General features: G+C 45.4%; 49 protein-coding genes and 1 other RNA gene (1 of these 50 only partly in view). 15 read left to right on the forward strand and 35 right to left on the reverse strand.

Features of this window, described 5'->3' with window-relative positions; translation table 11 throughout:
* The 3 genes from gcvT to MADE_RS14270 form a co-directional block, all read right to left on the reverse strand.
* Window positions 1-442, reverse strand: the start of a protein-coding gene (gene gcvT, locus MADE_RS14260; protein WP_012519313.1) for a glycine cleavage system aminomethyltransferase GcvT. 638 nt of this gene lie to the left of the window's left edge; only the first 442 of its 1,080 coding nucleotides appear in the window; the start codon lies at window positions 440-442; its stop codon lies beyond the left edge, outside the window.
* Between the two features lie 365 nt (window positions 443-807).
* Entirely contained in the window at window positions 808-1,947 is a 1,140-nt protein-coding gene (nagA, locus tag MADE_RS14265) for an N-acetylglucosamine-6-phosphate deacetylase (protein ID WP_012519314.1), read from the reverse strand.
* Between the two features lie 121 nt (window positions 1,948-2,068).
* The gene (locus MADE_RS14270; RefSeq protein WP_012519315.1) at window positions 2,069-2,983 is read right to left on the reverse strand and encodes a glucosamine kinase nucleotide-binding domain-containing protein; all 915 of its coding nucleotides are present in this window, start codon (window positions 2,981-2,983) and stop codon (window positions 2,069-2,071) included.
* Between the two features lie 198 nt (window positions 2,984-3,181).
* Here MADE_RS14270 and MADE_RS14275 point away from each other — a divergent pair, with 198 nt between their 5' ends.
* Window positions 3,182-4,030: a LysR family transcriptional regulator gene (locus tag MADE_RS14275; protein ID WP_012519316.1), complete on the forward strand. Its 849-nt coding sequence runs from the start codon at window positions 3,182-3,184 to the stop codon at window positions 4,028-4,030.
* 334 nt (window positions 4,031-4,364) lie between these two features.
* Window positions 4,365-5,999 carry an L-lactate permease gene (locus MADE_RS14280; RefSeq protein ID WP_012519317.1) on the forward strand — a complete coding sequence of 545 codons (1,635 nt, stop codon included), beginning with the start codon at window positions 4,365-4,367 and terminating at the stop codon, window positions 5,997-5,999.
* A 77-nt stretch (window positions 6,000-6,076) separates the two neighbouring features.
* Here MADE_RS14280 and MADE_RS14285 read toward each other — a convergent pair whose 3' ends face one another.
* From MADE_RS14285 to MADE_RS14315, 7 genes are all read right to left on the reverse strand, one after another.
* The gene (locus tag MADE_RS14285; RefSeq protein ID WP_012519318.1) at window positions 6,077-7,009 is read right to left on the reverse strand and encodes a DHH family phosphoesterase; all 933 of its coding nucleotides are present in this window, start codon (window positions 7,007-7,009) and stop codon (window positions 6,077-6,079) included.
* A 229-nt stretch (window positions 7,010-7,238) separates the two neighbouring features.
* Window positions 7,239-8,546, reverse strand: coding sequence for a M24 family metallopeptidase (locus MADE_RS14290; protein WP_012519319.1), 1,308 nt, complete (start codon window positions 8,544-8,546; stop codon window positions 7,239-7,241).
* Window positions 8,547-8,645: 99 nt separating this feature from the next.
* Window positions 8,646-9,521: an EamA family transporter gene (locus tag MADE_RS14295; RefSeq protein WP_012519320.1), complete on the reverse strand. Its 876-nt coding sequence runs from the start codon at window positions 9,519-9,521 to the stop codon at window positions 8,646-8,648.
* A gap of 216 nt (window positions 9,522-9,737) precedes the next feature.
* Window positions 9,738-10,910: an FAD-dependent 2-octaprenylphenol hydroxylase gene (locus MADE_RS14300; RefSeq protein ID WP_012519322.1), complete on the reverse strand. Its 1,173-nt coding sequence runs from the start codon at window positions 10,908-10,910 to the stop codon at window positions 9,738-9,740.
* Window positions 10,897-12,240 (reverse strand): FAD-dependent monooxygenase, encoded by a 1,344-nt coding sequence (locus MADE_RS14305; RefSeq protein ID WP_012519323.1) that lies wholly within the window; start codon window positions 12,238-12,240, stop codon window positions 10,897-10,899. Before MADE_RS14305 ends, MADE_RS14300 begins: the two co-directional genes overlap by 14 nt.
* Window positions 12,241-12,415: 175 nt before the next feature.
* Complete coding sequence (gene pepP / locus MADE_RS14310; RefSeq protein WP_012519324.1) at window positions 12,416-13,729, reverse strand: Xaa-Pro aminopeptidase; 1,314 nt, start codon at window positions 13,727-13,729, stop codon at window positions 12,416-12,418.
* A gap of 54 nt (window positions 13,730-13,783) precedes the next feature.
* The gene (locus MADE_RS14315; RefSeq protein ID WP_012519325.1) at window positions 13,784-14,350 is read right to left on the reverse strand and encodes a UPF0149 family protein; all 567 of its coding nucleotides are present in this window, start codon (window positions 14,348-14,350) and stop codon (window positions 13,784-13,786) included.
* A gap of 511 nt (window positions 14,351-14,861) precedes the next feature.
* Here MADE_RS14315 and ssrS point away from each other — a divergent pair.
* Window positions 14,862-15,044, forward strand: a non-coding RNA gene (gene ssrS / locus MADE_RS20340) — 6S RNA.
* Between the two features lie 198 nt (window positions 15,045-15,242).
* Window positions 15,243-15,827 carry a 3'-5' exonuclease gene (locus MADE_RS14320; RefSeq protein ID WP_012519326.1) on the forward strand — a complete coding sequence of 195 codons (585 nt, stop codon included), beginning with the start codon at window positions 15,243-15,245 and terminating at the stop codon, window positions 15,825-15,827.
* Window positions 15,828-16,022: 195 nt separating this feature from the next.
* On the opposite strand, the gene MADE_RS14325 is transcribed toward MADE_RS14320, so the two are convergent.
* The 13 genes from MADE_RS14325 to MADE_RS14385 form a co-directional block, all read right to left on the reverse strand.
* On the reverse strand, window positions 16,023-16,670 hold the full coding sequence (locus tag MADE_RS14325) for a transcriptional regulator (protein WP_012519327.1): 648 nt from the start codon (window positions 16,668-16,670) through the stop codon (window positions 16,023-16,025).
* A 199-nt stretch (window positions 16,671-16,869) separates the two neighbouring features.
* A complete protein-coding gene (locus MADE_RS14330) occupies window positions 16,870-17,211 on the reverse strand; it encodes a hypothetical protein (RefSeq protein ID WP_012519328.1) in 342 nt (113 codons plus the stop codon).
* A complete protein-coding gene (locus MADE_RS14335; protein ID WP_012519329.1) occupies window positions 17,208-17,621 on the reverse strand; it encodes a D-Ala-D-Ala carboxypeptidase family metallohydrolase in 414 nt (137 codons plus the stop codon). The genes MADE_RS14330 and MADE_RS14335 overlap by 4 nt, the downstream gene beginning before the upstream one ends.
* The gene (locus MADE_RS14340) at window positions 17,614-18,147 is read right to left on the reverse strand and encodes a hypothetical protein (RefSeq protein WP_012519330.1); all 534 of its coding nucleotides are present in this window, start codon (window positions 18,145-18,147) and stop codon (window positions 17,614-17,616) included. The genes MADE_RS14335 and MADE_RS14340 overlap by 8 nt, the downstream gene beginning before the upstream one ends.
* Before the next feature lie 5 nt (window positions 18,148-18,152).
* Window positions 18,153-18,590 carry a hypothetical protein gene (locus MADE_RS14345; protein ID WP_012519331.1) on the reverse strand — a complete coding sequence of 146 codons (438 nt, stop codon included), beginning with the start codon at window positions 18,588-18,590 and terminating at the stop codon, window positions 18,153-18,155.
* Complete coding sequence (locus MADE_RS14350; RefSeq protein ID WP_012519332.1) at window positions 18,590-21,886, reverse strand: PKD domain-containing protein; 3,297 nt, start codon at window positions 21,884-21,886, stop codon at window positions 18,590-18,592. The genes MADE_RS14345 and MADE_RS14350 overlap by 1 nt, the downstream gene beginning before the upstream one ends.
* A gap of 11 nt (window positions 21,887-21,897) precedes the next feature.
* Entirely contained in the window at window positions 21,898-24,789 is a 2,892-nt protein-coding gene (locus MADE_RS14355) for a hypothetical protein (protein ID WP_012519333.1), read from the reverse strand.
* Complete coding sequence (locus MADE_RS14360) at window positions 24,782-26,365, reverse strand: hypothetical protein (protein ID WP_023559832.1); 1,584 nt, start codon at window positions 26,363-26,365, stop codon at window positions 24,782-24,784. The genes MADE_RS14355 and MADE_RS14360 overlap by 8 nt, the downstream gene beginning before the upstream one ends.
* Window positions 26,366-26,426: 61 nt before the next feature.
* Window positions 26,427-28,823: a phage tail tip fiber protein gene (locus tag MADE_RS20015; protein ID WP_012519335.1), complete on the reverse strand. Its 2,397-nt coding sequence runs from the start codon at window positions 28,821-28,823 to the stop codon at window positions 26,427-26,429.
* Window positions 28,820-30,463, reverse strand: coding sequence for a hypothetical protein (locus MADE_RS14370; RefSeq protein ID WP_012519336.1), 1,644 nt, complete (start codon window positions 30,461-30,463; stop codon window positions 28,820-28,822). Before MADE_RS14370 ends, MADE_RS20015 begins: the two co-directional genes overlap by 4 nt.
* A 29-nt stretch (window positions 30,464-30,492) precedes the next feature.
* A complete protein-coding gene (locus MADE_RS14375; RefSeq protein ID WP_012519337.1) occupies window positions 30,493-36,942 on the reverse strand; it encodes a hypothetical protein in 6,450 nt (2,149 codons plus the stop codon).
* Between the two features lie 5 nt (window positions 36,943-36,947).
* On the reverse strand, window positions 36,948-38,741 hold the full coding sequence (locus tag MADE_RS14380; protein ID WP_012519338.1) for a hypothetical protein: 1,794 nt from the start codon (window positions 38,739-38,741) through the stop codon (window positions 36,948-36,950).
* A gap of 1 nt (window position 38,742) precedes the next feature.
* A complete protein-coding gene (locus MADE_RS14385; protein ID WP_012519339.1) occupies window positions 38,743-39,321 on the reverse strand; it encodes a hypothetical protein in 579 nt (192 codons plus the stop codon).
* Between the two features lie 97 nt (window positions 39,322-39,418).
* On the opposite strand from MADE_RS14385, the gene MADE_RS14390 reads away from it, so the two are divergent.
* Entirely contained in the window at window positions 39,419-39,811 is a 393-nt protein-coding gene (locus tag MADE_RS14390) for a hypothetical protein (RefSeq protein WP_012519340.1), read from the forward strand.
* Here MADE_RS14390 and MADE_RS14395 read toward each other — a convergent pair.
* From MADE_RS14395 to MADE_RS14450, 12 genes are all read right to left on the reverse strand, one after another.
* Entirely contained in the window at window positions 39,794-40,435 is a 642-nt protein-coding gene (locus MADE_RS14395) for a hypothetical protein (RefSeq protein WP_012519341.1), read from the reverse strand. The genes MADE_RS14390 and MADE_RS14395 overlap by 18 nt on opposite strands.
* A 1-nt stretch (window position 40,436) precedes the next feature.
* Window positions 40,437-40,856, reverse strand: coding sequence for a hypothetical protein (locus tag MADE_RS14400; RefSeq protein WP_012519342.1), 420 nt, complete (start codon window positions 40,854-40,856; stop codon window positions 40,437-40,439).
* On the reverse strand, window positions 40,850-41,452 hold the full coding sequence (locus tag MADE_RS14405) for a phage adaptor protein (protein ID WP_012519343.1): 603 nt from the start codon (window positions 41,450-41,452) through the stop codon (window positions 40,850-40,852). The genes MADE_RS14400 and MADE_RS14405 overlap by 7 nt, the downstream gene beginning before the upstream one ends.
* Window positions 41,452-42,138, reverse strand: a complete 687-nt coding sequence (locus MADE_RS14410; protein WP_012519344.1) for a phage adaptor protein — start codon at window positions 42,136-42,138, stop codon at window positions 41,452-41,454. The genes MADE_RS14405 and MADE_RS14410 overlap by 1 nt, the downstream gene beginning before the upstream one ends.
* A gap of 10 nt (window positions 42,139-42,148) precedes the next feature.
* Window positions 42,149-42,352, reverse strand: a complete 204-nt coding sequence (locus tag MADE_RS14415) for a hypothetical protein (RefSeq protein ID WP_148291030.1) — start codon at window positions 42,350-42,352, stop codon at window positions 42,149-42,151.
* Window positions 42,353-42,411: 59 nt separating this feature from the next.
* Window positions 42,412-43,527 carry a N4-gp56 family major capsid protein gene (locus MADE_RS14420; protein ID WP_012519346.1) on the reverse strand — a complete coding sequence of 372 codons (1,116 nt, stop codon included), beginning with the start codon at window positions 43,525-43,527 and terminating at the stop codon, window positions 42,412-42,414.
* Window positions 43,528-43,694: 167 nt separating this feature from the next.
* Window positions 43,695-44,720, reverse strand: a complete 1,026-nt coding sequence (locus MADE_RS14425; RefSeq protein ID WP_012519347.1) for a hypothetical protein — start codon at window positions 44,718-44,720, stop codon at window positions 43,695-43,697.
* The gene (locus MADE_RS14430; protein WP_012519348.1) at window positions 44,695-46,797 is read right to left on the reverse strand and encodes a portal protein; all 2,103 of its coding nucleotides are present in this window, start codon (window positions 46,795-46,797) and stop codon (window positions 44,695-44,697) included. Before MADE_RS14430 ends, MADE_RS14425 begins: the two co-directional genes overlap by 26 nt.
* A 32-nt stretch (window positions 46,798-46,829) precedes the next feature.
* Window positions 46,830-47,123, reverse strand: coding sequence for a DUF3310 domain-containing protein (locus tag MADE_RS14435; RefSeq protein ID WP_023559834.1), 294 nt, complete (start codon window positions 47,121-47,123; stop codon window positions 46,830-46,832).
* Entirely contained in the window at window positions 47,120-47,308 is a 189-nt protein-coding gene (locus MADE_RS14440) for a hypothetical protein (RefSeq protein WP_012519350.1), read from the reverse strand. The genes MADE_RS14435 and MADE_RS14440 overlap by 4 nt, the downstream gene beginning before the upstream one ends.
* Window positions 47,305-49,914: a phage terminase large subunit gene (terL, locus tag MADE_RS20020; RefSeq protein WP_012519351.1), complete on the reverse strand. Its 2,610-nt coding sequence runs from the start codon at window positions 49,912-49,914 to the stop codon at window positions 47,305-47,307. The genes MADE_RS14440 and terL overlap by 4 nt, the downstream gene beginning before the upstream one ends.
* Window positions 49,915-50,017: 103 nt before the next feature.
* The gene (locus MADE_RS14450; RefSeq protein ID WP_148291031.1) at window positions 50,018-50,683 is read right to left on the reverse strand and encodes a hypothetical protein; all 666 of its coding nucleotides are present in this window, start codon (window positions 50,681-50,683) and stop codon (window positions 50,018-50,020) included.
* Window positions 50,684-50,966: 283 nt separating this feature from the next.
* Between MADE_RS14450 and MADE_RS14455 the strand changes: the two genes are divergently transcribed.
* The 10 genes from MADE_RS14455 to MADE_RS14500 all read left to right on the forward strand — a co-directional run bounded on the left by MADE_RS14455 (window position 50,967) and on the right by MADE_RS14500 (window position 57,462).
* Window positions 50,967-51,179, forward strand: coding sequence for a hypothetical protein (locus MADE_RS14455; RefSeq protein ID WP_012519353.1), 213 nt, complete (start codon window positions 50,967-50,969; stop codon window positions 51,177-51,179).
* On the forward strand, window positions 51,170-51,373 hold the full coding sequence (locus tag MADE_RS14460) for a hypothetical protein (RefSeq protein ID WP_012519354.1): 204 nt from the start codon (window positions 51,170-51,172) through the stop codon (window positions 51,371-51,373). Before MADE_RS14455 ends, MADE_RS14460 begins: the two co-directional genes overlap by 10 nt.
* A gap of 46 nt (window positions 51,374-51,419) precedes the next feature.
* Window positions 51,420-52,163: a hypothetical protein gene (locus tag MADE_RS14465; protein ID WP_012519355.1), complete on the forward strand. Its 744-nt coding sequence runs from the start codon at window positions 51,420-51,422 to the stop codon at window positions 52,161-52,163.
* 1,218 nt (window positions 52,164-53,381) lie between these two features.
* On the forward strand, window positions 53,382-53,591 hold the full coding sequence (locus MADE_RS14470; protein WP_012519356.1) for a hypothetical protein: 210 nt from the start codon (window positions 53,382-53,384) through the stop codon (window positions 53,589-53,591).
* Window positions 53,592-53,610: 19 nt separating this feature from the next.
* On the forward strand, window positions 53,611-53,826 hold the full coding sequence (locus tag MADE_RS14475; RefSeq protein WP_012519357.1) for a hypothetical protein: 216 nt from the start codon (window positions 53,611-53,613) through the stop codon (window positions 53,824-53,826).
* The gene (locus tag MADE_RS14480; RefSeq protein ID WP_012519358.1) at window positions 53,819-54,067 is read left to right on the forward strand and encodes a hypothetical protein; all 249 of its coding nucleotides are present in this window, start codon (window positions 53,819-53,821) and stop codon (window positions 54,065-54,067) included. Before MADE_RS14475 ends, MADE_RS14480 begins: the two co-directional genes overlap by 8 nt.
* 18 nt (window positions 54,068-54,085) lie before the next feature.
* Window positions 54,086-54,418: a hypothetical protein gene (locus MADE_RS14485; protein WP_012519359.1), complete on the forward strand. Its 333-nt coding sequence runs from the start codon at window positions 54,086-54,088 to the stop codon at window positions 54,416-54,418.
* 1,370 nt (window positions 54,419-55,788) lie between these two features.
* Window positions 55,789-56,085, forward strand: coding sequence for a hypothetical protein (locus MADE_RS14490; RefSeq protein WP_012519367.1), 297 nt, complete (start codon window positions 55,789-55,791; stop codon window positions 56,083-56,085).
* A gap of 159 nt (window positions 56,086-56,244) precedes the next feature.
* Window positions 56,245-56,418, forward strand: a complete 174-nt coding sequence (locus tag MADE_RS20600; RefSeq protein WP_012519369.1) for a hypothetical protein — start codon at window positions 56,245-56,247, stop codon at window positions 56,416-56,418.
* Between the two features lie 861 nt (window positions 56,419-57,279).
* Window positions 57,280-57,462, forward strand: a complete 183-nt coding sequence (locus tag MADE_RS14500) for a hypothetical protein (RefSeq protein WP_012519375.1) — start codon at window positions 57,280-57,282, stop codon at window positions 57,460-57,462.
* The last annotated feature ends 209 nt before the right edge of the window (window positions 57,463-57,671 follow it).

Here is a 57,671-nt window from a genome sequence, read left to right on the forward strand (position 1 = left end):
GTACGGCAATCATGGCAAACTCAGGGCGCTCGGTGATGGTTACGTCAAAGCCTTCTGCTTTGCTCATCAACCAGTTCATGTCTTTTTCGCGTGTCGCTGAGTTAACCACTAGGCGATAGTTAGTTTCGTCGAAGTGATAAACGATAAGGTCGTCTACAACACCGCCTTCTTCGTTAAGCATGCCGCTGTATAGCGCTTTGCCTTTGTCTTTTAATTTCGCCACGTCGTTGGCTAAAAGGTACTGAAGATACGCTTTCGCTTGTGCGCCTTTTACGTCAACAATGGTCATATGAGACACATCAAACATACCGGCGTCTTGACGCACAGCGTGATGTTCTTCAATTTGTGAACCATAGTTAATTGGCATATCCCAGCCGAAGAAATCGACCATTTTCGCACCGGCTTCTAGGTGCTTTGTGTGTAGGGCGGTGGTACTAGACATTCCACTTACTCTTTTTAATTTGAAAGGTAGAAAACGAGATTGAGTATAGTGAGCTAACGTTTATGCAACAAATTGGAAATTTTTATCAATACATTTAAAAAGCAAATGTATTCTTGGGAAAACATGAGGAAAGCAAATATGTAAGCGATTACCACGCATTGAGATAGCTTAACGAAGATCGCAGCCGCGACTATCGAACCTGAAAAAACTTAATATCAGATGGTGTTTAGAACAGGGAGTTACAATTTAATACCTAGCTTTTTTGAAACGTTGCTGAGTGTTTGCTGCGTAATTGTTGAGGGCGTTGTAAGGAATGTTTAAATACTTACTAGTAGCCTGTTGTAAGTTGTTCGACAGCAAGTGTGCTAAACGCACACCTCGCCATTTTGCCAAACGTGCGCAAGCGCGTTGTTTTCGCTCAGTTCTACAAAGTTTGCCCGTTGGCCTACTGCAATGCTGCCTACCTTTTCGTTAATGCCCATAAACGCAGAAGGCGTTGCACTTGCCATGAGGCTCGCTTCTTCTAGCGAAATCCCTATGTAGTTAACACAGTTAATAACCGCGCCGTGCATGTCTAAGCAGCTTCCTGCCAGCGTGCCATCAGGTGTAGTAAGTTTGTTACCCACACGGGTAATATGCGTATCGAAAAAGTCTATAACGTCTTTATCAGCCCCTACATGGGCCATGGCATCGGTAACCAGCATTAATTGGGATGGCCCTTTGGTTTTAAAGGCAAGCTCAACCGCTTTAGGGTGTAAGTGCTGATGATCGACAATAATGCCGCAGGTGTTATTGCTTAGAAGCGCTGCGCCAACCATCCCCGGTTCGCGAGAGGTGAACGGCGACATCGCGTTGTATAAATGAGTAAATCCAGTCGCGCCTGCCTCAATCGCCCTTTCCACCACTTCAAACGGTGCATTAGAGTGACCTAGCGCTACAATAACGCCTTGGTTTACTAAGTCGCGAATAACATCACACGAGGTATTCTCTGGCGCTAAGGTAATCATTACCTTGCCGAGGTCTTTGCGGGTATAAGTGGCAAGCTCTTTGTCGGTAAGCGGGCGAATATATTTTGAAAGATGTACACCTTTTTTCTCAACGCTTAAGTGCGGCCCTTCGAAGTGAATACCTTCAACACTAGGATGACCGCTTTCTATTGCTTCACTTACCGCATAGGCCGCGCTTTCAATGGTTGTAATATCATCGGTAATAAGTGTGGGGAAGAACGTGGTTGTACCAAACTTGCGATGCGCTTGGGCCATTGTTTTTATGCTTTGATATGTGGGCGCGTGATTAAACATTACGCCACCGCCACCGTTTACCTGGGTGTCTACAAACCCGGGTATAATTTTGTTGTGCACTCGCGTAGAAAACGCTTCGCGGTGCGTTTGTGACCCTGAAAGCGTTTCAATGTTAGCGATTACGCCATTTTCGATGGTAAGTACCTGGTCTTTTTCCCATGTACCTTTTATCAAAATATTTTCGGCCAAAATAGTCTTCATCATTGCGCTTTCACTTTCCTAATTGGGTGCGGTTGTAGCATTATGTTTAACGCGCGGGTTAACGCTAGCTTGCGTACATTCTCTGTCTGTAACTCTTATGCGTTGTGCTTAATTTATTTCAAGACTAGCGTTCGTTATAAACGGCTTTAGCATACTTAATAGCACCTTGCTGAGGCAATAATTCACACGCTTGCACGCGAGCGCGAATTTTTTCAGATAAGTACGGTACATACACTTTGCTTAGCCCACCGATTAGGGCAAGATTATAGGTATTCTCCCCTAAAAGCTGCTGGGCCATTGCTTCTAAATATTCAGCGCCCTCTTTAAAGATACGAACCACCCCGTCATTTGCTTCTTGTAAAAGTGGCAGCATGCAGGGTACTAAACTGGCGTAATGGTGTGTGCTAAAGCCTGCGCACTTTGCCACAATGTCATCTGCGTTTGTTGTACCAAGCGCTTCACACACCTGCTTTGCTAGAACATCAGGGCTTCGAATATTATCTACACATAATAAGGTGTGCTGAATGGCTTTTAAACCCAGCCAAGCGCCACTGGCAACATCGCCGATAGGGAAGCCATGCCCCCCAACATCGGTGAATTTACCCTCGGCAAATACCACTCCTGCCGACCCCGTACCCACAATAATTACTGCACCGGGCTTGCCGTTGTGCGCGCCTACGCAGGCAGCGTGTAAATCACTTAGCACAAACAGCGAATGAAACGGATGTTCCCAGCTTTCAAAACGCGCTTTTGCAGAAGTAATATTAGCGCCAGCAAGCCCGGCGCCAACGATACATTGTGATGCTGTGATGGGTTTTACTGTGGCGTCGCTGCTTTGTGAAGCCAAAAAGGCATTGGCAGATGCAATAGCTTTGTTTACGCCATCCATTATGGATGTTTTAGCAAGCTCTCCGTCACGCATGATATTGGCAGGGCCGCTAATGCCTTCTCCTAACTGCGCCCCGTTTTTATCTTGCAATGTAACTCTGCAATTGGTGCCGCCGCCGTCTATGCCGATAAAATACAATTCAGAGTTCATGACACGTTCTCGCAATTATAGTAAGTCGTTTTAATGGGTAGAGTGCGCGATGTTACAGCAAAGCGCTTGGCACCCGAAGCGTAAAATGTACAAAGCCGAGCAGGTTCAAAATGAATCGAGTAAAGAACCTGGGCTTTCACTCCAATACATTTGCAAATATAATCACTACAAGCACATGCATTAACAAAGCTAATAAATATGAAACAGCTTTCTTTAGACACATTACGTACCTTCGTAAGCGTTATCGAACTGGGTGGCTACGCAAAAGCGGGCGACTTTTTGGGTCGCTCTCAACCTGCCATTAGCTTGCAAATTAAAAAGCTAGAGTCGCAGTTAGACAGAAAGTTATTCACCAAAGTCGGTCAGCGCCACATACCTAGTGCCGATGGCAACTGGCTTTACCCAAAAGCGAAAGAGCTACTAGAGCTTAACGACAATATTTTTCGAAGCTTAACCCCTGCTCCATTAAGCGGGCGGTTGCGTTTAGGCATTCCCAATGAATTCGCGTCTACCCTATTACCGGGCTTAATTGGTGAGTTTTCAAAACGCTACCCTGATGTGTCTTTAGAAGTCACGTCGGCATTAAGCCGCGACCTCCTGCACCCGAGTCAGCGCGATCACTTTGACCTAATTCTGGCGCTGGTAAACCCCAACGAGCAAACCGAAGGTGAAGTCGTGCTCGAAGACGACGTTGTATGGGTTGGCGACAACGCTCATCCGTTGGTAGGACATAACATTCCGTTAGTGTTAGCGCCAGATGGCTGTATGTATCGAAGCCGCGTAATTGAGCAGTTAAAGCAGCAAACCTTTGCATGGAAGATTAGCTATACCAACGCTGATTTAGGCGGGCTGGTAGCGGCTATTCAGCAAGGTCTTGGCGTCACCGCGCTCGCGAAATCAAGCTTGCCTGCCAACTTAGCGGTGTTAAACCACCCGCATTTGCCTAAGCTTGGTAAAGTGAATATTTGCCTGTTTAACCAAGACACCCAGCACCCTGTGATAAGCAAAACCTTGGCGGAATTCTTTAAGGTGCGGTTGAGAGGGTAATTTGTTTACCGCCAGATTCTCCCTTTGTTTTGGCTTTGGATATCCAACAAAATTCAAGCACTCAAGTCGCAATCAAATAATAATCTTTACGTATATTGTTCTTGGTCAAACACGCACTTATTTCCTGCAAAACCTTTATTCTAAGACCAAAAATTAGTGCTATAACTATGAGCAAATAGCCTATCGTGTTCATTGAAATGCATGCGCGCTTCGCTCAGTCACGCTTTTTCACAAACGCTCTGGAGCTTTGGTAAGCTTCAGTTGAAGCACCACGCATTTTGGGCTTAAGTTCGAGTTCTCGCGCCCGTTTAGAATAGTAAAATCCAGACAATAAATGAATGCCACAAACTTACTTATCGCAGCTTATGCGCCCTTATTTTTGCTCATTTACCTGATGGTGAAGCCAAACGGTATGGCGTCAAGTAAAGCCTTGCCCTTAAGCGCCTTAGCTGCTTATTTAATTGTGATTTTTAACGGTCACTCATCTTTAACGCTTATACATGCTAGCGTTGTACAAGGCGTTTTGCTGGCGTTAACGCCGTTATCAATTATAGCCGGCGCCATATTTTTGTTTCTGTGTATGGAAAAAACGGGCGCACTGGCAACCTTGAAAAATGGCTTAAATACAATCAGTTCGAACAAGGTTGCTCAATTGATGATTGTAGGCTGGGCGTTCGCATTTCTTATTGAAGGTGCCAGCGGTTTCGGCACGCCTGCTGCGATAGCGGCGCCCATACTTTTTAGTTTAGGTTTTGCGCCTGTAAACGTTGCCCTATTCTGCTTAGTGACCAATACCATTCCGGTCATTTTCGGTGCCATGGGTACGCCAGTGTGGTTTGGTATGTCGCTGTTATCACTGCAAGAAGACACTATTATTGATATCGCCACCCTTGCCGCATTAATCAGCACGCTTGTTGCACCAGCGATTGTGTTTATGGCATTGCGATTAGTTATACCGTCTTGGAAAATCATATTCAGGCATTCGCTTTTTATCGTTTCTTCGACATGCGCATGCACCCTGCCTTTCTTCGCATTAAGTTTTTACAGTGTTGAATTCCCCTCGCTGTTAGGCGGCGGCATTGGCCTTATCATTACTGTTTTGATGGCTAAATCAGGGTTTGGGCTTTCCTCGGCAGCTAATGAGTTTGAAACAAAGGTTGATACACAAAAAAAGACTGCCTCACCCAGTGGCAGAGAACTTGCCAAGGCATCTTTTCCCTTGTGGGGCACTGTGATAATGCTTTTACTTACTCGACTTCCAGAGCTTGGACTTAGAAGCTTGTTACAAGATGGCGCCCCTAATATAACGGCATCACTGGGAATATTAGGCAATTTATCGGTAAGCGCTAGCTTAGTTATATCGATAACAGGTATTTTAGGCACCAGTATTCAATGGAAACATAGCGTGCTTTACGTTCCCTCGTTAATACCTTTTATTGTCGTGGCGTTTGCCAGTGTTTATAGTTTTGGCTCTCGGGAATGGGTGTCCAGAATAACATCTGTGTCGTCCCAAACCGCAGTGCGTATGACAAAACCACTATTTGCGCTATTGGGCGCGCTTGTATTTGTAAATTTAATGATGCTGGGCGGCGAACAGTCGGCCGTGTCAGTGATTGGCAAACACATGGCATTCCTAGCGGGTAATAATTGGCCCCTTTTCGCACCGCTACTTGGTGCGCTTGGTAGCTTTTTTTCCGGTTCGGCCACCATTTCGAACCTTACCTTTGCAGGAATTCAGCACGCTATCGCTGAACAATTGTCTTTACCTTTACCGGTCGTGCTCGCCCTTCAAAGTGTAGGGGCTGCAATGGGAAATATGGTATGTATCAACAACATTGTGGCGGTAACCGCAATTTTAGGGCTTAAAGGTCAAGATGGCGTTATATTAAAAAAAGCGGCGGGTATTCTGGCGATATACGCCATTTTAGTAGGCAGTTTAGGAGCTTGTTTGATAAGTATTTACCGCTAGCAGCGAAAATAAAGCACGAGTGTTACAAAAGGGGCAAGACAAGGGTACTGTCTTGCCCTTTACTAAATGACTATTCATTACCCATCGTTGGTAATGGTGTCGATAAGCTCGCTAAGCACAGCTTCTGCTTTACTGGTTTCAACCTGGCACGTGCCGGCGTTCATATGACCGCCACCGCCATACTTCAAGCACAACTCACCTACATTGGTTTTAGAGCTACGGTTAGTAATGGATTTACCAATAGCAAATACCACGTTTTGCTTTTTAAGGCCCCACATTTTGTGAATAGAGATATTGCAGTCTGGGTACATGGCATAAATAACAAAACGGTTCGTGGCGTAAATGGTCTCTTCTTCGGTTAAATCTAACACCACAAGGTTATTATGTACGGTTGCGCATTTTGCTATTTGCGCCTTCGCCAATTCGTTATGCTCGTGATATAGGCTCACGCGCTCAGCCACATCTTCCATTTGCAGTATTTCTTCAATACTGTGGTCTTTACAGGCATCAATAAGCTTCATCATTAGCTGATAGTTAGAGATTTTGAAATCTCTGAAACGGCCAAGACCCGTGCGGGCATCCATGATGAAGTTCATAAGCACCCAGTCGGTAGGCTCTAGGATCTCCTCTTCGCTAAACTGCGCAGAGTCGCCTTTATCTACCGCGTCCATCATATCTACCGAGATATTGGGAAATTTCTCGGCCCCACCATAATAGTCATAAACCACTCGCGCCGCCGACGGTGCTTCTGGGTCGATAATATGATTCTCGATACCGCTCGCGTTTCTTACCGTTTCGCTAAGGTGATGATCAAAGGCTAAATGACAGCCAGCTACATAAGGCAGGTTGGTTGTAATGTCATTCTCGGTGATGTCTATTTTGCCGTCCTGCATGTCTTTAGGGTGTACAAACAAAATATCATCTATCATGTCTAAGTCTTTTAGTAAGACCGCACATACTAATCCGTCAAAATCACTTCTGGTTACTAATCTAAATTTTCTTTCAGGCATGGTTTATCCATCATTCACTTAGGTAATAATGTTAAGTGTAACAGCTAATAGAAATTTTGAGAGACAGGTTTATTAATACCAGTCCGCATAGTTAATTACCCACTCAGCGAGAGTTAAAATATTCGTAATCGCGGCGTGTTACCGTAGGTATAGTGGTTCTACATCGAGGTGGCACAACAAAGAGTACGGACTTTTTAAACATAAAACTTATTTTTAGTTTTGTGTATTTTTAGGGCAAAACACTTACCTGAACAGGTAGAGATTTTAGCCTACCCAGCGGTTTCGCCAAACTCTCTGGTGGCTCAGTGAAGTAAGCAGGGCCCGTTTCTGTCATGTACAAACAGTCTTCCAAGCGCACACCAAATTCACCGGGAATATAGATACCTGGCTCGTTAGAGAAGCACATACCTTTTTTAAGTGGCGTATTTTCACCGCGTACAAAGTTAACGCTTTCATGCCCTTCCATACCGATCCCATGACCCGTTCTGTGGCTTAACCCGGGCAATTCATAGTCCTTACTGTACCCTTTGCTGGCATAGTATTGGCGCACTGCATCATCCACTTTGCCCGCGGGCTCACCAATTTTAGCTGCGGCGAATGCCACGTTCTGACCTTCTCTTACTGTGTGCCATACATCCTGAACTTTCTGAGACGCTTTGCCAAATACCAAAGTACGGCTTATGTCGCTTTGGTACCCGTGCACACTGCAACCGCTATCTAGCAAAATTACAGAACCTTCTTTGATAGTTTGCGCTGCACTCGTGCCATGAGGGTAAGCACTTGCATCGTTAAAGAGCGCCAAACACCAAGCGCCGCTTCCGCCTAAGCGCTGCTGCGCGGTGTTCATCAAACTTTTGACGTCCTGCTGTGCCATGCCAAGCTTTAAGTTATTAAAAACAAACTCGTAGGCCCGCAAAGTAACCTCATTGGCCTTATGCATAAGTGCCAATTCGCTAGCAGTTTTGTACATACGACAGCCAAGCGTAACGGGCTCGGCAGGAACGATCTTCATATTTGGCAGCGCACGGCTAACTCCTGTTACCACAAAGTAACGCACGCTGTTCTCAAAACCGATATTACCGCTTGTGATACCGCGCGATTTTAAAATACTGGCTGCAGCATCAAACGGGCTTTCGTGCTCCTGCCACACTCTTACATCATCGCCTATAGCCAACGACTCGAGCACGCTTGGCTTTTCGAAAAACGGCGTAATCACTGCCACGTCGCCTTTTTGAGGGATAATTAACGCGGTTAAACGCTCGCTGCGCCACCATTTAATCCCAGAAAAATATTCCATTGCCGCACCCGGCTCTATTAATATTGCTGCGATATCCTGGGCTTTCATTAGCGACTGCGCTTTTTCAATACGCGCTCTACGCTCTTCCACGGTAATCGGCTTTGCGCTTGCGGTGATATCCGTTAATACATTGATATCGTTTAGGCCCGCTGTGTTGGTTTTATCTAATGCAGCCATCGACGCCATAGGTGCAAGCGCAATGCTAGCCCCAGCTAATTTCAAGAAATGTCGCTTATTCATGTCCCTTCCTGTCGTTTTAATTGAGGTTGTCTAACCCCTTTGTTTTATGCGAATAACATTGAATTGCTTATAGTTTAGCCAGTAAAGCTTGCCTTTACTTTACGCCCACATAACGAAAACGGCGGCTAGACCAATGAGAAGCAAGCCAACTATTTCGCGTTTTGTTACTGCATTCTTTAGCCAGTAATGCGAAAGCAAAAGGGTTAACAAAACCTCTAACTGACCAAGCGTTTTAACAAGAGCTACATGCTGCAGTGCCATAGCAGTAAACCAGCAGATTGAGCCTAAACAGCTTACTGTACTTATCGCTAGCACCTGCTTTTTAGCGTTCACTAGTTGCTTAAACACGAAGGGTTTGGTTAATAAAATATATCCACTTAAAGCTATCGCCTGAACGCATAACACCCATAATAGAACCCAAGCTGCTGCAAGGGTGTATTGTATATCAAGCATGTGGCTGGCTTCGCGCACTAGCAATGAGGTTAGAGCAAAGCAAGTACCACAGGCAAGGCCAAGCACCATGGTTTTCGCGCTAATACCATGAATTCGGTTACCACTGCTTAACACAAACACTGCTATTCCGCCTATGACTATGCCTACCCAACCAAGCGGCGTTAAGTAACTGCCAAAAAAGAGCATGCCTACCACCCCCGCCACTAAGGCTTCACTTTTTGCCAAGCCTGCTCCAGTAGCGAAGTTCTTTTGCTTAAACAAAATCACCATTAAAGAAGTGGCCGCTATTTGAAGCAGTGAAGCACACAAGATCACTGTGATAAATGGGCCCGTAAATTGCGGCAGCTGGCTGGCACTACTGCTATAGAGCATAAGCAAATAAACAAGGGCTATGGGCGGAGCCAAGATAAAGCGAGATAGCGTAACACCAGAGGTACTAACTGAACCACTTAGTTTGCTTTGCAGCGCATTACGCACGGTTTGCATGATTACCGCGCCCAATGTAAATAAGATCCAACTCATTAGCGTCGCTTTACCTTTAAAATCAATTTACTACGTGCCGTTCACGCGTTTTTTATTTGGTAGTGGCTTCGCTTCCAGATAACGCCTGTAGACGCTTTGCTTTGAAGTCACTTTCGCGCTTCCAATAAGGCCATACATCACCTTGAGCATAGTGGGTAAGCACAAAATGGAGTCAAAATGAGGTTCCCTCAGACTTTGACCCCATAATTTTTGGGTTTAAAGGCCCATGGCGTGGCTGACGAAGGCGTTTTTAATGGTTGTGAGTTTGTCTGTGGCTGAAAGGCCTATGCCGCGTACTAATTTCTTCAACGGGTCGTTGCCGTCGAATAAGAATTTGAAGCCATCCATTGCCGCTATCATTTTCGTGGCTTCCGTTTTACGGCTTCGCTCATAGCTGCGTAAGTGCTTGTACAAACCTATGTCTTTACCGGCAGCGCTTAGGCTACTTAGTGACTCAGCCAGCGCTAGCGCATCTTGCATACCTAGATTTGCCCCCTGCCCGGCCAGCGGATGAATAGTATGCGCGGCATCGCCCACCAGCACTACCCCATCTTTTGCCCACTGCCTTGCATAGCGCATGGTTAATGGAAACGCAGCGCGCTCGGTTTTAAGCGAAATAGTGCCTAAAACGCTATTACTCGCGGCGGTCAAAGCATGGCAAAAAGCGTCATCATCCAGTGCCATTAATGAGCTTGCTTGCTCTGGGGTTTGCGACCAAACAATTGAACAGACGTTTGGTTCTGCCATTGGAAGTAGCGCTAGCGGGCCTGTGGGCGTAAACGCTTGGCGCGCCACATTGTTGTGTGGTTCATCGGTTTTGACATTAGCTACTATTGCAGTATGCTCATAATCTTTGAAGGTAATTGGCAGGCCAGCCTGCTTTCTTACAAACGAATTAGCCCCATCAGCGCCTACTAATAATCTGCAGCTTAGCACGTCGTCGTTATCTAGCATCAGCATGGTTTGATTAGGGCCTGCAAGTACTCTATCAATACCGGCAGTGACTAACTGAACATTCGATTGCGCTTCAACAGCTTGGGCTAGTGCGTTAACTAACGCCTGATTTTCCACAATAACCCCAAGGGTATCGCTACCCATCTCATCACACGAAAAATGAATATCACCAAAACTGTCTTTGTCCCACACATGCATTGCGGTGTAGGAATTAGCGCGGTCTTGTTGTAAATGGGGCCACACATCGAACTGTTGCAACGCTTTAATATTAGCCTGATTGATTGCGCTAACACGCGCCGTTGGCCTATCTGCAAGCACCTGATAACAGGGCGATTTATCAATAATCGCTATATTTAGTTCACTGTCTTTTAGCGCCGCTGCAAGGGTTAGCCCTACAATGCCACCGCCCACTATTGCTATATCAACATGCTGCATGGTTATCTCTGTCTTTATCGAGTGTTACGCCGTAGCCCGTGGTATGTTTCACAAACGCTTTTTTCGCCTGTGGCATTATGCTTAACGCGAGTAGCGATAAATTTCTGCCAATTACGGTGGGAAAGTATTGATTCGAATAGGTTCTCACTAGGGTATCGGTAAGGGTGACCGTATTCTCTCTGTCTGTCTTGCGTGCGTTGGCGTAATGTTGAGTTATACTAAAAGCGCCCGGGTCAAAGTTATCAGCAACGTTTTCCAGCAGTGTCTCATTCGCACAACCTTGTTTTTTAGCAGTTGGTTTTGTGTGCTCTAGTGCCGCCGAACTCAATACCGATATAAGCGCACTTAAATCACGTAATCCTAAATTAAACCCTTGCCCGGCAATAGGGTGAAGAGCTTGCGCGGCATTCCCTACTACTACCGCGCGATGGGTAGCAACACTCTGCGCTTTAGTCAGAGCCAAGGGATAGCTCGCCAACTCACTAACTCGTAGCACTTTACCTTGTCGAAAACCAAAAGCCTGTTGCAGCGCTTGTGTGAATTCATCGGGGGTCAGAGTCATCAACAATTTTGCCGCATCGGTTTCCACTGTCCACACTACTGAAAAACCATTCCCACTGGCTTTAACGCCATTAATTTCACTATCGAAGGGAAGAAACGCAAGGGGCCCTGACTCGGTGAAACGCTCATAAGCTTTGTTTTCATGCGGAAGCTGCGTGTGCACGTTAAACACAATGGCAGTTTGATGGTAATCGCACGACGTTTTAGTCATTCCCACCTGCTCGGCCAGCCCTGAGCGCCCACCATCAGCAATGACCAATAATTTTGTGCTTAACGTTTCGCCGTTATCAAGTAGCACCTCTACGCTATTACTTTGCTGATTCACGCGGGTTACCTTTGCAGGTGCGATATGTTGATAAGCAGAACTTGCATTCGCCGCGAGTCGGGTTAATGCACTTAAACTTACCACCTGTCCGAAAGCGTTGATGTGGTAATCACGGCTATTTAGGTTCAAAAGGCCGACATGCCCTTTATCACTTACCTCAATATGTTTTATTTCTGGGGGTAACTCACCGTTGTGCTGTTTGGCCAAATCGTCAAGGTTTAGCCCAATATCAGAGAGCTCGTTCACCGTGCGTCGCGCTAGGGCAATAACGCGGGTATCGGTAAATGGATTAAAGTCATCTGTCGCGGCGTTGTTTTGCTGTGGGTCAGCCGCATCAATAAGCGTTACAGACAGCCCCACTTTCTCGGCAAGCCCTTTGGCCAGTACGGTACCTACAATACCCCCGCCTATAATTACTACATCAACCGGTTCTGCTGATTTCACTCTATTTGCCTTCCTGTCGCCCAGTTCTCTTGCTCTTAATTTCGTTTTATGAACGGTTTTCGTAACGCGGCACTATTCTTTTCCCACCTCAGCGTTTCTATGTACCGTCGTATACACTAAGCTGATTCAATGGGACCTTTATTACTTGCCTGCTGTTATACAAGTTCAAGGGCGCTTAGCTTTTGGCCATAAGCGCTTCAATTTCATCAATCTCTTTAGGCACATCCGACGTTAAAATTTCAACACCGGTCGCGGTGATAACCACGTCGTCTTCTATTCGCACGCCAATACCTTTGTACTTGTCTGGCGCGTCGCTGTCTTGACTAATATAAACACCTGGCTCGATGGTAATCACCATGCCTGGCTTTAACGGGCGGTCTTCGCCCTCAACTTTATAATTACCAACGTCGTGAACATCTAACCCCAGGAAATGCCCTAGCCCGTGCATGTAAAAGTGGCGCCAACTCTCGTTCTCTAGATTTTCAGCAACACTACCCTCTAATACGGCGAGGTCAACTAAACCTTGAGTAATAATTTCGGCGCTGTGTAACATTGCTTGCGACAAGGTAACGCCCGGCGCAAGCATATCTAAAACACTCTTTTGCGCTTTAAGTACTAAGCTATAAATTTCCCTTTGCGCATGGGTAAATTTACCATTTGCAGGAAAGGTTCGGGTAATATCGGCAGCGTAACCTTGATATTCAGCACCAGCATCGATCAAGATCAAATCGCCATCATTTATCTGGCCGTTATTTTGGGTGTAGTGCAAAATACACGCGTTATCACCACTGCCAACAATTGTACTGTAGGCAGGGGAACGTGCACCGGCCATAGCAAATTCGTGGTGAATTTCCGCCTCTAGCTGATACTCAAAACAGCCAGGAGAAGCGAACTGCATCGCTCTTTTATGCGCCCTTGCACTTATTTCGCCTGCGGCTTTCATCATCGCCACTTCACACGCTGACTTAAACAAACGCATTTCGTGCAAGATGGGACATAAATCATAAACAGCGCCAGGGGCAAGCGATTCTTTTGGCGCATCGCGCAAGGTGGTGAGCGCTTCAGTGAATAGTGTATCGTGCGCTTTGTTGTTGCCTAATGAGAAATATACATTATCTTGCCCTTGAATTGAGGCAAGTAGCGCCTCTTCAAGCTCGTGCAGCTCAAACGCTTCATCGAGACTAAAACGCGCTAATGCAGCCTCTGCACCAAGGCGCTTACCATGCCAAATTTCTGCGCTTCTGTCTTTCTCTTGAACCACCATGGCACGATAGCTTTCTCCATAGCGGGGGTGATTTGACAATATTAACCATGCGTTCGGCTCTTCAAACCCGGTTAAGTACCAGAAATCGCTATCTTGTCTGAAAGTGTACTCGGTATCGCGACTTCGCGTTACCAACCCAGCAGCTGGCACGATACACACACTATTTGGCTTACACTGCGCCAATAGTCGGTCTTGACGAGCTATAAACTCTTGCGCACTAATCATAAATGAGAAAACCCTACATAAGTCAGATAAAGCTTATTGTTGCTTAACAATTAATTAGTGTACGGACGGCGTGTCTTGTTGATCATCCAAAAGTGACTGACCTAGCTCGCTAAAGCACAAAATAGCAGAGATTTTTACGTATTCTTCCACCTCTAATAGCGCTTTTTCAGATTCTTCATCAGCATCCATCGGTTCTTCCATGCGTGAAATATCTGAAAAATCTTCAAGTGCTTCTTTTACATCATCTGAACATTGCATTAAGTCTTGTTGATGCAAACCAAAACCCAGCATAAAGCCTTGTACCCAGTTAATTAGGGCCGCGCCTCGGTCGTTAATTGGGGCCTGATCGTCAGGAAGTAACAAGGTAAGCGCAAACTCAGGTTCTAGCAACTGCTGACACGTTTGATTAAAAAGCGTGGTTAAAAGATGCTGCGTTTGGTCACTAAAGCCTTCACCTTGATTAATGGTTTCACTCAAGGCTTCTAACCACTTTTGGTCGGTCAGTGACATTCCGCCACAAAGCATGCCGCACAAAATGCCATGAACCTCTGCCGCATCTACTATGATGCTCTGCTGCGACAATTTATTGCTTACGCTATCGTAATCGAGCTGTTTTTCCACGAATCGTACTCTTGTTTGTAAATGGATTGAGAACAACGCCTCGTTAAGCTAGGCCAACAAGCGTGTCATCTCTTGATGGAGTTAATACTAGCAAAATTCAATGTACAAAGCCCACATTTGCCCCAAGCAATATACGAACTTTAACACCGCTCGGCACTTCGTGTTCACACTTCGCTCAATTGGGCTTGTAGGTTGCATACTCACTGTCCAATCAGTATGTAATTGGCAAAATTATCTTTACTATGGGTAGTAACACAGCGTGAATTCATCTAAGATCATTTGTGTTGGATACGGAATTCCTCTCGCAACAGTCTTGTAAGTATTTAATAGCTGTTTTGTTATTATTGAGCTTATCTTATATGCGTGTATAATTGCTGACCAATTGGTCAAGAAAATGTTAATTTTTAACGACTTTTATATTCACCACGCAAAATAGTTATAAAGCGCATTAAGTGATCCCCTTCACTGGATCTCGCGTTTGTTATACCCTGTTGCGTTAATACAACAACAATGTTTCCTGGGATGTTTGCTAGTTCATTCATGTCCCTGGCCGATGCTTTAAACCTAGGAAGTTGAAACAGCTGCTATTGTGCAAGCTCGACGCGTATCGAGAAGCCTACGGCAATTGTGATTCTTCCGCCCTGAACTTTTCGGTTCACGGGCGAAACATGGACAGCGGCATTCTGGGAAGCACCACCCTCCTTAAAATCAATACTTTACGCGCTTTTTTAAAACGCAATCACGTACAGACACGTTTTAAAATTCGCACTTTTTTCGCACTCGGGGTTAAAAATTCGCACTTTTTTCGCACTCGGAAAGTGGTAATTTTCAACCTCTTATCTTATAATCAGTGATTATACCCGCCCAAAGTAGGATAATCACATTGACCCAAGTGATCCGCAAAATGAAAGACGTCATGATCGACATTGAAACTGTCGGTACTCAACCTTACTCGGCTATCGTTTCCATCGGTGCTGTGTTCTTTGACCCGTTTACCGGCGAAACAGGAAGAACGTTTTATGACGTTATTTCTTTAGACTCGTGTATTAAACACGGGCTGGTAATGGACCCATCAACAATCCAGTGGTGGATTAAACAAGACAAAGAAGCCGCGAAAGTCTTTTTCGGTTTCAAACGAAACTTACCTGATGTAATGACATCGTTCACTGAATTTTTAACTGCCGAAGGCATTACCAAAAAATCAGTCAAGCCATGGGGCAACGGTGCCAGTTTCGATATCACACTTTTAGAGTGCGCATACAAAGTTGTCGGCCAAGAACACCCGTGGGAATTTTGGAATGTCCGCGACGTTCGAACAGTAGTGGCAATGGGCGAAGGGATCTCCGATGCCAAAAACACTATCCCGCGTGCAGGTACTTACCACAACGCATTGGATGACTCGGTTCACCAAGTTAAGTATGTGTCAGAAATTATGCGCGTATTGCGCGAAGGCAAAGAGGTAAACCCAGGCATGTGACTTGAAGACGTCTGGCACATGCGTGGTCCTACCGTTACCTATGACGTGTCACCTCCTTACACCGAGGCCGGTAGTCAACTGAATGTGCAAGCCAGGGTTATGTTTACTCCCCATAGACTCGGTAAGCTCGCCGAGGGCGAAGAGAGCTAAGTAGTAAAGCCAAAAAGAAGAACCCCGCATTTGCGGGGTTTCTTTTTATTTAAACGGCATGGACTTGTCGTTCATTTTATTTTGTATGGCCATAACATAATGGACGACGCCAGTATCGGTGGGCTCGTTAAATGTTTTACCATTCAAAGAGTAAGTCACCACCCACTGGGCTGACAAATATCTTAATAAACCATAGAAGACTTCATTATCCTTGATAACTATAACGTAGTCATGCTCATGGACCTTAGAAGCAGGATCGCAAATAATATGCTGGCCTTTCTTCAACCCATCATAATTCTCCACATCCACCTCTATTGCAAAGCAGTCCTTCGGGACGGCAGGAAAATTTACTGCTAATGACTTCATTGTGCTTTCCATTCCTGATAATGCGTACTTAACTGGTACCCAGGCTTTAGTCAAACCGGATACCACGGTGTTCACATCAGTTAGATCGGAATCGATGTCTGAGGGTTTACAACCAACCATGGCGGCAAACTTTCTAATGATATCCGTATTCAGCGCCATTGATTTTTTAGCAGACGGGTTACGTCCGCTTAGGTAGTAGGAGAACGCTGGCTGAGAAATTCCTAGAATCTTTGCTGCTTTTTGCTGAGTGAGTCCTTTTTCACCTTTTCCTTTTAGTTCCCAGTAGTAATTCAGTTTCTTACGTATTGCATCGTAATCGCGCTGCATTATCCGCTCCTGCGTATAAATTAACCTTATAAGTAATACTTATATAATAGGTACAACTTAACGGTTTTGCAACATCTTAATGCGTAATAAAACCAAGGTTCTACATCTTTTTTCTGATGTTTTTTTCGTCGTCTCGTTTAGAAATATATACAGGCGTATGATTATAATCAATACCTATATTATACTTTCGTCTATTTGATTATGGATTTTTGAATATACTCATCCAAGCTACGACACCGAGAACCATGTAAGTTATTACTTTTTCTACGATTTTCAACCCACCATTGGTAAAAGCAACAGGCTTTATCATAGCCGTCTTTACGTTTGTAAGTTCTTTGTTAATAGCTTTTATCTGATCTTTAGTTTCTTGCTTAAACTCATCATGCCCAGAACTTCGTTCTTCTATGCGTAATGCCAGTTCAGTAAACTTCGCTAGGTTATCGCTCATCTTAGTGACCGACTCCCGTAATGCACGGTTCTCGGTCCTAGATTCTTCGCGCTGTTCTCTGATAATTTCAAGCAATCGATCGTACTCACTCATTTCTTTGGGCTCCACGTAGTGATAGCCTTGCAGTTCCTGACGTCGATATGCACCCATGTCGGTGTATCTAATTCCACGAAAGTAATAAACGGGAACTCTTCGGGATGAGTGAGAATATAATGGCGCACTTCTTCAGGCGTAGCTTTAGAGAATTTACAATCTGCAGCGCGCCCAAACGTATGCTGTGAGAAAGGGCTGTAGTGTTTACAGTCCGGTGTTCTTAGCCCAGACTCGGTGAACCCTCCCCCACTATGCCAATTATTAATCGTACAAGGACCGAACTTTTCGCGTAGCTGATCAATAGTTATAAGTAAGCGTTCGTCGATAAGTTCCAGCGACCTAGCACCCCGTTTCAAGAATACAGATTTAGGAACTAGTTCCTGCGCTATAAAATACTTTGGCTTATACACTTGGCTTTCTCCCTAGGTCCTTGATCTTGGAACCGAGAGAACTACCGAAATGAAAATTGATAATATCCTGGCGTTCTTTAAGTAACGAGTTCAGCATGAACCCTGTTAGGTTGCCGAGTGCAATTAAGATCTCACTATTACCCTGCAAAAAATACATAGCCAAGATATTCAGAGCAAAAAGAATCAACGCTAGAGGCAGATTATACTTGGTGACATTGTCCGCTATTTTGTCAGCGCCCATTGCGTTTTTGGCGTACATCTCTCGGGCAGACTGTACGTTGGCGAGGTCTATCCGTTCCTGCACCCACTTGTCTTCTAGCAAAGCCTGCTGGAATTTAAGCTGGTAATCAGAATTAATAGCCATTACATCTTTGGCTTCTATTTCGTTGTCACTGCCTGTTACTTTTATAGCAGTTTCTACGACCTTAGATGCGACTTTCGCTTCGTCATCTTTACCGAATAGCTTTAAAATGTCTGGCGCGTACTGCGCCAAACCTAATGCTACGCTCAACAATGGTGCTGGCATAAGTATTACCCCGCTTCTTGGAGTGTCGATATTATCTTAACTTTCTCCAAGAAAACCGGTGGCAGCTTATGGCCGTCTTCCGTAATTACGACTAATTGGTGCATGCCCTGACCGTTAAAATCAAGGAGCGCATCGTCGATGTGTATTAATATTTTACCATCTTTAAAGGACACACCGCTAGTCATGTCTGCTGTTATTTTAACCTCTCCGAGTTGGTCAGCCAGCGAGTAGAAAGCCTCTCTGAACAAGTCAGTGCTCACTGCGGTTCCGTCTTTGTATTGCACAGTACAGACTAAAAAGTTATCTGAAAAATCAAACAAAGTGACCGGGGTGTATTTTACCTTCACCCCGTCAACTAAGCCCACGATAGGAGTGTAGTAAGGAAGTTCGTACGAACCGAACTCCCCCGATACATTCCAACTACCTGATACGTTCCACGCCATTATTGTATTACCCCATAAAACGCGCCCCCGGTTTGAGGGTAATTACTACCTAACCAAAGACCCACGATCTGGGTTCCAGATTCTAGGTCCGAGGTTTCAAGCGTTAGCACATCATTTGAAAATGTTGCTGGGCCGCTAAATACTGGCGTTGTTAAATCATTAGGTTCAAACAACACAATATCGTAGGTGCCTGATCCAGAACCTTTAATAGTTACACTCAGAGTCTGGGTTGTGGGTTCTAGAACCTGGGCTGCAACAGAAATGTCCACGTAAACAGGTGCCGAATCTACGCCGTCATCATCAGTGACAATAAGCTCTAACGTTACTGTTTGAGCAGTATCAGACACCGGTGAAGTAAAGCTGATGTTTTCAGCGGTAGTGCTTGATAACACTACACCACTGTTAGTAGTTTCACGCCACTTGTAACCTACTATTGTACCATCACCATCAGAACTACCAGATGCGCTAACTTGCACTAATACACCAGCCGCTACTGACTGATCGGGGCCAGCGTTTGCTACTGGGGGTTGGTTTATTTCTTCGCTAACAATAACAGTTTGCGTTGCTGAACCTACGTTACCCGCCGCGTCTGTTGCGGTTGCCGTTACAGTGTATGTGCCAGCGGTGCTAGTATTAACAGGATTTGAAACAGTCGGTGTTAGTGTTCCATCGTTCGCATCAATAGCTGTGACTTGTGGGGTATATGAGTCACCTACTGTTAGCGTTATGGTACTGCCACCTACAAACGTGATTTGTGGGGGCGTACTATCCACTTCTTCGGTGATAACAAACTCTACATCATCACTGGTACTACCTTGGGCGTTAGTTGCTGTTAGACGTAGGTTATGAACACCAGCTTCATCGAACGTTACCGTGGGGTTTAAGATAGTTGTATCCGAAAAGATGGGAGTTTGACCTGTGGTACAAGTCCAGACCAAACTATCATAATCACTGGCTGTACCATTTAACTGAAACGAATCCCCAACCATACCAGCATCATTTACCCCTGCATTAACGGTTGGTGTTGTTGCGCCTCTAGCTTCATTTGAATAAGAGTTAACGGTGATTTCTTCAATTTCCATCGAAGTGTTTTCACCGCTAGGAGTGCTAAAGTTCATAGCTAGGGCCAGTGGTTGTGATATATCTAAGCTTTCTAGTGTAAATTCGTTTATCACACTAACACCACCGAGAATATGAACTACTCTCGTAGCGGGGAAAATTCTAATCCCGTATACAATCCTTGAAGTGTAATATTCTCTCTGGCTGTCTGCTTGGGTGCGGTCGTAACTGCCAACAGTTTTACGAGTATCATGCTCTTTGCTTGCAACGCCATCAGACAAAACGTTATAAATAAGACTCCCATTTTCTTTGGTCCAAATGAATCTCGCAGCGTTTGACGGAGATGCGGGGTCGTCAAAAAAACCAATTTCGCCGTAAATGTCTTGCACATCGGTCTGCGCCTGTCTTTTAAATTTAACTTCTAATACGTCATAATCTAAAAGGTTAAACGTGCCGAAATTTATAACGTTGGAGTCTCCATTCGCGTTTAACGGGAATTCTAACAATCCATCTTGGTTTGTTGTTGGATTGCTGGTAGCTGTCATTCCAGAAGTGTTATTGCTATTTACACGTAATAGCTCAGTTTTATTCGATAGAGGCTGAATTATCGACCAATCGTAATCTATCTCGGCAACGTCTAGCATTGCGATTACGGTGTCGTTGTTTTGCGCTTTACCACGGTAGAAACCATAAAGTTTCCCTTCGTACTCTACTTCGCTGTAATGCGTTATTTCCCCATCGTCAAAAGATCCATCAGCGCCCAACTCAACAAAATTATTTGGCAAAGAAACGATGTTGAAGTTTTCATCAACTAACACCTCTATCGGCTTTAAAGGTATTCCATCGCCTCCCGTAACTACGTCTTTTCTGATGTTTACAGATAAACGGTAATACGGCCCATCTTTTCTAAGAGTGGAAATATTGCTAAGCATAATTACCCAATTTACATTCCACCCCGAAGCGGCACCTGCGTATATTACTTCGGGGTGACGACTTCGGTCGAACATGGTTATTATTTCATAAGCTTCGGGGTCTTCAATGTCGTTAGTGCCGTATATGACCTCTGAAGGACCGCGAGAAGGATCGCCTCCACCATGAGTAGCATTAACCAAAAACTCATAGGGTTGCGAAGGAATGGGGTTTTTGATTATATTCGCGTAACCCGTATGCATAGTCCCTTGTTCTTTATTAGCATCATAACTAAGTAACGGAGAAACAACACTCGTGAAATCAATACCGTTAAAACCTTTAGCTAATGATGTGCCTTGGTCTACATTCCCCGCAGAATTAGAATTTAAAATGTTGTGTGTAAATAAATATACCGTTCCGTTACTAGTAATAACCGAGGGCGTTTCACTGGGGGCCGCGCTTTCTGTAAATATGGGATTTGTTTTCTTAGCTATGTGGTCAAACTCAGAACGATTAGACACATTTTGCCATTCTTCCCACGCGGCAGTTTCTGTAGGCTCCCCTAATTCAGCGTTATAAACGCGAACATAAATCCCCGTAGTGACGTTCGCGGGTGCGTGGTCAGGTGAGGTATACATAATGAGAGGGTATTTAGTAGAAGGCCAGTTAGGTATTGTGTCTCCACGGACAACGGTAGGCCAGTATTCTGAGTACAAACCTATGTCAGCCATTGCGCTATGCAGAGGTACAATTTGCCCTAATTTTGTTGCGCTCAACCCTTTACCAGTATGAACCAACGATACAGGCTCTTCGGTTTGGTAAGACATCCAGTTAATAGCTATTGTAGAGTCATCGGTTTTGAAGCCAGTTTTACCTTGCCCACTTAAAAAGCTGTCGTCGGTTTCAGCTGCAAGCTCATCGTTCAAAAAGAAGCGTATTCTTTCATTTGTTACTTTAACTTTTAACTTGTTAGCATTTGACTGGTATATAGAGTCTTTATTTACGTCTACTACGGTATTATTCACGCCATTAACTTTTTTGATTAATCGGCATCGCCCGGTTTCTCCATCGGTAACTACAACAAGCCAGTTGTTGTTTTCATCTACATAACGAACCATGAAACCATATTGCTTATTATTTCCTGACGGCTCTTCGGCGTACATTTCAAAAACGCCGTTTGACACGGAATCGTCAAAAATGAAAAAGTTACTTGAAACCGGAGAAGATACATAAGCTTTCCCCCCGTTGATTACTAGGTTATTGCTTACTGCGGTTATACCAGCAACAGAGGTTGTACCGTCTGGGTAATTAAAGCGCTCTAATGCCATTTTTATTCTCTCTATACTGTAATTGAAATTGTGTTAGACCACGCGCCTATGAGCGCACCGTTTAGGCAACGGCATCTGATCTGGTATGTGCCTGAAGTAAAAGAAAGTGCACGTTTGAAACAACCAACAACCCCAGGCAAACCTACGTTAGGAACGGATAAAGGTGACCAACTAGAACCACCATTGTTTGATACCTCAAATTCCATATCTGTCATAGCTGCTCGGCAAAGGTCTTTCATTGTTGGGTAAGTTTTCAATACGTGAACAAGTTTTGGACGTATTCTTACAGGACTGTAAGTGCTATATGTACCGAACTCTTTAGGCTGATTTTGAAGCTGGTCTGTACTAACGCAGCGAACACCATCTACCGCACAATTCCATATTTCTATGTATGGGCTAGAGTGACTAGGTGAAAATACTTCACGTACACCTGATGTTCTAACGAACTCGGTATTAGCAACCGTAGCTGAACCTTTAGAGTGGGTACGAAGCATCTTACAAGCACCCTCGTAACGCGAGTGATTTACTTCAGAACGCTTTTTCAAGTCGGTCACTGCGTCAGAGCTGTTTTTTAAATCACAACCATAAATATTTACGGAGTATTTAAAAGCTTCTTCACCGCTGTAAGCGCCATTGACTACGAAGCAATCAGAATTGCCAAATCGACTGTTATAGTTACCAAAATTCGAATCGAGCAATAAATCGACATCACAAAAATGTAGTTGTTGCTCTTTAACGAAAGGACCATACAAATCGCCAGTCACAGCCGTTTGCCATGTTTCTTGCTCGCCTTCGTAACCACCAATAAAATCCATTTTGTATACTTCAAGCGACTCCGCGCCACGAAGGTTAATTCCATTCCTGCGGTTTCTAACTGTTACGTTCTCAGCAAGATAATGGGCTGTTGGGTTGTTGCTTCTATGACCATCACGCTCGTTCTGTTCAAGGACACCCGACAAGTAAATATCTGCGGTATACAGGTCTTTAAGCCTTGTAACAGGTAGCACATCGAACATTAAATTAACGTCATTGCCGTTAACCGTGACGCTTAATTCTGGTACTGCTGGCGTTTCGGTTCTTAGCAGTTTACGCACGTAGATATTTTGGACGTTACCCTTGTAGCCGCTGGCTGTGATTTGAACTTGGGTAGCGTTAGCTGGCGCACGAATAAGCCAAACCTCAGTACCTTCTAAGTTGTGGCTGTATTGGCCTACTGCACTACCGATTTTAGGCGTGACTGAACCGCTTTCTATGTCTACCAACTTCAAAGAGATTTGATAAACCTCACCTTCTTCAAAGGTGTAGCTAGCGCTCAAAGGGTTACTTGTACTGTTTGCATAATAGTTACCGCCGCTCTTAGTCCAGCCGCTACCGGTAAAACCCTCTGGCTGAACCACTTTGGCACCTACTTCGGGAGAAGGAAGTATTTTGAAGCGGTGCATATAGATAAAGTTTTCAGTGCTGTATCTGAAGTAATCGATAGCTTCTTCACCCGGGTCTAGGTGCAACCAATTATCTAAAGGCATGTACCTTAAAGAACCATCACCTGTAGGCACGATTCTCGCCCCACTAGGCAAATCAATCTGGCTAGAAAAAGCATTCTCAGTACCTTGCACTGATACCGCATTATCCATTTGAGGTATGTGCATGTAAGGCAGCGACAGTGTTTTGTTTGCGTATACAGGTAGTACATCATCGGTTACTGTGGCTTTTACACCCCGCCAACTTTCACCTTCACTTAAAACTACGGTTTCATTATATAAATTACCGTTAACAGTCACGTTGTTTAGTATGAAAGTACAATTACCACGAGCGTATACAAAAGGCAGGGGTGCTAAGGCTTTATAGTCACCACCGTTTATCGTAATTGTTGAACCTTCATACCCTACAACTACGCCTAAGCCACTGGTTTCATCCAAGTTGCAGCCACAGTTATTAAGTTCACCGTCTTTTTTAAACTCGTAAGCGAAACCATCACCCTGTATTCTTCGCGTCCATGAAACCATACAATCTCTAGCGGTAGAAGTTTCAGAAAAATGAATACCCTTACAATCGTAGCTTGACGTTAAACCCTTAACATCAACGGGGCATTCAAACCTAAAGCCTTCGTCACTGAAACCCTGAGTCTCGACATACCGAACAACCGCTTTAGAACCTTGCTCCAAATGAACACCGATGAAAGGCGTAGGGTTTTCGGCAAAAAGGTTATTCTCGTTTATAATTTTACCGCCAACGATTTCTATTTCAGAGTGACCGGCCCTTACTGCAATACCAATATCGCCTGAGCCGGTAATATCGAAACCCTGCATTGATACATTGCTCGAACCGATTGGTATGTCTAGCGCTTTTAGTAACGTCTTAATAAACGTTAAACTTCTCAAAACCCAATCAAACATGCGATACCCCCGAGTATCGATTAATCCCGCGTTGCTTAAAATGGCACCGTGTATTTCAGTGCCTCGATTGTCTTTGGTAAGTGTTAAGAAGTTTTGTGAGTCTTTAAGTTTTACGCTGTAAAAACGATGATAATCAGCGCTAAGTAAAATAAACTCAGCCGGTGCGTTTATAATCCACGGTGAATGATTATCTAAACTCGTGTCTATTTCGCTTTCACCAACTTGCAAACCAAAGTAAAACGAGAACCATGCGCCTTCTGTGGCTTCATCAATATCGAAATTCCAAGGCGCGGTTCTAGGGACCCAATCGCGCACTTCAGAAGGGTGAGCTCCTATATAAAAATTATCACCGCGTTCTATGCGGTAGTTCGGGTTTTCACCCTCACTGTCGTTATATATGCGGTGGTAAACTTCATTTATATCTTGAACAGGGTTGCTGTCGGACCACTCTTCACCGTCCGTCCATCCGTCATAGGCAAGTAGGTTTACATCAAACAATCTATCCATAATGGGGTATTCTCATTTTGAGCGATTCCACAAGAATAGTGGCGCTTATTGGGCTATTAGGATTTGTGCGCTTTAAATAAATGCGCTCATCAGCGATAAACCGAGAAGGACCAGAGAAGTAAATACGGTTCGGATTTGCGTTAGAAACTGTTACAGCTATAGAGCCTCTTAAATTTGAAACATCTAAGATTATTTCAAACTGAAAATCGTCAAAACCGTCACCAAAAAACCTTAATGCGTCTGTGCTACCATCAGCTTCAGTAACAGTAAACACGCGGGGGTTATTTGTATCCTGTGCCCAGCTTGGCCCAATTTCATCTAACGTGTCAGGGAACATATCTTCGCTGTACCAATAGCCATCAGCCTTTTGGTAGAACGTTCTAAAAGGTGATCGTAATGTACCGAAAGCCACATCGAATTTGGCATTGAGTGAGCCCACATTGGATTGGTTTACATCAAATTGATGCCAACCGGTGTCTAGTTCGATGTACTCAATAATCCCTTCAAAATACTGGCTATTAAATTCACCTATTTTGTATAAAGGGTCTTCTTCGAGGATTGTGGTTTCGTACTCATACCATTGGTGATTCGCTAGCGTTGGGTTATTAGGCAAACCTAAGCCCCCATTACCCATCGGATATACGCGCATTTTGATATTGCCGCTGTACGCATTATTGTTATTGAAGCGAAGTATCAAGCCACGATAAAAAATAGGGAAAGCACGACTGGCAATAGTAGTAGTAATAGTGAACCAGCTATCAGTCAGTGCTACATGAACCTCTCCACGTACATCATCAAACTGGATCATGCGCTTGTTGTTAGGTGATTCGGTTGGACGTACTTCGGTTTTCGTTAGTGTCGGATAGTCAGTTAGACGCTGGGTTAAACTTTGCTCGCGATTTATACGAGGGCTAATTGCCAGCGATTTCTTATCCTGTGTCACTGACTCAGGTAATTGCTCATCTGATACCGTACCAGTCACTTCCTGGAACTCAGGCCAGCGTGTTGCAGTTTCCGGTTTATCGGTTACTTCTATCCACGTATGCCCGTGCTGAGACGGAGTAAAAGACATGGGTTTGTTAAGAATAGCCGACCAGTAAATATCTCCATACCCACCGCCTATTTCGCCATCGGCGATATCCGCAAAAAGATTCTCTAAACCAACAGGGGTGAATATGTTTCTCTGGCCACCGTTACCGTCATCTATTGCATAACGATCTTCAGTGGCATTGACCCAGTTATAGAATTCAAATTTTTGTTGTAATAACTGGAATTGGAAATTAACGAAATCAGATGCTAGTCCAGCGTTCGTTTGCCGCGCAAACGACTTTTCAATGGTATAAGTCGCATCTGATAAATCAGCTTCTTCGAAAGGCTGTTCAGATATAAGCGTGCGGATCAAAAGTGTAGAATCATCTACCACTTCATAAATGCGATAGTATTTATTACCGCCGTCAAACGTTATCAGGCTGTTAGCTTGTACTAGCCCGATAGTTTTAAAGTATGTATCAGTACCAGTAACAGTGTTGCTTCCTTGGCTAACCGAAACCGTACCTGATTGGTACGTTTGACTCACGATTAAACCTAAATATAATTATTGATTATATTTTACCATCCTGATTTGGTTTGTGAATCATTTATTGTGTGTAGAGGGCGCTAATGTTTTTCAATGAGTTCCCCTGTTTAGTCACATCAACACATATTGAATTTTGCAATATAGTTGAGTCCCTATCAGCGTTCATAATAAGTTTTAGATTTTTTGTGCTGTTACCTTTTGCTATAAAAGCACCAAAAGCAGACCCTACTGTTTCACCTAATTCTATGCTGTTAACGCTAAACCGTTGAACCTCTAATTCATCAAGATAAAGCACCATATCTAAATCCATGGGAGTATTTTTATTAGCTACGGCTGTGTTTTGTATTTGTACGTAGCTTATGTAAACGTACCTATCGAAATATGGCCCTACGTATCCAGGATCTACGTCTACGTCCAGTATTACCGTTGGGGTGTTTGGAGGTACTTCCACTGCAGGGTCGACATTCAAAATATACCGATCTAATACATCACCTTCGATGTTCTGGGCATAAACTGTACCTTCTACTGTACAAGTATCTTTGATTGTTACGTTATCTAACGTACCAGACTCGGCTTGTATTTCACCTTGGAAATATCCGTTTTCAAAATAGGCATCTACCCCAGTTAACACGCCGAACTCGTCAATGAACGTTTTATTATTAACGTTTAGTGTCACGCCGATTAATTGGCCGCCCTGTATAATAGGCGACGTAATTTGTTTACCCGCAAATAAATCACCAACAATGATACTGTCTGCGACCAGACTCGTTATAGTTGCGGTGTCTACTAGCAGCGTATCGATCAGTACGTACCCATCTTCGTTAATAATAAACGGGATGACTTCTTCACCATTAGCGGGGTTGTGTACAGAAAATGTATCTGCTGCTATATGGAACCCCGTTCTTATTTCCCCGTCGTCGTCTGTGCGTGCTACAAACCCTACCCCATATTGTAGGTCGTTGATCGTGGTCTTGATCCCCCACTGTGCTGTATATTTGTTTTCAGCGTCTAGCGCTGTCGACATTATTTCCGATAATGAGTAAGACACATCACCGTTGTCTACGGTTAGGGTATCTCCTATTGCTGCCATTAGCTCGCCGTCAATATTTGCCAATACAGCATCGACTGAGTCGATAAACGATCCTATTAATTTCGGTGTGCCATCTGGGTTTGTTTTTATCGTTCCATCGGGGTTCCGTTCAAAGATCTCAGCGGTTAGATTATCTATACGTGCCGCTGTACTGGCTACCTCATCCGCTGTCGCAGCTTCTACGCTACTAGCAAATCCGCCGGTTAAAATCGGATTACCGTCTTCGTCTAAAATAAGCTCGCCATTTTCGTCTTCCTGAAAAATACTGGCGCTTACTGTATTAAGTTTAGTTGCGGTTGCCTCTCGTTCTTCCGCTGTGACCTTTTCGACGGATGTATTAAACCCACCGCTAAGGATAGGGACACCATCTTCATCTACTACATAAGAACCATCAGGGTTAACCTGGAAAATAGCAGCGGCTAATTGGTTTCTGCTTTCTGCTTCAGCGCTAAAAGCATCTGCCGTTACTTTATCCACTGATGTGATAAACGACCCCGCGAATACCTTATCTCCGTCATTGTCTAAAATAACGTTGCCGTTCTCATCTGTGTCATAAATCGACGCAGTTAGCTGTTCTATTTTTTCTACGCTAGCAAGGTTCTCGGTTTCTACGACTTCTACGAACTCGTCGTATTTAGTACCTAATCTGCTTTCTGTAAGGATCAGCTGTGTGCCTACCGCTTGCACGGTTTCTTGGAGTCCTAACACTGTACCGAAGTAGTCATTATCGAGGATGTCCATAGCGTCCGTGATATCGTTTTGCCATATACTTAAACTAGCTAAAACATCTTCGCGTGCTTGGTCTATTACTGCGTCGTAACTTAATGCCGTCTCTGCGTACAGGCCATTGGTGCTATGATAAGGGCCTGCTACGCCATTAACGTTTACAAACCGGACCCAGTAATAATGCGCGCTTTGCGGGTCTACGATATCGCTGTATAAAAACCCGTTGTTCGTGCCTATTAAAACAGCAGAGCCTACATCTATTGTCTGGTTAGGATCATCAGAGTTCTCGGTTATCCGATATACTTCAGCAAAGGCATGACCGTTATAACTCGGTAAATCCCATGACAAAAGAACAAAGTCTATCCCCGCGTGGGCGTTAACGTTTGTCGGAGCCGGCGGAGTTTCTACTGGACCGCCACCGGTGCTAGGCGGAGATAATGAAATCCCGCCGTTAAGTGAGAGATTTAAACTGGCAATACCGCCGTCGCCTAAATCACGAAAAGTTACAGCGCGATCTATGGCCTTACCGCGACGCCCCATTTGAACTTCTAACCCTTCTCTTATGCTTTCTAAGAAAGGTCGCATTTCTCGTGGAACAGTGCCGGGGACCGGAGGGATACCCCCCGTGCGAGTTTTACTCATAACTCACTCCAGTCGCTGGCTAGGTAAACCCCTGTTACTTGTCCTGTGCCGTGGATTTTTACTTCCCACTCGTTGGCGAGAAAACCCGATTCCATATAAACAGGACGGCTATCATCGACGGTAAAGTCAGTGCTGTTCACGAGCTGATCATCATAATAAGCATATACGGTCACTTGAGCTGGGTAGTATTTCGCTTTGACTTTAAGTAATGCGAAGTTCAGCGCTTGGTCCATTTGCACGCGCTTGGATACCCACTCATAACTAAGGGTAGTTTCACCTTTGTTGAATTTTGCTATCTGCCCGTTTGTTTTATTTAAGTACAGAGTATCGTCATGACGGTGCCCGCAGTCCGCATAAAAATCTAAGTCTATCCACGAAACGCTACCGCCCCTTGGATCTAGAATAAAACCCCTATCGCCGCTTTCTGCTTCGCAAAATCCGAAGTATTTCCCCTCGTGGTATATGCCCCATATCGTGCTAGGGTTAAGTTCCCCCCATTCATCTTGGGAAAAAATACCCTCGGTTAATACTTTAAGTTCACCGTTGGCGATGCCACATAGACCGTCCGGGCTTGCGTACATGACAATGTTTTCGCCAGACACGATTGAGCGTCTAGAGACACATGGTTGTTGGTAATTTAATGGCGCCAACGACATCGACGATGGATCAGAGCCATATACTAAATACGGAATATCCTTGGTTAATACCACGGCGCCGTTATCGGTTATTGCGCAGCCTACTATGTCTTTGATGGGTTTGCGATACGCGATAGGCCAGGCGTAAGGTAAATTAATCTCGGAGAAACAAATCTCTGTTTTGGTTACCCCGATAAGATACCCGTTCGCTGCTGCACCCATCCAAAACAAAGGACCGTCGGGATATAACGAAGTATCGTCATCCGGTGGGCCATCCCATTCTGCAGACGCTATCACCGGACCTAGTTCGTCAGATTCTAGTGAATCAGTGTGAGTGGTTTGTGAGGCGAGTAACTCCGCACATAGCTGATAGGACCCAGATTCTGTGCCAGCATTTGATCGGTATATTCTAATTCTTGCGCCGCTTCCCATGTTGCTGTTACCACCAGACGGTATGGTTAAACTTAGGTCTACCGACTGATCGGGGAAATACACATCAACCGAGTTGCTCGGCAGACTAGGCACAGACTCCCACCCCCATGCGTTGACATAAGTGTACACATACGAAACGGTTTCCGCGTCGAGCGGATCGGCTTCTGCAGGCGTTGCTCCTTGCACTGATATGTTAGGGGCAAGACTTGGAGAGGGTACGCTTAATCTATACGAGGTTGATGGGTACGGCTCACCCGCCAGGGCTAAATCGTTTCGCGTTACTCTTGGATAATCCGTATCTGCGATAAATACATACTTGTACGGGTCGTTCACAATAGGAGATGGAACGAACGACACTACGTCGTTGTCCACGAACCAATACGTGTCTTCATACAAAAATATGGTCTTTTTACCGACAGCGCTTTTTCCGATTTCTAGCATGCTTCGGTAAGGTTCTAACCGCCCCCTGTCTAGCCGCGTGTTCAACGCTTTCTGGGCATACCCGTCAGCAAGCTGTGACGGGGCTATCATGGGGGCTGCGCCACCGAATTGTTCGAACGCTATTACGGACATATCAACCTCATATAATCATTGATTATATTTTACTGGAAAAGATCATCGATGTCATAGCCTAAAAGTTTGCCGCCTGTCTGCGATACATAAGGTATGGCACGTCTTAGTCCAGCGGTGATTTCTAGTCCGTCTCGTCCAAAAAACGAATCGATGTGTTCTGCTGTCGGCCCCAATAAAGAAGCCAACGGCGAGTCTCCATACTTAGGCGCGTTATACATACCTACTAACAATGACGCAGGTCCTAGACCGCCTGCCCTATCGAACAACTCAAAGGTATAGGCTGCCGCGCCCATTTTGGCGCTTGGCCCTTCGAAGTTACCGTACTTGATAAACTCTTTTAGCTCTAGACCTATCGCCGCTAAACCCATTAAAGGCACCCCTGCGAACAACAACGGTGTGAGAGATTTGGGGATACTATCGCCTCTACGTTGACGGGCTTTAATTTCTCGCGCCATGCCCTTGATAACCGTCGTACCAAAGGCCCAGTAAAAAGATTTTAACTGCCACACGAGCTGATGGAAGAAACCTAGATCACTTCCCCATGTTGGTCGTTGTGCAGCGTTAGGTCTTAATATTGATTCGTCGGCGAACTGGTTAACTGCCGCCACTATTTTATCGATGCCGGGATCTTTACCGTCAGAAACTTTAGGGCTTCCTTTTCTTTGCCAGTACTTCACATCGTCTCGTGTTAACCCTAGTTCGTTTAAGAATCTAGCGCCATGTCGTTGGTTATTTGCTGATTCCTCTATAAAGTGAAACCCAGCTGACATCGCCATTATTCGCGTTGTTTTCGTAAACCACTCTAGACCAATAGCACGGAAAAATCTGTCATTCCATTTCTGTACTGTAGGATCGGTGAATGTCCCGCCGTATTGCTGGTTAATAATCGACGTTACCGTATCGTGCTGAATAACACCTATTGTTCTTGCGATAAGTTCTAAATCGTCTCTGTTTTTAAACGCATCGAACAGTACTTTAGACTGTTTAACCATACTGCCGAAACTGTCTACTTTCCCCCGTGCCATAATATTAGCGATATCGGTCACTGAGCTTATAGTGGCAAAAGCTAAAGTAGTGTAATACTGCATCGCCATCATCCACTGTTGGAGCTTACGCGATTCAGGGCTGATGCTAATACCTAAGCGTCCCATGTAACCTTCGATTATATGTCGCGCTTCTTTTTGACGGTCTTCCGGTAGCTTTTCTATGGCCTCGTCTATTCTCCCGTTAGGGTTCCAATATTCCGGCGGCTTAGGAGGATTGCTTTTTAGATAATCTATCTGGTCTTGCAAAGCCGCTTTGAAACTCAAGTCAGGATGCGTGAGTAGTTGTTCTTCTAACGACGCTATCATTTCGTTGTGGTTTTGCACTTCTTCGCGGAAGTTCTTCGCTATTTCAGAAACACGTTCTAGCGTTTTTGGGTTTACATACTGCGTTTGTGCTTGGCGTTTAAGACGGTTTTCCAAATCTTCGACTGTGTTATACGCACCAGCGCGAGTCTCGTATTCTGCACGCGATGTTGTTTTGTGGATGTATTTAAACAGCCTATGACTTGGCGTAGCCATGAAACGTTCTAAGGCTGACTCCGGGATATCTTTTAGCATACGCGTTGAAACGTTGTCGTTTCCTGGTGCGCGTAGCCCAGAGTCTTCGAACAGTTCTTCTGATATAGCGCCTTCTTCCGCGATTATAGTACGGATGATCTCTTCCATTTTGGCGTTAGATATATCTGGCATCGCGTTTCTAAGTACCGCTTTGAAACCTTCGATGTCATTGATAATGGCTTCTGGGTCGTAGATCCTAGGCATGTAGTCATCTATCTTACCTAGCTTTCCACCCATTCTTTCGGCAGCATACTTCCACATATCATCCATGATTTCTTTGAACTCTGGCGTCTGCTGGTTTATGGCATTGTCGCGTAGCCACTCATCCCATAGGTCTGGGTCTTCTGGCATGATGTCCTTAAAACGTGCCTCCCACTGTGCTTGCTTTTGTGCACGGGCGTTAAACCAACCTTTGAGCTGCGGCGTGTTTTCTGACTTTAACCCACCTTTTTTTAAGAACCCGTTGCTAAGAAGAGTAGCCAGTGACTCGTCTGAATCTGCCACATGGTCTTTGTGTACGCTGTATATCATACCGTTCCAGAACACGTTCTCACCAACTGAGTACGATTCACCGAACGTATATTTCCTTTCCGCTGTTCTAAAAAGAGAACTGTCTGTATGGTCAGTAGTTGTTGACCGAGAATAAAAAATATTTGCGATGATAGACCCTTCCGCGCCCATCTTGCGTAGGCGCGCATCTGCAGTGCGATATAGCTTATCTGCGTCGCGGCCTATTTTTCTAGCAAATGCACTGTTGGTAATCGAGGCTAGTTTGCGCTTTACTGCATTAAATTCTTCGCGCCCGTAGTTTTTAAATTCACCAAAACCTACGCGGTCTTTACCAGAAAACAAACCATCGCGTACTGCTTTATCCATAAACTTAGCGAACTGGTGATTAGTCTTGAATCTGTCGGGTAAGATTTCTTTTAATGCATCGAAGATACGTTTAAATCCAGCAAAAAAGTGCTCTTTCCAGCTTTTAAGCGCAGGGCGATTTTCACGTTGTTTTTTACCGGAGAACGTATCTTTCGCCCACGCGGCGGTTTGATCTGCGAACCACTCTTCGAAGTCAGGTTCACCTGATTCTTTAAACTCTTTTTCTAGCCGTGCTTTGTCGGCGTTTGAAACGGTATCCCATTTGGTATTAAACAGAACATGGCCGAATTCGTGAGCGAGGATAAGTAAACGTTTAGCCTGGGTTTTAGGATTTTTAACTCTACCTGATTTAAGGCCTATAACCGCAAAGTCTCCCATAGGTATATAACGGCCGCCAGTCTCGCCTGATTTCAGTGCTTTGTGTAGGTTTTCTATAGGCTTTAACGGCAGTCGTATTTTCCCTGCTTTGATCCCTCGTATAACGGCATCGAGGTCGGATTCGTCGAGAACAAGGAGCGGTGTTTCGTTACCAAGTAATTTACGTACTTTTTGTAGAAACGTTTTTTCTTTTGCATCAATGCCTCTGCTTACTCGTATGCCATCAATATCTTCTAAATTAATTTCCGTATCGATGTCGCGTCTGCCGGTTGGCCCGGCAAACGTATCTTCGAGTTCGTTATTGGTGTCTTCGTTAAGACGACTTTTCGGCGCATCCGTTGTTTCGTTGTTTTGCACTTCTTTGCGCGTATTAGAAGCCCTTACAAAGTTACCTTGCTGCTGCTGTTTTTGTGCTTCTTCACGGCGTTGTTCTATGCTTTCTATTTCTCGGTCTAGCTCGCTAATCCGGTTGTCCCAGTAAGTGATTTCCTGGCGTGCTCGATCTTGGGCTTTTTTATCGCCTTTGCGAGAAGCGTCTGCATATTTAGCTTTGTTTTCTTCTAGTTTATTAACGGCATTAGTTTGCTGTTCTTCGGCTACGCGAATTTCTTCGCTAAACGAATCAGGATTAAATGCGCCTTTTCTTCCTTCGTAACCTTTATTGTTTACGAAGCTGTCTTGCTGATTGTATTCGTCGCGGGTTTGGTTCGTTTTCGCCTCTGACTCTACGCGTCTGATTGTCGCTTTGTGACGATCTACACGCTCTTGTAGCTTGCTTATTTGTGCTTGGATCTCAGGTGCTTGTTCTGGGTTGCTCGCCAGGCCCTGGGACAATTCCGATATTTCGCTGTTTAACGACTGAATCTTAGTTCGGGCATACTCGATTCTGCCTCGGTCTTTGTTGCTTAGCCTAACCGGGTCGTCTCCCAGACCGCGTTCTTTTTTAGCAGCTTCTACTAGCTCATTATACGTGTACTTTTTACCGTCAATAGTAGCCACGGTATGGGTAGAAGACTCACTTGTTATGTCATCCACGGCGCGTGGGGGCAACCCCATTTCTGTAAGTTGAGCAAGTGCTAAGTTCATTGCGTTGATATAACGCTCAAACTCGTTCCGCGTCGATACGCTATCAGCGCGTTCTATATCTAGAAAACCGCCGCTGTGTGTTCCGTCCTTATCTTTTTTACCTAGCAATAAGCGATGGAAGTTCACATTGCGGGTTTTATTGTCGTTATCAACAAAACTGATTTGTCCGCCTTTTCTGTATGCGCCTGCGCCATAGCGGATAGCAGAGCTCACTACGTCGTCGAGATTTTTGCTTTTACCTTTAATTGATATTTTCTGTGTCGAAGGATCTTGGTCTTTGGAAACACTAAATCCGCCAAAGGTTACATCACTGTTATTGCCGTCGACTTCGTTTTCGTTAACTTCGGCTAGATCAAGTAGGCGGCCAGCAGGGCTTTCGTACCCACCTGACTCTTCACGGATTTGTTCTTTTTCCTGGTTAACATCTTGGCGTTGACGTTTTACTAAGTCTTTTATTCTCCGACGAAGAACCTGTTTGATTTGGTCCGGTTTAACAAACGCCAATTGCCCGTTCTCGCCTGCGCGAACGTGTTGCGCAGCAATAATACTATCGAGTGAACCTTTTGAAGCTAGTACAGGTGAGCCGTAGTTTCCGTCTTTATCTATCGGGATTACGCCAACTTCTACCTCATCAGGCTTTGCGTTTACTCCGTAGTTTTGTACCGCACCCGTGCCTTCTTCTTTTAACAGTTGCACAACTGCAGGGTCTTTGAAAAACAAACGGCCACCAATGACTTGTTTGTCATCTGTCATATCAGGAGTGATTTCTACTGACTGAACAGATTTATCCTCAAGTAATAGCTGTGGGGTTTCTTCGCCGGGGGTTTGAATATAGCCCGGCTGACGGTCTTGCATAAACGCATTAGCAGAAAAAGCAATTTCTTTATTAGACGAAGGCACGGGTAAACCAGCTTTAGTAAAGCCTTCGATAATTTTATCTGCTTCTTGTTCCTCATCTAGCACCTGTGTTTGGATTTGAGAACGCATCTGTTCGCGGGGTAACGTGTTTTCCTGTTGCTCGAGCGTTGGTTGCTCTTGATCGAGTGCCTGTGTTTGAACCTGCGAGCGCATCTGGTCGCGCGGTAACGTGTTTTCTTTCGGCGCTAATAACTCGGCAATAGGCGATACTTCTACCGGCGGTTGCTCTTGGTCGAGTACCTGTGTTTGAACTTGCGAACGCATCTGATCGCGTGGTAGCGTGCCATCTGTTTGCGTGGTACCAAGAAGTTCTGCTATCGGGTCTGCTTCTGGCTGTGCCACTTCTTGGGTACTTACTTTCGAAGTATATACCGGCGATGACACGCCTAGCTGCGGCGCAGGTGTATTAACCTCCCCGTCTATGGGCGCGGCTTCTATCCCCGCTGCTTGTTCTTGGTTACCAGCAAACGGTTCACTCGGAATAAATTCTCCGTCGAGCGGCCCTGGCGCCATCTGGGTATTTTGCTGCACTTCTTCGGTATTAACTTTAGATGTGTAGTTTGGCCCAGTCGGGGATGCTTCGCCCTCGAACGTTTGCCCTTGCGGTTGTGTAAACGTAGTTTGCGGTCCAGTAGGATCTTCCGCAGGTAGATACTCTCCCATGAGTTCTTCTACTTGGGGCGGTAGCGTAATTCGTGTTTCATCGTCTTTTTGACTGGCCTGATATAAATCCAGCATAGACGACGTTAGCTGCGTACCGGCACCTGTAGTACCGCCCACGATACCGCCTTGTATCATGGAGTTTAAGATCTCATCGAAGTTGTCTTGGGTCAGCACAGATGTATCAGTTAAATCGGCGATCGCCGCTTTGTCTAACGTAGTCTGTGCACCCTCGGTTATAGATTCTAGGCCCGATTGCTTACCTAGCTGTTCGGCTGCTCTTTTAAATAAGTCTTTGACGTTTGCCGTTTTGCCTACTGAACTGGACAGGTCATCGAATAACTTGGCAAGTGGGCCGACTTCTAAAGCCGTTTTTGCTGCACCTACGGTTAGTGCCGCAATAGGATTTTCGATACCTGCTTCGTTAAACTCTAACTGGGTTTCACCAACTGTCTGAGGAATGTTATTAACGACAAGCCCTGCTTTGAAAGCGCCAAGCGCTTGTTTACGAGTGACTTGCCCCATGATGGCTTTGCCCAGTGCAGCTTTTGCAGCAATGCTACCAAACCCGCCAATAGCGGTAGTAGCGAAATCATAGGTTTGTTCGCCTAACGCCGATGCAGCGTAATCACCGAAATCCGCAAACGTTTCGATGTCTTTATAAGAAGAAATCCGCGCAGGGTTTAGCGCGGCGTCTTTTAGGTTTTTTTCTATGCCGTCTTTAGCCCACTCTTCGGCGGCTTCTGCACCTACTAATTGGCTAAGTGCTTGTATAAATCCATACCCTGCGGCTTGGTTGTTATCTGTTCCGCGATACACCCCTTTCATAAATTCACTAGGGTTATTTGTTGATGTCGCGGTATTAATAGATTGGCCGACATTCCCTGCCATTAGTTCGTCAACAGGCGAAGTATTAGAAGGTGTTCCGCCTAGTAGTTCTGCAATTGGGTCTGCCATACAACCTACTTATTGAAGTTTGTTATCATTGTTTTGAATTCGTCCATGGTGATGCCTGGCGTTTTCTTTGCCTGTTTTACATAAGTTGCGAAAAGCATCTCTGGCGTTATGTTTGGGCGACCTGCGTTTTGTAACTCGCGCGACAGCACCATGCCTTTTTCTATAAATGCATCCGAAAGTGATTCGTTGCCTATTGCCCCTGCGGCTGATACCGCAGCACCAAGAACCGTAGGATTTATGTTGTGCACAACGCTTTCCCCTTCGCGGAAAGAAAACCAGTCTTGGTATTCGTCTGCCGCTTTTTCGCCAATACGACGCCCTGCAATAACTGTATTGATATTGTCAGAGTTAATAATGTCTTTACCCAAAATAGATTGCGCTTTTTGGAACTCATTTAACACTGACGACTCTGCGATAGCCCTTTCGTTTTCATCCATGTCGTCGTAATCTTCAACGGTTAATCGCGCCAAATGTCCTGCAACGCGTTCGTTTAAATCTAGCGTTTTAGCAGGGTCTGTTGGTTTCGCTTTCGCTGCACCGGCTGCGACGAGTAAATCTACTTTGGTTTTTTCCGCTTCTTTAGTGGTAGGGATATCCGCCGAACCAAAACGTGCGAAGTTTTGCCCTTGCTGCATGTCCCAGATTCCGCTAGACAGGTTCGTTACGATAGTGTCGTATTTTTCTGTACCTGTTAAACGAGAACCTGATGCTGCTTTACCCACTTTTTGGATGGCTTTATCTTGCATCTCTGGGGTGACTTTACTCGGATCAATAACGTAGTTCTTAGGTGCTTTAGCTATCGCACTCGGGTCTTGTAATTGCCTGATGTTCTCGGGTTTACCACTTGCGAGTGCTTTGATATTGGCTTTGTTTTGGTTAATAAGATCACGCTGGGCGTTAGTAACTGGCGATGCTTCCGCGTAGTTGTTAACCGCATCAGGACCTTTTTTAGTAAAGCTGCCCCATTCTGTTGGCATGCTTCTTTGCTGTGGTCTTGTAGTAGCTGTAGCTTCGGCACCCGACGTGAGTTCTAAGAACGATTGTCCTTGGTCCGGTGTAACTGATGTGTCAACCGGTACTGGCACTTCTTGTGGCGCAGGAGCAAAGCCTCCGCCAGTTTGGGTATACATTTGTGTTAATGCTTCCGGCGTTACACCTAATCGTTGGTTAAGCGTCTGCAGAGAGTTTTGGTAAAGCGCGTTTACCTGTGAGCCAGAGTATACTCGTTTGTAGGGGTTACCACCTTTAACAGACTGATAAGTTACTTCGTAGCTTCCGTCATTTAGGCGATTAGCCCCAAGTATCTGATCCTCACCTAATGCGCCGGTAGTATCCGTTCTGCGCAGTAATGACAGCACTTCGCGACCTTGACCTGCATCGTATAGTTCATCAACTGATTTTGCACGCACTGACTGGGTATTTGCATCGGGGGTGTAAAACATGCCCACGCCGTTGCGGAGAATTTGGTCGCGTTTTAGTGCGTCTGCTTCTTGGATTCCTAGGTCATGCAATTCTTGTTTTCTAGAATCTGTGTTACGCATAGTATATGCTTGTGCACTATACATATCACCCATGTTGGCTTTGAACGTAGCATCGGTATTCGCGGCTTGTTGCTTAATACCTAAATCTACATCGACTTGATCTAGAGCGCGGCCTGCTTCTTTCTGACGTGCGATTTCTTTAACGCGATTTAGTTGCGCAAGTTCGTTTCGATATTCTTCATCTAGATCTTGTTGACGTCTCGCGCTCTGATAATTTAGCGCGGTAGAAAGTAATTGTGCTGGATTAAAATCTGTCATTTTAAATACCCATTAATAGCATTGCGCCTGCTGTAGTCGCCAAGCCTAAGTTAGTTGAATCCGCCTGGGCCTGTCCGTTTAGGTATGCTTGCTCTCTTGAGCTCGCCATCCCTGTCCCATCTGCCAGGCCTTGAACTGCCGATTGTTGGTTATTTACCGCGATTGACATTAAGTTAGATAGGTTTTCGAAATTCGATGTTTCTTGGTCTACCCTAGCGTTATTGACATTCGCGTCACCCTGTGCAGAAGCATTAACAGCATTTGTTCTTTGCATTAATTTTTGCTGCGCTGGAGTTAATGCAGTCACCCCACGACTTAGGTCCAGGTTTTGGTTCTTCGTGGTTTTTGCCAGCAACGATGCGGCGTCTTCTTTAGCGGTATCGATAAGCTCTGTTGAGTTTATCTCTCCGATCATTTGATCGATAAACGGTGAATAGTTTTTAGAGTAGTTTTGAGACATTTGTCTGTTGGCTTGTGCCAATGAAGTCTCTGCAGCCGAGTCTGAAAAAACGCTCGACAACGGTGTTGTTAGACTAGACATATATTGTTTTGTATTAACGCTAGGGAGTCGATTCAGCATTTTTTCGGCCTTACTATAATCATTGATTATATTTTAACACGCATATTGACAATGAGCCATTTATCTCTAAGGTAAAGTTTTATCTTAGGGAACAACGATGAAACTACTTTATTTATTAGCCTTCATGCCGATGGTTTGCTCCGCTTATGATGGACTGGAGCAAGCCCAGATAATTATATGCGGTGTTATAGCCGAAGACCTTAAAAACACTTACACCATGAAAGATTTGGACCCTGATGTGTTTTTCGATGAGTATAATAAGATCCAAGAAGAAACTGGGCTATGGACCGAACAAGGTAAGGAAAAATCGTACGCCCACGCTTCTTATGTCGCTAATAAGACTAAGACTGAATTTGCGGACCTAAATCCGGTCGGTAAAAGGCGCGACCCTGTATACCAGCTATTCAATGATATACATGATAGTTCATTCCATGCATGGGGTTTTTATAGCTGCGAGGGTATGTACCGGCGATTAAATGCCGGTGAATGATCCCAACGTCGGTGTGGGCATGTTTACTATTTTAGCCCCATTGTTGCCAGCGCCGAAATTACCTAACCATCCACGGCCGGTTGTTTGACCGGTCTTCATGTCGAATTTACCGTTAGCAAAAATACCGTCATTATTGGCGTAGTTCATACCGCCTAGCATTGCGAGTGTAGCGACTGAACTAATCATATTAGACTCTTTTTGGGCGTCGCGTTGCATGTCTTGAAGTATTTCGTTGGTGTTGGTTTGTGCTAGAGCGCTGGTACCACTTTGAGCGGTTGTAGCCATACCTTTACCGACTCGAAGGGCATTCAATCGTTTGTTATCTAAATCTTGCTTACCTAACTGACGGGCGTTAGTTGCTCCGCGCATTTCCGCTGTTGCACCGGCGCGGTTTATGCCCAGGTCTGCTAAAACGTTGCCCGTTTTCATAGAGGCTGTAGCTTGGTTAGCATCGGCGTTGGCGCGGTTAAGAAGTTTTTGTGTGTTGTCTTTTGATACGCGCGCGAGATAAGGATCTTGCGCTGCAGCAAGAACTTTGTTGGCTTCATTAATATCCCTGATGCTTTGGGTGTATAAGTCGCGTTCGCCTTGCAATGCAGCCTGTTTTTTTGGACCTGATGCCATGTTAAACCTCTATCTCGTAAGTGCGTTCTGATTCTTTGAAACCATAACGTTCTGCCCTGCGTTGCCATCCTTTGCGTTTGGTTCTGAATACTATTTTTTCAGCCCCGGTGTTGCTTGCTATCTCTCGAATATAATCCATTGTTTCGTCTATGGTCTTGTCCGAGAGCGGCTTTGGTGCGTAGGCTAGCCATACCAAAATACCTTTTGTGTCGTGCTCATCTATGCTCTCGTGTAAAACAAAAAAGCCTACGTATTCGTAGTCTTCTAATATTAAAAGCATGATAGCTTCGCCTGACTCTATACTTGCTTGTACATAATCAGGGTTAGTGCCTGATTTAGCTTTCGGGCTAAATGCTTGCACCATAGACTTAACGTCTATTTGGTTTACGTTATCTTTGTTGATGACCTCGAACGTCACCATCTGAATCTCGCTTGTGTGGTTTTATTTTGTTTGCCGTTGATGCTTTTTTGCGCCTTGAACTTTTCTGATTCGTACATCGCTAGTGCGGCTTGTGCGATAGAAGGGTTCGACCATGTGCGTTCTGGCATACTGGTAAGGCGAAACACCGCCTGGTTAACAATAGCATCGACCCACCTATCCATTTGTGTGTCATCTAACTCATTAGCGTCACGGGTAGGTTTTACAGCAACACGCAGTGTTAGCGTACCCGATTGTTGCGGCGTAGGCGTAAGCGTTAGGGTGTTGTTTTGCTCATAAAACGAATCTGTTCTACCGTTCCCTTTACTCATGGCTTCTAGTGAATTAGGAATTATCGCGTTTAGCTTTTTACCATTAAGAGAAACGCTGAGCACCTGTGACAAAGTAGTGTCCAGTGGTGTGGGCGCAACATAACGGTTTTTTCCAGCTGTGACTGGAATATCTGTCGTATGAGTATAAACCGGTACTTCATTGAAAAACGTAATGGCGGCACGACGAAGTTCCCGAACTGCTATCATTTCTGGGCAGTTCGGGGCGTAGTGATTAACGTCTGGAAGAAGTTCGTCGAAAAATGCCATTAACGTCTTTTACTTTTTTCTTGGTCCATGTTAGGCGTAGACGACAAATCAATTTCTGATTTTGCACCTAGCGATTCACGGAACAACTGGTAGTGATTCACTGCGCGTTGTGCATTACCTGCATAACTTGAATCTTTCGTGTAACAGCGATAAAGCACATAGTCCACGATTTGGTTAGCGTAAATATCAGGTACTTTGATGTCTTCCCCAAGTGCTGCTAGAGGAGTCGGTGACGCAGAGTAAAGGATATTCACGTAGCCGGTTACTGATGGTTGTGGTGGATAAACGAAGTAACGCGTTGGATCGTCTTCATCAAAAATATAATGGAGTACCTCAACGTTAGCGTCGTCTACGTGCCAAGCTGGATTTTCAGCATCAAGGATTTCGCGATCTGTGATACGAATAACACGGCCCGGTGCATCAGACCCGTCGTTTTGGGCGCTCTGCATGTTTCGTGTTACGTTAAGTAGCATTACGCCATCGCTTGGGATGGTTTGTAATGTACCTGTGTTTAACTTAACGTTAGTATTCTTGGCGCCAGCACTAGGCTTTAACAGCACGACTTCACGTTGTGCGTCGTTTACCCAGCCTAGCATTTCTGGATCTTTCCAGCGCATACCACCAGGAGTTGTTTCCTGTAAGATCAGGCGAACTTTGCGGATTAGTGAGTCTGCTGTAATAGCCATTTATTCGCCCTTACTTAGTCTTAGCAGCAGTCGAAGTGGTTTTAGAAGCAGGTTTAACTTCGGTTAAACGCGCAGCTAGGCATGCGTCGACAAGTGCAGGTTTGACTGCTTTCTCTTCACCAGCTTCAAACACAACTGCATAAGGTGGTGCTGAAACGCGGATTTCGAAATCAGTCGGATTTTTAAAAGTGGTCAATTCAATTTTTTGAGTCATGGTAAAAATCTCGTAGTGGTAAGAAAGGAGCATCCTGCCCCGCCCTTACGACCCAACCTTTAGATAGCAGCGTCGATTACTGCTACGCCGAAGTCTTCAACCGAGCTGGTTACAGTAGAGTTAAACTTAGGCTTCAAGAAGCCACACATTTTGCCTACTGAGATACCTACCTGGTTCTCATAATCGAAGCGATCTTCGTTCCAGTAAGGAGCACCGATGTCCGCGAACGCTAGTGCCTGTGCACCACACATAAGGATGCGCTGTCCGTCAACATCGCCAGCTGCGCCGAACTTGTTACCCGCACTTGCGCCTTTAGTGTTGAACACGTGACGGTATGAGTGGATCATCGCGCCGTCGATCATGAACGTTTCACCGCCTGCGAACAGAGAGTTCGAGTCGCCGCGTACACCTGCGTTACGAGCGTTGGCAATAAAGTCAGCATCAAGCTTGAGCTTCGCCATACCCTGCGGGGTAAGGAAGAAGTGGAATGTCTCGCTACCGCCTTTGCCTTTAACACCACGGATGTAGTTGTCTTTAGCAAATGCCAGTGCTTGAACGACGTGACGGTAGCCGAATGCATCTGAGCTGGTCAGTGAACTTTCAGTGCCTAGAACGATGTCCGAACCTGACACGCGGAGATGGCGGTTAGCTGTAGGAGCTGCAACGTCTGACGCGTATTCTAAGTCAGTTAGGTTTTGACCCGCTGATTTAGTTGGACGGTCACCGCCGTTATTCTTTTTATCGTAAGTTACGCCTGATAGCGTCAAGAACGCTTGCTGGTCATAGCGGTCTGCTAGCCAGTAGCCTAGAACGTCACGTGACGTTTGACGGAAGTTAACGATAGACTTTTGATCAGCCATGCGGCCGGTAGTACGGTTAGCGTTACGAAGTTGGTCGATCTGGATTACGGTATCGTAAGCTTTGATCTCTTCTTCGTTACCCTCTAGGTCATAATCACCTGTTACACCGTCCCCTTCTAGGTCTGGTACAAGGGTTACAACTGCACGGGTACCGCGTTCGTCTTTAGTAAGTTCTGTTACTCGATGAATCATCGAGTCATGTGAAGTCCCCATGAACTTCGTCATGAATGATTTTTCACGCGCTACTTTCCACACATCACGAGCCCAAACGGTCTTTTGTTCTGTGGTTAGCGCGGCAAAATTGGTCTTAGCCATTTTAAGCCTCTAACTGTTAAGAAAAAATTCTGGTTTTGGTCGCGTGACGTGCGAAATACGAATTGTACAGGCGGGTCTTTTGAGTTCTGCCAGGAGAACTAGCCCCGTAACGTGGGGCTATATCGAGTTTATAAATATATTATAATCAATGATTATAATAGGTGCAACTAAAGAATGTCACCACGTAAACGGCGTAAGTCTTCTTCGCTTAGCTTTTCGAATTCCGCCTCGGGAATTTCTTCAATACTTCTGCGTGTTTTACCGGTTTCTAACTCGCCGGTACTACGCGGCGGAGTCTTGATAGCTGCCTCTACGTTTTTCTTAATGTCTTTTTGCGGAGGCGGTGGTGCTTCTTGCTTTTGCTGTTCTTGCTTACCAGATATGCCGTGCAAACGTAACGTAATATCTGACGCACGCTTTAGGGCCAAGTGACCTGGTTCGCCTTTAGCAATAAACGCGTCACGGATATCCAAGACTTCTTGCAGAATATCACTGTTAAAGTTTTCGCTTTCTTTGTTGAGTACGTCGTATTCCGCAACCAAACGATTGGCTTCTTCGTTCAATAACGCCTGTGCTTTTTCCGCGGCTGTCATTGTTTGGATGGTTTCCGTACTCGACTTAGTTGCATCTTTGACTGCTTTAGCGTTGGTCTTTTGAATTAGCTCTGCTATCTTGGTCGCGGCGTCTGCGACGTTGCCATCAAGGGCGCCGTTTAACGCTTCAGTTAGTTCTGCGTTCAGATCTAACTCTGGCTCTGCTGGTTCTGGGTCGGGTTCTTTTGACTCAGGAGCTGACATGCGGTCCAACTGCTCTTGCAGAAGACGGAACTTTTCTTCGAAACCAGAAAGTTTTTCCTCCGCCGCTTTGCGTTTCTCCGATTCTTTTTTGAACCTGTCATAGGGGATCTTATTCCCTACCGGCGCTTCTTCTCGGCTTTCGCTACCATCATCTGGGTCTGGCGCTTGATCTCCCTCGCTGCCGTCATCCTCCGGTATGTCGGTGTTTTCGGGTTCTCCACTAGTGTCGCTAGCTGGTGTATCTTCTGGCTGTACGTCTTCGATTTCTGGGGTGTCTTCGATGACATCCCCGCGATCGATTTCACCGCTGTCATAATTCTCTGTATCAAGTTCATCGACAGTTCCTCCGAAATCGTTTAGTTCACCTACGCTAGGCTGATTGTTCTTTGGGTCCATTGGCTTTCTCTCTATCTTGGGTAAGTTTAAGGGCAGAGTCCGCTAACCGTGCATTGTTCTGCATTTTGGTTTTTTGTAGCGACGCTTGTTGAGATAGCGCAGACATTTGTAGCCTTACGTTAAGTTCTTGCTCACGTTGGTCGCGTTGTGCTTTAAGGTCGCGGATTTGCTTCAAGAACTGTCCGCGTTGTAGATCTTGTGCTTTCGCTGTATTAAGTAGTGTAACTGACTGCAGCTCGCGGATTTCAGCGTCGAGTTTCTCTAGTTCTAGCTGTGCGTTCTGGATAGCCATCTGGTTTTGCATCTGTGCCAGTTGCTGCTGTTCAGGTGTCATTTCACCTAGGCCAGACATGTCTTTGAGCATACGTGCGATTTCTTGCTTACGTGCAAGATGTGATGATTCAACGATAAAGTGGTCTGGGATTTGAACGCCTACCTGGCGTAAAGACAGCGCCTCGGCAAACTGCATTTCATCAAACGAATCTCGTGCCGGTGCGCTTGCAACTACAACGTCATATTCACCAACTGTTACGTCGTTAACAACGCGGCCGGCTGCCTGCTGGTTAATCACCATCTGTTCGCGAGGCTGTTCCGGTTCCATGTAATCAGTAATAAAGAACACGCGTTCTTGGGTGTAGAAGTCCTGGATAAGTTCTAGGATTTTTTCTGCAAGCAGCTTGCGTGAGAATTCTAAATTACTAAACGGTACCTGTAGTTGGATCTGACCGCGTGCGGTTTTTTCCTGTAACGCTATGCCAGAAACCTCGGCGTTTTCCGAGCCTAATATGGCGTCGTTCATACCCGAGATTTCTTTGATGTCCATTGCGCCTTTGGTGCTGATTCTGTCTACGCCCGTTGGCACTGGGTTAGGTTTAATTTTTTCAGGGGCACCGATTTGTGGGTTGTACGTAATTACCGAGCCCGTCTTCGCGCCTTCTTCGGCGAGTTCTTCCGGTGACATATTCGTAAGCGAGCCTTCAGGGACTAACCATCCCGAGTTCGCCGTAGTATTGATAATATGTAGTTCTTGGCTGCGCGTTTTATTAAGGAACTCTTGCGGCGAAATAATGTTGCGCACCAACCCAATAGGCTTACCGCGACGATATATAGGAAAATAAGGTACAACAGTAAATGTACGATACGGTGACCAGTCATCATGCAGTACCACGGAATCAGCAGTTATTGTCCAGCGGACCGAACGTTTTTTACGTTTAATGATTTCCAGGCCAAATGTCTGCCTTACGTTTTCAATATGTTCTGGTGTCCACTGTTCGGGGATCTTACGTGTCTCACCGCTTCTGGGTTCGATGAACTCTTGAATGATACGGGTTTTGTAATATTGACGCTCAACCACCCTGACATTGCGAACAGTAGCACCGTCAGCGATACTATTAGTGTCTGCCGCTGTTTCTTCGTCAGATCCGAACGTATGCTTAGATAACTCAATAGAGTCGCGGCCATAATGCGCACCCGCTGCGCGATTGATAACCTCAGTACGTTTATCTTCACCATATTGCTCGCCTATTTGTTGTGGCGACATCCATCGGGTTATAAAAACCTCGGACCATTTTTTAGGGTCATAGGACGTGGCATCTGGGTCGGGGATAACCGCGATAGGGTTTTCCGTATCGATAGCTATCTCACCTTCGATAACCTCGTCGTGGTTCAGACGTACGTCGTAATAACCCCTATCCATAATTAGTCCGTCAGCATAGACCATAGGTTCTATGTGCTTTGCGAAATAATTTTCTTCTAGGATGTGGTCAACTAGTTTAGTCAGCACCGTTGACACTGCTTGTGATGCTGCGCCGCGTTTGGCTTTAAACTGGATGTCTGCACGACGGTTAGCTTGCTCACCTAACGCCGCGTTGACTGTCGGTAGTATGTTATTAATGGTTAAAGCAGGTCGTCCTTCGTTTTCTAACGCTTGACGATCCGCTTCATCCCATTGGTCGCCGATATAGAATTTCTCGAACTTTTGGGCTTCATCAACGTATTTTCTGTGCCCGCGATCACGGGCCCGAACGTATCGGTCCCAGTTCTCTTGTGCAACTTCGAGCTTCTTAATATCGGCCATAATACTTTCTAGTTATAATCAATGATTATATTTTACTTGACAACTTGATCATCGACAAGCGGAGTTTCAAACAGCTTGTTTCTGTACCACTCGGATTTGTCGATGTCCTGCTGTAGTTTGTCTTTGTTACCGGCGCGGAGCCTGTATTTGAGTGCGTTACCTTTGCAGTAACCGGCAAACTCTTCAGGAGTTAAGGCCGCGCGAATAACGTCAATGGCCTGCTGGTCTGGAAACAAATCGTAATGCTTTGGATTATTAACCGGGTCGTGCACGGGTTTAGTATGGTCATTCACCATCTCTTGTAGGAGATCATCATAATGGCTCATGCTTTTAACCTCACTCGTAGGTTCTGGAGCATGTCGATGCAACGTTCTGGCGTTGCACTAAGCAACTGTTCGAAGTCTGCCTTCTCCATAATAACCGCGGCGAATGATACGCCAGCGCCAAGTGTTGTAGATGGTTTAATCGAAGTGTTTTCGTACTGCTTATTGTTCGGGTCGAGTAATATCATGCGCGCATGTAGCTCCGTCGTTTGGTTGAGTTAGTAACGTACTTGTTGAGTCTGTCTTTCCATGATTTCTTTTTCTTAGGTTTTGGGTCGTGGGTCACGATGAACTGATCTAGCATCTGGAACGCCCACGAAAAAGCATCGACCTGGTCGTCGTGTGTCCCAGCTGGGAATCGCAGCATCTCGTTGCGGATCTCGTTTGTAAATTCTGCGTTCTTAGGAAGTAGCACCATGCCCTGTTGCATACGACCTTGTAATGGACGGGCACGAGCGGATTTATCGCGGCGTCCTGTTTTCAGTTCTTCATAAGCAAAGAATGTTTTGCGCTCTCGCATACGTTTGCGGAGCATAGGACCTAGGGCCATTTCAATCTGGCCTTTTTCGAACCCAACAACTTGAGGCAAGAACGCTGTGTACTCGTCGATGATTTTCTCGATGATTTCTAGCGCGTCCCATTTACCGCGTGCAACGTTAAGCAGATACGCTTTGTCATCGCGGTCGATACCGATAGTTACACCTACTGTGTAGTCGTTATGTTCTGCGGTACCAATGGCGAAGTCCCACGCTTGATAAACTTTCAGTCGCTCTCGTGGGGGTTCGACCTCGTAATACCTGAACCAATCTTTTTGAAAGTAGGCGCCCTCGTCCGGTACAGGGTTCTGCTGGTAAAGGGCCGACCAATCTCTGTCGCCAACGGCGCGTTTGATTCGCTCGAGTGCATCCAGCGGATATCGGTCGGGGTGGAGTGCGTCGCCTTTGAGACGGTATTTCTCGTTGCTCACGGCGATCGCGGGATAACGGACAATCTCCCATTTGTCACCGCCTTCGTTCTCTTGGTCGATAAGCCAGCCGGCTAGGTCGTCGTCGTGCCAGCGCGTTAAAATAACAAGTACACCGCCGCCTGGAGCAAGACGCGTATAAAACGTCGAGGTGTACCAGTCTTTGATTTTCTGGCGGTTGGTCGCAGATTCTGCGTCCTCTCGGTTTTTAATCGGGTCGTCTATTATTCCGATGTGGGCCCCCCTCCCTGTGATTGCGCCACCGACGCCCGCAGCTACGTATCCGCCGTTAGCATCAGTGTTCCATCGTTCCGCGGATTGAGACTTTTTGTCTAGTCGGGTCTTGAATATGCGCCCGTAATCTGGGTCGGCTAAGATCCCACGTACTTTGCGCGAGAAGTCCATGGCGAGGTCCGAAGCATACGACGACGCGATTACTTCGTGCTTGGGCATTCGTCCTAGGTGCCAGGCCGGAAAGGTTTTCGACGCGAGTTCTGAATTATGTGTCGCTACTAGCTTTTTACCGACTAGATATAGACCGTCTGGGGAATCAACCTGGATGCAATGCCCTTTTTCACCGTTCGGTAAATATTCTACTTTTTCTATTGATACTCGTCTTTCAGTAGGGAATCTTGTGATTCTTTTTCGTGATAGAGCTACGGGAATAACCATTGTAGGGTTAAACCCCACAACGAAATATGGCTTAGTTCCTTGTATACAACTCGTAGAGAGTTTAGGTTGTATTTCTTCTATGTATGGTTTGAACCCTAGCGTCGTACATAGGTCTAAAACACCGTTGGCTAGCGGTTTGTCCGCTGTGGTGAAACGCATTCGGCTGTTCTTATCCGTGTGTCCGTCGGTATCTATAAGGCCAGCTAATAGTTCTAACCTGTCTTTTAATGACGCCCGTAGGAACACTTCTGGGATGTGTTTATTGTTTAGTACGTTTAGTTCTTTTAACTCTTTGAACATTCGGCCTGCGACATTCGGCCTAGGACCGCTGAACCTAGTAGTGTATACACCTGTCTGCTTGTGTACCGTCCATGATGATACTTCGTACCCACAACGCGTTATTTTGTCTATTACTGGCTGATCTTTCTTGTCATGGGTAATACAACCAGAATTCTTTGTTCCGTCCCCCAACCATGCGCCTAGCACGTAGGGGTGCATAGGCAGGTCAGCACTGTCGAATTCTAGTGCGTTTGTTTTAGGTACTTGGAACTGGAACCTGTTTCCTGCTGTTAGGCTTCGAGGCGTACCGCGATTAGTGTTCTCCAGAAACCATTTGGTTTCTACCGTTTTTTCTTGTTTGTCTGCGCGTGAGTATACTGTCCACTCATGGTTAGCATGGCATCTGATTTTCTCGCCGTTAGTGAAAGTAACAACGTAGTCATCTACCGCTTCATCAGAAAGCGCTAGTACGTCTACTGGTTTACCCGACGGATGAAAAACCTGGTCCCCAGGTACTAGGTCGCCGTGCGTTACCCATCCTCGGTTAGCAGTTAGCACCGGTGTTGAATGGGCAATGTTTTTACCGTGACGTGGCGGTAAGAACAACATAAGTCGTGGGGATTTTTTATCGATGACGTCTTGCGAGAATTTTTCGAGTTTCGAACAAATGTCGATGTGCACCCAGCCCGGCATGTACTCCGGGTTGAATCGCTGGACAAACGGGAGGAGTCTACGTCGCGACAACTCCCGTTCGGCCTGCTCCTTGCGCGCGGCAGCTTTTCTGTCGAGAAGTTTAGCTTCTTCTATTTTTCGCTGCTCTTCTTCGTATTTTATTTCATCTGCTTGTTGCTTGAGCATCTCGCGCTGGTCGTCAGACATGCGTTTTTTTGCCCCTGCGAGCTCAACACTTTGCAGATGCGATACCTTACATTCGTGGCATACCGAGCCCACGAACAAGGTTATAGGTAATTCGTTCTGACACTTAGGGCAGAGTTTCTTCGTTATCGTCATCGTCATAAGTAATGGCGTAGCTGGATGGGTCTAAGTCAATATCCATGCCTGCCATTTCTTGGAGCTGACGATCGTCAAGTTCTCTAAGCTGGTCTGAGCGAGTAATCTCGATTTCTTTCTTTTCGGGGGCTGCAAGTCCGTGGAGTTTTATCAACTCTTGCACGGCCTTGATCTCTTCCGTGGAGTCCTTGGATTTCCGATGGGACTCTAGGAGCAACATTGTTGCTTGGTCTTTTGTGAATTTTATCCCTTCAGGTGCGGCATATAACCTAGGATCAAACATCTCGCGCATTTGCATCAAGCGCGTTTGTATATGGTCCTGGTTATAAAGTTCTATGCCCTGTACCGATGTCATGCCGAGTGATTCCGCTGCAGCTTGTGGTGATACACCGCGCAGTACTAGGCTGATGAATGTACGCTCTTGGGCAGAGATCGCAGGTTCTGGGATCTGGGTCATGCAGAAATTATAATCAAAGGTTATATCCGTGTCTATGGAGAAATTCCACAAAAAAATTTTTAAAAACGCTTTTTCTGTATTCCGTTTTTCGCTTTTTCTTTTCCACACCGTTAATTCTGAATAAACGCGACTTTTAGAAAATTGCTCTCCAAGCCTGTGTACTGGGGTACTCCACATCAAAGGAAACGGGACTCCCGACCCCGATTCCCGTACCCCCACCCCCCGTTATTTGACATCGAGAATTGAACCTAGTCGATTGGGACCCCTATCGTGCTAGGACACCCCTATCGTGCTAGGACACCCGCCGCTTGTCCTAGGACCTAGGACGCGGGTTCTCGAGACTCGAAGAGCAGACTCGAAGAGCAGACTCGAAGAGCACAAAGACTCGACACTCGCGGTGCTCGTGAGGCGTGAGACTCGTGAGCTAATTCTGGCTCGTTGAATCCAACTAAGGAGAACAGTCATGTTTGGATTACTACTTATCGCCCTTGCCGCCACAGGTGTTGCCTTTGCTCTTATGTCATTTGCGCAGCGTGACAAGCCCGTGCCACTGGACAGTGCGCAGACCATGTTCAACGACAACGTACTTGAGGGCGAGTACACCGTGGTGCACGAGTACCCGAAGCGCCCCAAGGTTCACACTCGTGTGTTATCGGAGGACGAAAGATGCGTGTAATCAATGACTTACATGATTTACGCGCGCTTCTTGATGCCAACGACTTTCAGGTATCGCCGAAGCGTGAGCTTAACCCCGACCTTCAAATCAAGTCCGACATGCTTGATGCGGTGGGCGGATTCGATTCACTCCCCAGCCGCACTTACGCAGGTTGGGGCAACCCCGAAGCAGAGTGGGCAGATTCTGGACTCTAGCTTCACATCAACTCTTTTTAAATTAAATTAAATAGGAAATTCTACCATGTTAAATTTTGACCAACTTCAAGAGAACTTCGCCGCTGATGTTAACACTGTATCAGCTAACCTTAACGTACGTGAAGTGAGCACGGCTGATTTGCAAGCGGCGCTCATCGGCGAAGCATGTGAGTATATGGCGTCATATTCTCCAGCCGAGGACGCGGGTGCTTCGCAGCTTATCGCTAACAAGCTGGCGAACGAAGCGCAGGACGCGGATGATTTCGGTGAGTTTATCTCAGCGAAAATCATGGGTATCTTTGAGCGCAAGAAAGCTGCCCTTGCTGCTGATAACGCGGACGCCGTTGCCAGTGCCGAGACCGCCTCGCAAGGTCTGGCTACTTTCATCAAGCGTGTGCAGTCGAGCGTAGGTCGTAGTTCATACTACCGTCAACGCGAGGCGGAGCGTTTGGAAACCCCAGCGGCTGATGCCAACGGTCGTGAGTACCAAGGCATGCGTCCTGTACCAGTGCGTACAGATTACGACGGTTTCCAGCGCTTGTACTTCACACCCGACCAAGTCACCGAGGCGGTTGACGAGTTGTTCCCGCAGCTGGAGAAAGCGTACACATTCGCGCTTAGCATGTGTGATTCGTACATCCAGAAACGCATGGGTGACTTCCCGTTCTCTTCGGTGAAAGTCGGTAATGAGTACCGTGACTTTATGACCCGTGGTGAGTTGTTCCAGCACCTAGGTTCTGTAACCGCAGCCCGTCAGGGTAGCGTTGACGAAGCACTTGCGATGGTATAGCCATCGCCCGCCCTGTAATCACTTCGGTGGTTGCAGGGCATTTGTTGTTGTATGACGGATCTAGAACATTCGCCCGGCGCGCTACGCTTGCTGGGCGAATATCCTAGAACCTAGAACGCCGTTCGCGGAGACAAGTCTCCGCGGCACCGCCCGTAGCTTAGGCAAACGGGCACTACTCCACCTCTTAAACCTAGTTAAATGAGCACTCAACCAAGGAGCGTGTACCATGTAAATGAGCAACCCTAACCCCAACATGTGATCGTGACGTATCCCGCATAAGGCTTCGCGCAGGGATGAGTTCGGCTTGGCACACCGTTAACACACTAAGTTTGCCACTCAAACACACCACCAGAACGCCTGAGAGCGCCTCACAGATCATTTCTACTAGTTAGCTAACCCATCGTACTGGGTTCTAGTTAGATGGCCCTGAGTCGCTTCTCACGCACGATTTGAAAAGTGGCCAAATACGTGTCCAATTTCGAAAAAAAAGTTGGCCAGAGGCCTCTAAGCCACGTCCTGTAAGGGCTGTAGAGGAGTTATGTTAGTGGTTACTATCACCTCTAGGCTGCATTCCTTCGTTTTCACCAATTGGCCATTTTTCGCCCCCTACTATATATGTATTTTAAGGTTTTTACTCTTACTACTTATTCAACAACTGAACTATATAAATAATAAGGATAATTGGCCAATATAAAGAATAACTACTAACAATCAGTGACTTAACCTGACCAATTTTCAAAAACAAAATGGACAACCGTGGTTTTTACCCCCTAAAACGTGGATTTGAAACCCCCAAAAAGGACGATTTTCTCTAATGCATTAATCGTGCCAACACAGTTTCCAGAAAAAACACCCCAATTTTTTAGGGGTAAAATTAATTTTTACTGTCAAAATTTTTTTGGATTTTGAATGTAAACGTTTACATCGAGGGTCGAAAATTGCCCAAGTGCCATTTAGTGAACACCGCGACCACTTATTTTTGCGTGACTGGTCGTACCAATGTCATTCATCGCACTTGGCACGAGTAATGCATAACGCCTTTTTTCGCACTTGGCACACTCCATGCATGGCACTTTTTCACCTTTTTAATCGAAAAAGACGAACAAATAACCTTATTTGATTCGATTTTTCCGTCTTTACACTCTTTATAATCAGTGGTTATATCATCAAACCGCTGCGACCCAGAACCAAGAACCCAGATTCAAGGACCTAGAACCTATGAGCGACTTAAAAGAATTCAAAATCGTTATCGAAGAAAGCGACACAGGACGACAACTAGTTTTACCTAACGTGATGGCCAGCGATTACTGCGTTGCAGAGGCGTACGGTAATCATGTCGCAGCATCCCTCCCCGTTTCTGAAATTGACCGACAGCAAGGTTTCGGCGTTAGCGAAACGTCATGGTCTTGCTGGCCCGAAGAAGTATAAATTCAAGGACCTAGAACCTATGGCAAAGGAACTCATTCTAAAACCCCACACTCGCTTGTTCCGTCAAGACCGCAAGTACTATGAACAGGTACAGTACCGCAACACATTCTGTAAAGATGTAGACGGACAGTGGTACTTCTGCTCACGAGACGGAGAACCGCAGGAAGCCGTTAATTTCACTATGATCGAGGATAAGCCTCGGTTTATTAAAGTATTGGAGCCCAGCGATGGATAAGTATGCCGAAATACAGCAGCGCGTGAGAAAAGTCCGTGGCGTAGTACGAACTTACGAAACAGCAAGTGCTGACAGCCTACTAGACGTCTCTTCATCGGTAAAAGACTCGACTATGCCTTACTACCATGAAATAGCGGCAGAAATAGAACGGCACCGCGAAGTAGTACTGGAAATACTACGCAAGCAGCTCAAGGCAGATCAAGCGCGGCTCAGTATTGTCGAGAAGATTTTAACTGAATAGCTAAAGGAAATTGAAATTATGGCATTAACAGCATGGGCACAAGAAGCAAAAGCCAAGAGAGAGGCATGGTATAAAATTGAAAGGCTAGAAGCGCAACTAGCAAAGGCTAATGAGCGTATAGAAGAACTTGAGCATTACAATCTTAGATTAGCTAACGAGTCACACGCCAAAAGTCTTGAGATCGATAGCGCTAATAAATCAGTCATAGAGACTCACGTTAAAGCTTTACAGTCTTTGTTAAATAAAAAATGTCCTGTTTCTGGTTACGTCATACGAGACAAAGAAAGCCGTGAAATCATTGTAGAAGAACTAGAACAGCTGCTAAAAGAACAATCGACCGATGTACGATAACAGGCTACGCATACTTGTGCTCTACAGCTCCATAACTAACGGCAGAAACCACATCTATGTTATGGCGCCAGGCATGTGGAAAAACGGCCCTTTGTATAACCTCATCACCAACCTTGGTGCTAGAGAGACATGTGACGAAAACTATCCATCGGTAAGGACCCAGAACCTATGATACTAGCCAAATGGGAATCTGAACGCATGATCCGATTATACGACCTACGACCCGGTACCCGGGCCCACGAATCACTGCGTAAAGTAGGCCTAAAAGCGACGGGATCGTTCGGCGTGCTAGGGGTTAGATATTAATGATAAAACTCATACATTTTGACCAGCTATATGTGGTAGCAGCGACCGGTGTATCGGAAATACCACTAGAACCGTTGGTATATAAACTAGGTATGAAGGACCACACCCTAGGAACTATGCCCAAGGTGAAGTACAGATGATAAAGCTAAACACATGGAAGGCCGCAAAAAAAGTGTACGTATTAGGCGCTTCCATCCCCTCAAAAGTTAGGCCACTCTTACTTAAGGTAGGCTTTTGCGCTTCCACCACCAAGCACTGGCCGTCAATAGAATACGGAACTGCGTATGCCAGCGGTCAATAAAATAACGTTAGTGCATCATTACTCACTCAGTAAATTGCACGGTACCATCTAGATATTAGGTGGTAACCCTAAAAGTCATATTTTAGCTGCTATAGTACAGAAACTTGGAGCGAAACCGTCAAAGTACAGCCCGCCAAAAATAGAGTACGAACGATGATAATAATAAAAATTGGATCTCTAAACAAAGTCCTTGTTTCCGCTAAGCGCCTTAATGATGACATAAACGCAATCTTAATTAAACTCGGCATGCGCCAAGAGACCCCGTACCGAATACCTACGATCCTCTATTCGGTGCCTGCGTTTCGATAGCGGATTCATTATGTTTAAGATCAAAATACTCCATTTCAAAGATAAAAAAAACGTGTTTGCATTGGCACAAGGACATGTTCCCTTAAAACAAATTCTAATAAAAATAGGTATGAATATACCTCATGCTGGCGCATTACCAAAGGTTTACTACTAATGTATGGCTTTAAATTAAGACATTGGAAACGTAGCAAAAAGATATCCGTAATGTCTCATCAGGACATAAAGCTAAAAGTTGTGTTACTAAAAATAGGGGTGGATGTGCCCACCCCCTTTTCGCACCCAAAGGTTTACTACTAATGATAAAACTCCAAATCCGTAAATTCACTATTGCCATGGCTTTATATGTAAATGCAGGTAAGTCCCATCCAGCACACCATGTTTTGGTTAAGTTAGGCGCAGAGTTACCCGACGGACATAAAATACCGAGGGTCTACCACCAAAGGATCTACTACCAATGAACACGTCCCAGATTCGCCCAGTTATTAACAAAAACGGCCTAGGATATAGAACCTATGTTCTAGTACGTGACAGCTTTTTTACCGGCAAAAAATACCGTCTTATAACATGGATACGCAGCAAAGAAACCAAGCGTATCGATGTCACTGAATGCGTAAGTTTTAGGCACGCAGACTTCCCTGTGGTCACCGAAAAGTTTGATGACATCACAGTATCGGCCACAATCGAAGAAGCGGTATCAAACATCCGTAAAGTCTATGGCACTAGCGATGACATAGAAGAGTGGCAGCCCTAATGGGAAAAATAGAAATAGAAAAAATGCCGCCACACATCAGTGTACAAGCGAATCTAGAAGTGGCTGTCAGTGCATCACTAAGTGCTGCGCTAAGAATAATAGAGCAATTAGATAGTAGCGCGAAGTACGAGGAATCTTGCGACTGGATATTATTTGAGTATGAGTGACAAACAGCCACTGGAAATCTGGGAAGGACTCAATAACAAAATACTAGTTTCCACAACCCTCGACTTCGACCCAGTACACAAGATACTAGAAAAACTCGGCCTAGAACCTGAGACCCACAACCGATGGCCAGCGATAGCCCCTTATTTTGATAAGCGGAGAAAATGAGATTATTGATAAGGTATTCCAGAACACACGGCATGGCCACACTAACCACAGGTCCGGTGCACATGATGGCAAATAACCCCGAGCTTTTTAGCCTAGTAGGTAGACTTGCAGGCGGAATATTCGCCGCGTCTATAGTGCCTTTTGGAGCGGTTATATACATAGAGAAAAAATATGATTGGAATGTATAGACATTGGAATGAGATAGAGTTTGTTACCCCTGACGAATACTCCTCCGTCAACAAGCTGCTAACTAGAATCTTTGATCTGAATCCTGAAACTGAGGATTCTTGGCCATCGATCAAAGTGCAGGAAGGACGATGAGAATACAAAACTACCCTGATGCCAAGATTATTTACCTGACTTATGTACCTTTTGCCATAGCTCCTGTGTTCAGAAAAATACTCAACAAGACATGGCTATATAGGTTCGACACTGAGAGTGTCTTTTCAGCGAGATACTAATGAAAATAATAGTCTTCGAAAAATTCATAGCCGTAAGCGTATTTGGCGCTCCTAGTACCATAAAAAAGCTTTCGAAAGACCTAGTACATTTCAACAACCGGTACATGGCCATAGTGATATGGAAATAAAGCTCCATAGGGGACTGTCCTTGTACCTGTATATACCGGACGAGGCAGAGAACAAATCTCTGATATATAGCATTTTTTACAAACTCGGCGCTGAAGACCACGTAGGCGCGGTGCCGAAAATTACTTTGGATAACCCATGAGTAACGGCAAGTTTCGTATTATAAAAGGAATGTCAGCCACTTTCGTTTTTCTAGCGGGCGACTCTCACCAAAGCCTTGCCGCTATTTTTCATAAACTCGGATCGAATAGCACATACATAGTAGTGATACACCATGACTGAAACTTTCAAACTAGATATCGTATTGGGCACAAACTGGATTCGCATAGGTACAGAAGCCCCTGGAGGCGCTACACACGCGATAGAGTATTTAATTAAATCTCTATCTCCTAGCATAATTGAAGGCCCTCATTTGAGGGATGCGCTACTAATAAAAAATGTCGATGAAGAAGATTAAAATAACTAAAGAAAGATACGGAACTTCAATACAAGCACTCAAAAATGTTTCGGATTTTTGCCTAGAAACAGAGCTTATTATATACAAGCTGTGTGAGAATTCGTCTTGTAGTAGACCTAACGAAGTCACAATCTTAAGGGTTGACCATGGCTAGCCTTCAAGTCCAGATTATTAAATTCGAAATAGATGTTAGCATCGTCGCGTGGGAC

The organism is Alteromonas mediterranea DE, from assembly GCF_000020585.3.
Lineage (GTDB): Bacteria > Pseudomonadota > Gammaproteobacteria > Enterobacterales > Alteromonadaceae > Alteromonas > Alteromonas mediterranea.

Bases quoted from the DNA above. Each gene is read 5' to 3' on its own strand.
- nagA (WP_012519314.1), bottom strand. From the start codon at position 1,947: ATGATGAAGACTATTTTGGCCGAAAATATTTTGATAAAAGGTACATGG.
- MADE_RS14270 (WP_012519315.1), bottom strand. From the start codon at position 2,983: ATGAACTCTGAATTGTATTTTATCGGCATAGACGGCGGCGGCACCAAT.
- MADE_RS14275 (WP_012519316.1), top strand. From the start codon at position 3,182: ATGAAACAGCTTTCTTTAGACACATTACGTACCTTCGTAAGCGTTATC.
- MADE_RS14280 (WP_012519317.1), top strand. From the start codon at position 4,365: ATGAATGCCACAAACTTACTTATCGCAGCTTATGCGCCCTTATTTTTG.
- MADE_RS14285 (WP_012519318.1), bottom strand. From the start codon at position 7,009: ATGCCTGAAAGAAAATTTAGATTAGTAACCAGAAGTGATTTTGACGGA.
- MADE_RS14290 (WP_012519319.1), bottom strand. From the start codon at position 8,546: ATGAATAAGCGACATTTCTTGAAATTAGCTGGGGCTAGCATTGCGCTT.
- MADE_RS14295 (WP_012519320.1), bottom strand. From the start codon at position 9,521: ATGAGTTGGATCTTATTTACATTGGGCGCGGTAATCATGCAAACCGTG.
- MADE_RS14300 (WP_012519322.1), bottom strand. From the start codon at position 10,910: ATGCAGCATGTTGATATAGCAATAGTGGGCGGTGGCATTGTAGGGCTA.
- pepP (WP_012519324.1), bottom strand. From the start codon at position 13,729: ATGATTAGTGCGCAAGAGTTTATAGCTCGTCAAGACCGACTATTGGCG.
- MADE_RS14325 (WP_012519327.1), bottom strand. From the start codon at position 16,670: ATGCAGCGCGATTACGATGCAATACGTAAGAAACTGAATTACTACTGG.
- MADE_RS14330 (WP_012519328.1), bottom strand. From the start codon at position 17,211: ATGAGTGAGTACGATCGATTGCTTGAAATTATCAGAGAACAGCGCGAA.
- MADE_RS14340 (WP_012519330.1), bottom strand. From the start codon at position 18,147: ATGCCAGCACCATTGTTGAGCGTAGCATTAGGTTTGGCGCAGTACGCG.
- MADE_RS14345 (WP_012519331.1), bottom strand. From the start codon at position 18,590: ATGGCGTGGAACGTATCAGGTAGTTGGAATGTATCGGGGGAGTTCGGT.
- MADE_RS14350 (WP_012519332.1), bottom strand. From the start codon at position 21,886: ATGGCATTAGAGCGCTTTAATTACCCAGACGGTACAACCTCTGTTGCT.
- MADE_RS14355 (WP_012519333.1), bottom strand. From the start codon at position 24,789: ATGGATAGATTGTTTGATGTAAACCTACTTGCCTATGACGGATGGACG.
- MADE_RS20015 (WP_012519335.1), bottom strand. From the start codon at position 28,823: ATGAGTAAAACTCGCACGGGGGGTATCCCTCCGGTCCCCGGCACTGTT.
- MADE_RS14370 (WP_012519336.1), bottom strand. From the start codon at position 30,463: ATGTCCGTAATAGCGTTCGAACAATTCGGTGGCGCAGCCCCCATGATA.
- MADE_RS14375 (WP_012519337.1), bottom strand. From the start codon at position 36,942: ATGGCAGACCCAATTGCAGAACTACTAGGCGGAACACCTTCTAATACT.
- MADE_RS14380 (WP_012519338.1), bottom strand. From the start codon at position 38,741: ATGACAGATTTTAATCCAGCACAATTACTTTCTACCGCGCTAAATTAT.
- MADE_RS14385 (WP_012519339.1), bottom strand. From the start codon at position 39,321: ATGCTGAATCGACTCCCTAGCGTTAATACAAAACAATATATGTCTAGT.
- MADE_RS14390 (WP_012519340.1), top strand. From the start codon at position 39,419: ATGAAACTACTTTATTTATTAGCCTTCATGCCGATGGTTTGCTCCGCT.
- MADE_RS14395 (WP_012519341.1), bottom strand. From the start codon at position 40,435: ATGGCATCAGGTCCAAAAAAACAGGCTGCATTGCAAGGCGAACGCGAC.
- MADE_RS14400 (WP_012519342.1), bottom strand. From the start codon at position 40,856: ATGGTGACGTTCGAGGTCATCAACAAAGATAACGTAAACCAAATAGAC.
- MADE_RS14405 (WP_012519343.1), bottom strand. From the start codon at position 41,452: ATGGCATTTTTCGACGAACTTCTTCCAGACGTTAATCACTACGCCCCG.
- MADE_RS14410 (WP_012519344.1), bottom strand. From the start codon at position 42,138: ATGGCTATTACAGCAGACTCACTAATCCGCAAAGTTCGCCTGATCTTA.
- MADE_RS14415 (WP_148291030.1), bottom strand. From the start codon at position 42,352: ATGACTCAAAAAATTGAATTGACCACTTTTAAAAATCCGACTGATTTC.
- MADE_RS14420 (WP_012519346.1), bottom strand. From the start codon at position 43,527: ATGGCTAAGACCAATTTTGCCGCGCTAACCACAGAACAAAAGACCGTT.
- MADE_RS14425 (WP_012519347.1), bottom strand. From the start codon at position 44,720: ATGGACCCAAAGAACAATCAGCCTAGCGTAGGTGAACTAAACGATTTC.
- MADE_RS14430 (WP_012519348.1), bottom strand. From the start codon at position 46,797: ATGGCCGATATTAAGAAGCTCGAAGTTGCACAAGAGAACTGGGACCGA.
- MADE_RS14435 (WP_023559834.1), bottom strand. From the start codon at position 47,123: ATGAGCCATTATGATGATCTCCTACAAGAGATGGTGAATGACCATACT.
- MADE_RS14440 (WP_012519350.1), bottom strand. From the start codon at position 47,308: ATGATATTACTCGACCCGAACAATAAGCAGTACGAAAACACTTCGATT.
- terL (WP_012519351.1), bottom strand. From the start codon at position 49,914: ATGTCTGACGACCAGCGCGAGATGCTCAAGCAACAAGCAGATGAAATA.
- MADE_RS14455 (WP_012519353.1), top strand. From the start codon at position 50,967: ATGTTTGGATTACTACTTATCGCCCTTGCCGCCACAGGTGTTGCCTTT.
- MADE_RS14460 (WP_012519354.1), top strand. From the start codon at position 51,170: ATGCGTGTAATCAATGACTTACATGATTTACGCGCGCTTCTTGATGCC.
- MADE_RS14465 (WP_012519355.1), top strand. From the start codon at position 51,420: ATGTTAAATTTTGACCAACTTCAAGAGAACTTCGCCGCTGATGTTAAC.
- MADE_RS14470 (WP_012519356.1), top strand. From the start codon at position 53,382: ATGAGCGACTTAAAAGAATTCAAAATCGTTATCGAAGAAAGCGACACA.
- MADE_RS14475 (WP_012519357.1), top strand. From the start codon at position 53,611: ATGGCAAAGGAACTCATTCTAAAACCCCACACTCGCTTGTTCCGTCAA.
- MADE_RS14480 (WP_012519358.1), top strand. From the start codon at position 53,819: ATGGATAAGTATGCCGAAATACAGCAGCGCGTGAGAAAAGTCCGTGGC.
- MADE_RS14485 (WP_012519359.1), top strand. From the start codon at position 54,086: ATGGCATTAACAGCATGGGCACAAGAAGCAAAAGCCAAGAGAGAGGCA.
- MADE_RS14490 (WP_012519367.1), top strand. From the start codon at position 55,789: ATGAACACGTCCCAGATTCGCCCAGTTATTAACAAAAACGGCCTAGGA.
- MADE_RS20600 (WP_012519369.1), top strand. From the start codon at position 56,245: ATGAGTGACAAACAGCCACTGGAAATCTGGGAAGGACTCAATAACAAA.
- MADE_RS14500 (WP_012519375.1), top strand. From the start codon at position 57,280: ATGACTGAAACTTTCAAACTAGATATCGTATTGGGCACAAACTGGATT.